We start from the raw sequence: 57,671 nt of genomic DNA, 5'->3' as shown, positions 1-57,671 counted from the left end.
GCAAAAGAACCCTTAAGATCACTATCTGTAACTCCTAAGAAACTTTTCTTTGATGTAACATTTGAAGATACTTTGGTCATTAAGTCCGTAATATTTTTTAGCCCCGGTATTTTGGCCATAACATTGGCTTTACCAAAAATAGCAAGTCTGTTTACGCCTCCTTTTGAGTTAAAAGCCATTTCAAATCCGGCTTCACCATCACAAATAGTCTCTGAACCTACATGAAAATAAATTAAGGCTTTAATCCCAAGACTTATTTTTTCATCTGGTGTATAACTTAGTCCTGATGGAGAAAAGTCGCCAATAGCTACATCGGAATTTCGGTGCATTTTATAATAAGCCCCTCCGCCAAAACCATTGATCATAAATGGTGCAGGAGTTGGCTGCCATTTTACTGCGGCATCAAAATACCAATATCTAAAAGTAGTTCGTCCAAAAATAGCCTTTGCTTTTACGTTCACTATTTTTGCTACATCAACCTCTAAATCAGCATTGAATCCATCTCCATATACGGGATCTTTTTCCATCAGAATAAGACCTCCTTTAATGGTCAATCCGCTAAATTCACACTCAATATTAATGGCAGATAAATCCAAACCATCATATCGGCTTCTCTGTCTGTATCCGTCATCGTACATTTTACCTTTTATACCAATTCTGGCTGTGGCACCGGCTCCAATACTTTCCATTAGATTAATTCCTAAATCAAAATCGATTCGGGAATTATCTCCATTGATAGCAACATTTATATTACCAATTGAAACAGGGAAATTACCAAAAGCAACGGTACCTTTATACCCCATATTTCGAACTGAAATGATTGGTGAAACGGTTTGTAGCTGTAAATTCTCAAAAGAAATTCCTTTAAAATCAACTGTTTTTTTTCCTTCTACATCTTTTTCATCAGATGCTCCTTTATTGGTTCCAAAAGAAACTGTTCCGTTTAAATTGGCTTTTGGCAAAAATTTTCCGTTAACCAATTTTAATTCAACAGAACTATTGGGCAATAAGAGGGCTTTTGCTTTCCAGATATCAAAAGCTATGGAATCTTTTGTAACAACAATTAATTGCTGTTCTTCCATGGAAATAAAACCATTATAAGCCAAACCTGCTCTATTTGTTTGGGCTGGTTTTACCGGAGTTGTTGCTGTATTTGCTGCTCCGGTAGCTGGTGTTGTTGTAGTTGGTGCTGTTGCAGCGACTGTAGTTTCTTTCTTTTCCGGCGTTGCTTTACTTATTGGCAAAAGAATCTGACCGCTCAAATTTGCTTTTACAAAGGTATTGGCAGCAATTGTTACATCAATATGATCCAGAGAGTAAGCCCAGGATTTTTCCTGACTTGTAATACCTCTGTCGAGTGGAAAAACATTATCTGCATAAAAAGTTCCCGAAACTCCATATTTATCTATAATAAGATTTTGTGCTCCTACATGAAGCCTTTCTTTACTTGATGCAGTATCGGTGGTTTGAAATTCTTTCGGCAAACCAACATCAAAAGTCTGAATGAACACACCTTTCCAGGCTTCCTGACTTGGCACTAAAAGTGCATTTTTTGTATAATATTCAGGAAATACAACTGCCGGATCGTTTTTTAAATCACTTAAATCTAAAACTGCATTACTGACTAAAAACTGAAAATTACCTTCAAAATCTTTTCCATTTCGTTTGTCTTTGAGTGTAAAAGGCTGCAAGCTTACATTAAGCAAAATATCGTTCCAACTGCTTGCCATAAAGCTAAACTCCCCTCTAACTCTATTTGGTATTTGAACAGTTTTTCCGTTATAATAGGTTTTTGGAACTGTAGTTTTTGCTTCATCTACAGTTTTAGTTATGGGATCAATTGGTAATATAAGATTTCTTGAAAACTCTACTGCTCCGGAAATTTTCATTTCTTTAAAACCGTCGCAATCAATCGTGACATACGTTAAATCCTTAACATCTCCGGTTGCCATATCAAAACCGCCATAAAGAGATACCTGCCATTTGTTATCGCTAAACGGAATATCTACATTGCCTAACAATACCAATTTAGCTTCACCCATAATCCCTCCCTGATGTGATAATTTTACATTATCGGCACCAAAAAACAATTGCATGGGTTGCCCATTTTTGTCTTTTTGTGGAATATCAACTCGACAAAAAACAGTCAAAGTAGTATATTCTGGCGAAAAAACAGCTTTGGTAATTCCGATGGAATACTGAACATTGTTTACAGTATTTCGAATTCCGATTGGCAATTCTACCAAATCCTGATTCGAAAATTTATCTACCCAGCGATCAGAAGCTTCTATTTTTTCAATAGCGCTTGAAGCTGCACCGGCTTCCTTTGGAGCTGCAAGATCCTGCCCGTAAGAAAAGACAACTGAAAGTAAAATAAATAATACCGATAGATGTGTTTTGTAAAATTTTTTCATAAGCAAATAATGATGTTTTTTTGTAAATGAAGTTTAATAACTCCTCTATATTTTAGCCTAACTTTTATTGAAACAATTCTTAAACTCTTCTTATAAAGAAGAGCAATATCCTTTTAATTAATCTTTAAATATTTAAATTCAACCTCATCATCTTTGACATTTTTAATGGCTAAATCATGATAAAACGGAATCAATTTTATTTTTAATTCTTCAATTACTTCTGTATCTGTTTTTTTCTCTTTCATCATTTTAAAGAATTGATTAAGTTCTTGTTTATTAAAATTTGAAAGATTTTCATTTTGGTGAATTTCAGCCGCTGGTGTATTTGCTAATATTGAAATTTCATTAATCATCCATCTATGAACTAATAAAGGCTGTAATTTTTTATTTTTTCGCTCAACTAATTTTAAATACGATTTATAACTTGTTTTATTTGTTATATCTTCTTCATTTACGCCGTGTAGTTTATGTTTGTTGACTCTTCCGAGCGCCATAACATAATCATTTTCAAAACCTTCATCTTTTCGCATCATTTCTTCTCTTAAACTTTTTACTGTTTCAAGAATATAATTATTGTATTTGTCTAAGATATCATTATTTAAATCATAAGCTTTTAAATAAGTCAACGCTTTTTCTTTAAAGCTTTCATCATCAGGAGTCAAAGTTGTAAGGGTCAGCAAATGCTGCAATTCATCTGAATCTTCCTTTGGAATTGGTCGTAAAGCAAGTTGGAGATCCTGTAATTGCTTTATGATTTCATCTCTGGTTCCCTGATATGTCTTTTCCTTATAATTTATCTTTAAAACAGGATTTAAAACAATTTCCTTTTCTTTTTTAGATTCTTTTTTCGCTGGTAATTTTATTTTATCAATTGAGTATGCGTAATTGAATGTAGCGGTTAAATCATTAAATTTCTGAGTATTTGTACTGCTTCTAAACATCGAAATAATATTCAAACTAAAATTATGTTGTTCGAGCAACGTATAACTATTGTTGAACTTAATTCCAAAAACAGAACTCGAATTCATATCTCCCTGAGAGTTATTATACAGAAATCCCAAATTAGTATTTAGCTTGTCTTTAAATAACTTCTTAGAAGCTCCAACTGAAGCTCCGGTTGAGGAACTATTGTTTATACCCACTTGGTTATTAGTGTAATTAAGTGAGCTGTTTAAGCCTACTTTCATCTCAATAAAACTTATCGAATGTGCTAAATTGTAATTTTGAACGGTACTTGCCTGACCTCTGCGTATTACTCCGCCCTGCTCATTTGCCTGACCAGCAATACTATAATTGAAATTTAAATTTTGATTTCTTTTGCTCCCAAAAGCATACGACATATTTACATTTGCATTTTGCGACAATTGTCTATAATCTAAAGTATCGGATACTACTACATTTGGATTGTTTATGAGCTCAAACTGATCCAGCTTTTTATTTGTATACGTTGAAAAATTAGAATAACTACCCGTAATATTAATTTGATCTGTTACCCTATAATTCATGTTGATCGAACCAACAACACGCTTGGTATCTTGCTTTTTTTCCTTCGCCAAATCGTCTCTTTGAAATCCTAAACTGGTCGATACCGTAATTTTATCCTGATAAAATGGGCGTGAAAAACGCAACGCAATATTTTCTAAATCATTATTAAAATACAATGCTCCTAATGTATTGTAATTAGGATCTATACGCTCATAAGTTAATCCTACAATACTTTTTTGAATATTATAATCAAAATTTACATTTAATGCATTCATAAAACTTGTACTTTCTTTGCTGGAAAATAACTTGTCTCTAAAATTTCCACCCGAAAGGGTATTACTTCTGGTATCATCGGTTAAAACAGACAAGGCATATTCTACATTTAAATTTAAATTTTTGATTACAGATGTACTAAAAATCAAACTGTTTACAAAATTTTCTTTCGGTGTTACTCCTTTGTCAGTAACCATTGTTAGTGAATTAAGATCATCTTTGGCGTAAAAACCAATCCAGCCCAATTTATATCTTTCTTTTTCAAAACCTATTTTTGCTCCATAACCAAAACGTTGGTATACCGGAATTCCGCCTAAAGCTTCGTCTTCTGAAACTGCTTTTAATAGTTGTCCCCCCATTAAACTTATTTTAAAAGGGCTTTGCGGAGTAAGTTCTAAACCAACTCCTTTAAACGGAAAACCACTTAACGTATAAGGCGAAAAGGTCATACTTACATTGCCTATATAAGCCTTTACCCACTTATATTTTGGCATAATACTTAATCGGTTAAAATCAAATGGGGCTGTATAACCTAAGTTATTTCCCTGATTCGTTATGCTATAAGATAACGGAACGCTAAAATTAAAAGCACTAATATTTAAATTTCCTGAAAGCAAATAGGTAAAAGGCTCACGTGAATTTTGCGTATCAGCATTAGATGTATAATACATCATATTTGCATTTACATTACCTGTAACTTTAAAATTTGGCTTGTAAAAATTCTCTAAGTCTACATCCTGAGCATATCCCTTCCTGCAAAAAAAACAGGCAAAAACGATACATAACCAAAACAAGATCTTCTTATTCTCTCTCTTCATTTATTGGTTATTGTTTTTGTACTTTGATGTCACATAAAATATAAGAACTTGTTCCGTTCTTAACCATATCTTTAATTTTTATGGCTCCTTTTCTTCCGTCTTGTGTTTTAAATAAAATGATTCTTGGGTAGACCAAACCAAATTGCTGTTCTCCCGCAGCACTGTAACTTATGTTTAAAGATTTTATCGGACTGTCATTTACCATAGCATCAAACTGCGATTCTGTGAAGGTTAAGCCACAGTTACACAAGTTTTGAGAATTGATAAAAATGGTGCTTTGTGCATTTTGTAATGACAAAAACCCATAATTATTTGCCTGATCCGGCGATATAAACCTATTGTAAGTAAAATTGCTGTTTAATCCCTGAAAAACGATATCTATAAGACCGCTATTTTGGTCGTTTATTTCATTTGCCTTATAAACCTGTCTTGTTACTGTCGAGAACATAGCACCAATATTATTGTTGTTATGTGCCGAATTTATTCCTAATTTAATATTAGTTAATGTGCGTAAATTAGTATCTGGCAAAACCGTAATAGTCGATTTAAAAATTTGGCTTGTTTTGTCATTAAAAGCTTCTAAAGTAACTTCATGACTGCCTGCACTTGTAAAAATAACTTTAGGATTCTCTTCTGTTGACGCAGATGGATTTCCGCCTTCAAAACTCCATTTATAACTAGTTGCACTAATCGATTTATTAGTAAAATTAATTGTTACGGGAGCCTCATTATCATCGTCTTCAAAATTTGGTTCATATGAAAACAGACTCACTAAATAAGGAGCAACATTTATGGTTTGAGTTTGTTTTTCTGATTCAAAACCATTTGAAACTGTTAGCGTTATAAGATGATCCCCAGGAGTTGTAAACACCACATTCGGTGGCGTTTTACCTGTAAAAGTTGCTGGAACTCCCTCCTGAAAATCCCATTTAAAAGTTAATCCTTCTCCAATAGTAGCATTCTTTAAAACGACCTCAACCGGAGAGTAATTGCTTTTTACAATTTCATGTGTAAACTCAATATTAATTCCCTCTTTTATTACTACACTTTTACTAAATTCTTTACGTTCTCCGTCTACATTTGTAGCTATTAATTTAATGGTATAAGTTCCTTGCTTTTTATATAATACTTCACCCGGATTTTTTGCAGACGAAATAGCAGGCTCACCACCTTCAAATGTCCATTCGTAAGTATCTGCTCCGGTAATTTTATTATCAATTTTAATAATGACAGGTATTGATTCATCTTCATTGGCATACGAAGTCGTAAAATCACCCTCTATGACTATAGCGGTTTCCTGATAACAAGAAGTAATAACAATAAATAAGAGTAAGAGTAAAGTTTTTTTCATTCAATTTATTTTAAAACATTACAGCTTTTTTAAGGCTGTAATGTTTTTTAATTTTTTATTTTTCTGCGGCTGTAAATTTTGCTTGAAAATCAGAGATTTTAATCATATCTGAATTTGTCACCAAATACAAATCGTTGTTTTTAATCTTAAAACTTTTAAGGTAAGTAAAATCAACTGCTTGACGGTGGGTGGCGTTTTTACCAAATGCTACAATTTTTAATTCTCCCTCTTTAAAAAGTGAGAAAGTATTATCACTAAGGTTTAATTTATAAATTCCTTTTCCTTTTAACACTAAAAAATCATTTTTTGAATCAAAAACAATATCTCTAAAATACTCACTACTGATTGTTGTTGAAAGTAGAGTTGTAATTTTCCATTGATTATTTACATATTCTAATTTTCGAATATTAGAACTAACAAAAGTATTGTCAATATCTAAATTGTCTATGAAATATAAAATGTTATTATGAGAAATTATTTTTGATACGCTTCCTAAACCAGCATCTAAACCTGTTCCATCTACAATAGCATTTTTACCCGAACCTGCAACAAAAACATCGGTATTTAATTCCGGAACAAATCGTTTCATCTGTTTATTGCCCTGATCAAATACAAAATAAGTGTTATCGTTATTTCCGGTAATGGCCGTAATATTGAACTTATTAGCAAGAGGAGAGCTAATTGGCTGCATTGTATAAAATAAATTTAGTTCTGTGTAATTATTCTGGAAACGAAATATTTTATTACCATCACTGTGATTATTATATGCTGTTAACAAAAAATCTCCTGTAGGACTTACTGCTAATCTACTTTGTAAAAGGCTAACATCCGTTATCCCTTTGAGCAATGTTGAATTCCCATTTTTATCAATCTGTTGAAATTTAATAAGATAGTCTTTATCATTTGGTGTTTGACCTACAATAAAGGCACCTCCGTCATTATCTATAACAAAATCGTCAACAGAATATCCCGAAATAAAATCTGCTTTAATCTCCCCTTCTCTTAACTCTTCTGTTATAGGGGAGTTGTTATCACCAGAATCGGAACTACAACTACTCAAAACCATAAAAATTTGCAACCCTACTACTAATAAAATTCTCTTCTTCATTATTTTTTATATTTCTATTACTTAATTATTTTTTACTTCCTAAAGTATAACCGTTACCTACTAATACCCTTGCAATATTCATAGCCGTAATATCTTTACTCATTTTATATCCTATCGGATTACCTCTATTATCAAAAGTTGCTTTTAGAACTTTCTTATCGAATGTAATCAACTCCTGATTTAAAAATTTATCATAACCTGAAACCATTCCGGCTTTTGCAAACCATGTCGCTATCAGATAACCATCTAAGTCAGTAACTTCGTATTTTAACTCTCCGTTTGTAGAAGGTGAAGTCATTTTAATATACCCGATTTTTTTATCGTTTGGATCCTGATTTTGTGCTTTTATACTATAAATAACACCTGTATCATCAATTGCTAATTGATAGGTATCTGCCAGGCTGTTTGCCTTATCAATATCACCCTGAATTCCCAATTTTTTTGAGGCTATACCTGCTGATGGTCCATTAATAAAACTTTCGATTGCTTCTTTAACTAAACCTTCTGCAGTAATATAATTTCTGTCAAACAATTCATAAATAATACTTCTGTCATAATTAAAGGCACTGAATTTTCTGCTCTTATTCTTAAATTCTAATTCGTTTGACTTTCCTGTAGCTTCATCTTTAAGTTCAATCCACGGAAGATCCATCGAAGTAGCATTATGAACATTTTTTAATTCTGCAGTTATATAATAGATTTTATCTAAATTATAGATTTTAAAAATTGGCTTCTTGCCTTCTATGTAACCAATTGTTTTTTCATCGAGTTTTATTTCTCCTTTATCAATTTTTATTTTTTGTGCAAAACTGCAAGTGCTTATTAGCACAATTAGTAGGGTAAAAATGTTTTTTTTCATAGTGTTTATTCTTGTATTTATCTTTTGTTTTTGAAAGTTCTATTTACTTTCGATATTGATAATTTTTAATTATCAATTAATTTTTTTTCCTTTTATTACTTTTATTTCATATCTTAAATAGCTAATATTAAGTGCGCTAAGTCAATAATTTTTGTAAGGTAAATGCTACTTTATTTGATTGTTGTTTTGATTATAAAATTTATATTTTTCTATTCTTTCTAATTTTATAGGAATTTATCTCTTGCTATAGAACATTAATATAAATACATTCTCCTTCTGTGATGTTTTATTAATTAATGAATTTCATAATTCCTTTAATGTGATTTTGTTCTTTAAAATTATTCAGGAAACGGGTAATCAGTTAATGGTAACCAACTCTCACCAATATTTGATAAATACTCTTGAATTCCTCCCAATTTATAAGCAAATTCAAATATTAAACTAGATTTAGTATCCTTAAAATCAATTATACTAAATGAAGAACCATCTATGTACTCTGTTGCTACTTCCTCTATTTGAGTAGAATTCTCTCTATTAAACTTATATATCAATTGTCTTACTGCTGCCGGAGCGTATAAATTTTGTCTAACTATCATCACTCTAATATTAAATTATCAATTAAAATTATACTATTCTCTTAGTATTTTTTCCAATCTTTCTAAATCATACAAATCAGTTTGATCTATCAATAGATAATTATCAGGACGAATTTTTAAATACTCTCTTGCAAATTCAAATACAATATTTTCAAATCTCACTTTATCTGCTGAAAATAAAGAGATTAATCTTTTATTTTCAACAATATCCAAAACGACACATGGATTTTCTACATCAGGATATTTTAGATATTCTTTATATGTATCTAGATCATACTCTAAAAAATATATACTTTCTTCTGTTTTTTCATTATTAGCTATATAACTTTTAGCTATATTAAAACTTTTACTATTTCTACAAAAAATAGAATCTATATTTTCTAAATTATATGCACTTAACATAATATCTAGATAAACTTGTTCTTTTGTATTTAGCTTTTCTGATAAAAATTGTATATACGCCATTATTTTAATAGTTTTTGAAGTTCTTCTAACGAATTTGCGAAATATATTTCATGCTCTTTTAACTTAGCCATATATTCTATATCTGATGAAAATAATTCTCCATTAATATCACGAGGTAATGGTTTATCTACATAAATAATTTTTCCCCTGCTGGTGTGAGCATCTTGCTCGTGCAAAAGATCTAAATCACTTATATTTATCTTTAAACAGCCTGATCATTGTCTACTTACCTTCTAATTTACCGGATTGGTAACAAACTTTTAAAAGACTAAATTTCAATGAACGTATATTATTTTTTTCATTTAGCATTTGCGAACTTTCTTTGCGATCACGAGCAAGATGCTCGCGCCAGCAGGAGTCTACATTCTCAAACATTAACTATTTTCTCCTTTTATATATTTTCGATAATATTTCAAACTATATAGCGGAAAAAAAGCTACAAAAATTGGAAGATAAATAAAACTGAATGCTTCTTTCATCTTAAAATAAAATAACTCTATAATAATAATAGCACAATAAACAAATATTGGTATAAAAAAATGATATTCTTTAGAGTTTGTTTCGTCAAAATAAATAGATAAAGAAGAAACGAATAGAACCGTATATGATGGTACAATATATACAAGCATTACGATTTCAAACATTAATGACCTAGACTCTCCACGGAAATTTAAATCTACAAAATACAAAAGCAAGATTAAGCCTATGAAATAATTAAACAACAGGTAAGATTTGCTTCTATATGAAATGTAGACAATAGAAAGTAAAAAAAATATTTGTAAAATGTAACTTAACATAATTTATTAATTTATTGTTATAACAAATGCTTCAATAGTTGTTGAAGAACCCGCAAGGATACAGCTCCTGCTAAGCAAGCGTCTCGCTCGTGTCCAAAATCTACATCAATTAATATCTATTTCTAAAACTGGACGGTCATTGCTTCAATAGTTTTTTTACTTAACTATATTTCCAATTTTTCGTATTAGCCAAAGCCTTTTTTTAATGTGATAATTATAAATGAGTTAAACTTTGTAAAACTTTTAAAACACAAATTTCAATGAACGTATTTTATTTTGCATGAATTAAATCTTTTTTGTGTTCACGAGCGGGACGCTCGTGACAGCAAAGGCAAAATTCCAACGTTTGCTAGCTATTGATTTGAATATATATTTATTAACAAAGTCATAAAAATCTCGATCATATCTTTAAAATATTCTTTTAAATCCTCTAATGAGTTCAGTCCAAAATTGCGATTAATTAGGTTTTGATCATATTCTAAAAAATTAAGTATGTATGAAAAATTACAAACTCCCCCATTTTCTATTAGTTTATTGTCTTATAAACATAATACATCTGTGGCGAATTCTTTATCATTGCAAAACTTAATTCAAAATTATAATTTTCAAATTCCTTATTTATCACATATGCTACACCCAAACATATTTACATGGTCTCTCCAATTCTTTAAACAATTGCACTATTTCATTTTTCTTAAACAATGGTGTTTCTTGCCCATCATTGATAAATTTATTTTTTTTACTTAAAAATTTATTTTAATTAAAATGTTTTTTTTCGAATTCTTGTACCATACATTTTCAATTAATTCATTTGCTTATTAATAATTTATTTTTGTAAACCTATTTTTCTTTAATTAATGTTTAAACCAACCTGCATCTTTTAAGTACCTAATTTTATATAGATTGGATGAAGAATACAAAATATAGAATACTATTATGTTCAGAATTATTAATAGAGAGACTATTATAGAATGATATAGAAAATATTTAAAAAATAATTTCCTGAAAATGATCCCATATAAAAATAAAATAGATAAAGAAATAGATAAAAAATGTTTTTTTCTATTAAAAACAAAAAAGCAGTTTATAAAAAAATAAAGAATTAGTAAAAATATACAAGATACATATGCAAGCACATCTTGAAATACATATGAAAAAATATCTTTAATATAAGTATCAATATACTCAACAATTATTTTTTGGATGTATATATTTGCAAATAAAATAGTAAACGATTCAATAATAATAATAATCACTCTTAGTATAGCTTTCATTGGAATGTAATTTTGTAAAAGTTGTCAGTTTTTTCTATAAGTTTAACTTCTTTCTTATAATAAGTTTTTGCATAAAGTATAGCCATGTCTTTTGCTGTTTTTGCTTCTTCCAATAAATCCTCTTCGTCAAACAATACATAAGCAGCCCCATGTTTTATTGAAGTCTTATATATAGGAATTTTAACATAATTTTTATCGTAATATCGGGCTATTTCAAAATCAATCACCCCTTTCATACTTTTTTTATTTTTAACTACAAAATCAGTCATTTGATTAAATATTTTAAAATTTACATTATATGGTAATCCAAATTTTAATTTAATCAAAATTGTTAAATTCTTTACATAAGATAAATACCATTCAGGCCTTACAAAAATTTTATCGGGCCACAGGCCATCAGTAGAGCCATGTTCAGTTGTCATAAATAATATATTTCGATCTCCATACATTTTAAATTTTCCTTCTGGAGTAATATTTTTTTCATATAAATACTTTAATAATTGCGGATATGATATGGGATTATTCTTTTCGTTAGCAATCAATCTTTTTTGCAAAGCTGAATTATAAAAAAAACTGTTACCATAAACTTTGACACATTTATTTATGTAGCGCACCCAAGGCTCTATTTTATCAACTATTGGTTTTCCTGATATATTTTTCCATTCACTTATAACTTTACTTACTTCCTTACTATTTGGATCTGATATATCTCCCAATTCTATATCATCTAATTCAGACGGATTTACTGATGAAAGTTTAGTATGGGCATAAGTATCGCCAAATCGATGCAATTTCTCTCCTAAATCTTTTATTTTTTTCACATCTGTAGTCATAAAATCTACGGCTGTAAGCATTTCCTCAATACTATGAAAACCTCCTGTCAAAGAGTGTATATTTACTTGGTCGGATGGGTTTTTCCAAGTGTCATCAACAATAAACTGATATGTGCTATTATTAATATCCGTATCAGGATCTTCTGAAGCTTCAGCTAATTTTATCGCTACTTTTGGATCCATCCCTAACAAAAGAGAAACTAAATAAACTGTGGAATAATGACCATCGGTTTCATATTCTCCCTCATTGTCCCCTTGAAAAGCATACAATTTAAATTTAGGATCATTAATTTGTTTCCAGTCATTATGCCAAAGTTTCGAGCCATTATCATAATCCATTAAAAAATCAGTTTTTCTTTCGTCGCTTTTATTTGAAAATGGATGTTCTAAACCGAAAGCACCATGCCCTAATTCATGTGCTGCTATTGCTGTCCCATCATTATCAAAAACATAACCAAACTGTCCTTTAAGTGCCATAAATCCTTGTATCGTACTTTTGGTTGCGGGCAAATCAGAGTAAATTAAGTAATAAGTATTAGTGTTGTAATTATCCTGCTTTTTTATGACGTTGTTAATTGTTAATTGTTCATTTGTATAAGTTTCAAGAAAATCACTATCACCGATTTCTATCTTACTATCAGCATCACTGTAATCAATTTTTGAAGATCTAGAAATATTCAGTTTTACACCAATTTTGTTATAAATAGTGCTCAGCTCATTTTCTGCTGTAGCTGGAATTTGAGAGTTATCATTTAGTGGCACCAATACTAAATTCACCTCTTTCGGAGAGATATGCACCAACATAAAAGCCCCAATCACTTTCCACTTATCTCCTTGTTTTATTGTTGCTAATATTTGCTCTTCGGCATAACTAAAGCTTCCTTTTACAGTTAGTTCAAAAACTTTATCATTTCTTTTAAAGTCTATTTTAGCACCATTTTGATTTTTAAAAACAATACTGTCTAGTTTTATATTAGCATCTGTAACAGTTACTGTAGCCATCATTATATCAGTATCCCCATTTAAAACTGCTTTGTAAGGTAATACTATGTCGCCTACTTTTTTATATAAGTTTTGTACAGCGAGAGGTGCTTTCTCCGGCATTACATCAAAAGCATATTTACTATCATTGCCAGAAAACACAATCGAAATTCCTTTGGCAGTAAATGCTGTAGCCTGACCGCTTTTATCTACTCCATCCGTATTTTCAGGAGTTGGCTTTCCTCCTTGAGCAAATTCAGTACCTTGATTGCTACCGTTTCCACTACTATCTACGTTATAAACTTTAGGCAGAATGTCATTTCCTTCAGCATCTTTTCCTCCGCTGTCTGTAATAACTGTGTCTTTTCCTCCCGGAATCGTTACTTGTTGTCCATCTATACCATTTACAAGAATATCACCATTGGCATTAATAACAATATCTTTTATTATAAACGGAACTGTTTCTTCAATCTGACCGCCCTGACCTTCGCCTGTAAAATCTTCTACATCAGTAATATTTTTCCAATCCGGATTATAGCTTGTCTGCACAACGCCACTAATCAATTGATAATCTGTATTGACTACAATATTGTCAAATTCAACGGCAATTTTAGTATCAGCCAAATAAGGCACAATAATATATCCTTTACCAGAATATGGACTGTTTTCTCCTTGAAGTTCTAAAATCGTGACCGGAAAATCTCCAGCTTTAAATGTTTCACTCTGAATTAAATTCGTAAGCGGTTTTTGATTCTGAATATTAATTTGAGGAACAATACCACAATTATATGCCGGAACTCCACTAGTTTCAGTAGGTGTTGTAAAAGTGTTTATTCCTGAATACGTAAATGACTGAACGCCTTCGCTTACAGGATCGCAACTTGAGCCTACTCTAAATTGATACGTAACTCCTGGTTCTAAATTGGTGATTAATGTTTGTTTATTTAAACTGTATGTCGAAAACCATTGCGCGTTGCGTACATCTTGTTTTTTGTATTGTACCTGATAACGGGTATGCTCCGGTATTCCTTCCCAAGTGATTTTTACACTTTTTGAACTCTGAGATTCGCTTAACAAAAAGGTTGGAGCTGCACAGGAAGCGGTATATTTAAAGGAATATATCTCGCTATAGCCATCATTTTTAAATACCGCATTCTCCGAAAGTCCGGTAGTCGATATAGCTCTCACTCGCCATGCGTATCGCAGGCCTGGAGTAAGAATTGGCATGCTTAAATTATACAGCAAAGCGGTCCCAAAAAGTGTTTCCTCATATAAAATGGGAGACATTTGAAACCCAATTTGAGGGTCTAACGATGGATCTATAAGCTGCTTTAATTCGAATTTATACGATATATTAGTCGCATTGATCTGACGCGGTGTCCAGGTAAATAAAATATTCGGAAATTCTGTCGACGCAATTTGCTCGTTTTTTTGTGGCGTATTTAATAATGGCGGATCATTTAAGATCAGGTATAAACTGGCACAACTTTTCTGTGAGATCTTTTGGTTGGTTACAAAATCGTACATCTCAAAACAAAAATTGTACATTCCTTCCGGCAACGGATTAGCATATTGGGCCGGAGAAATTCCCTGTAGATTTTCTAACCTAAAAAGGGCGGAAATATCGGTATTGGTCAGCGTTTGTAATTCGCCTCCATTTATAAAAATTGGTCGCTGTCCCTGTATAAAATCACTACTTTGTATATTTAGTCCATTGCCCTGTATGTATAGCTTTAAACGTACCTGCCTTTGAGATATAGAGATATCGGTAGGATTAATCATCAGCTGCATTTTAGTATCCATACTAGTCGCATAATCTGATATTTTGACGCTGTACGGACTATTAAAAACAGGCGTTAACTGCACGGGATATAACTGCGCATATCCGGTTACACTAACAAACAGAAAGAGAACAAATAAATATATGTTATTGAAAAGGTTTTTCATTTTTTTAATAGATGATAATTTTTTTAACCAATGTTTGTTGTCCTGTTTCTAATACTAAAATATACATTCCGGATTCTAATGACGTCTCAAAATCTATTTCATATTTTTTCTTCCCTGAATCATTTTTCTGAATCATCGTATTTTGTCCCGTTGTAGCGAATAACCTTAAATTTACAGCACTAATGTTTTCTAAAGTTACAAGTGCTTTAAAATTACCATTACTTGGATTTGGAGTTACAATAAAATCTACAATAAATTGCGATGTAATACCTGTATTTGGTAAACCACTTCGTTTTTCAACAGTAATATTTTTACTGAATGTTGCGTAACATTCCCCTTGCGTTTGCTCTAAACCAATGGCATAAACGCCTGTTGCATCAAACTTAAGGGTTATGTATTTTTCCTTTTGTTCTACAACTTTCACTCCGTCAGGAATTACCCATTTGGTACTTTCTCCAAAAGGATTACTGGTATTCACTAAAATTACTTCTTCATCTAAATAGGCTTGTGAACTCAATAAAAATTCTGAACTAATAATTGCCTGACTTGTTTTTATTACAATTTCATCTTCGCTAATGCAACCTAGTCCTGAGGTCACTTTTACCTGATAAGTTCCGGCTTTTGATACATTTATTTTAGCTTCATTTGATCTGAATCCGTTTGTAGATGTCCAGCTGTATTGTGCATTTTCATCGGCAATTGTAGCGTCTAAATCCAGAGTTTGTTCACTACATAATGTTCTGTCGGGGCCAATATTAACAATAACTGCTTCGGGATCTTTTAAAACAAATCTCTTTTTGTACACACAACAATCCGGACAGGTGATCGTTACTTCATAATTTCCTGCTTTTAGATTATTTAAATCTTTAGTAGTAGCTCCAGTGTTCCATAAATAGCTGTATGGTAAGTTTCCTCCTTTAACATTTAGTTCTATTGAACCATCATTACCTTTGGAACAAACTGGGTTTATAATACTTTCTGTAGTTAATATTCCATTTGGATCACCTACAAAAATACTTCCCTGAACGACACATCCTTTTGCATCTGTTACTATTACAAAGTAATTATTTGTTGTAATGTTTTCTATTTTAGGTGTTGTCTCACCATTTGTCCACTCGTAAGTATATGGCGGAATTCCTCCCGTAACATGCGCTTCTGCCCAACCGTCATCTCCTGTTGTACAGCCAACATCGAACTTGGTGAAGGATAATTGTAATTTTGAAGGCTCCGGCATATTTTGTGTAGCATCTTTTTCTTCAACCAAAATATTATTGATATAAGTTCCTAATTTTATTCCGTTAGCATCTTCAATATTCAGGGCGTAATTACCGTCTGATAAATTTTCTGCAGTTTCATCGTGATCGTTCCAGATAATCCAGGAATTACCTTTTTGTTTTTTCCACGTATAAAAATAAGGCAATCCATTGTTTTTAGTAGCCTCTAACTGAATTCCACCCTTAACATGAGCAATCAGGATACCATCTTGCGATTCATCTCTTTGATTGTCTTGTGGATTTGCATCTGTTTCATTTCCAAATTCATTACCTACATTACAGGAAATAGTACGAAGTACCTCAAAAGTTACTTCAAGCGGATCCGGATCATCCAAAGTTGTAATAGAATTGGCAACTGTACAGCTTGTTCTATTTTTAGCTGCATCGTAATTTGCATCACGAACTGTTAAACTATATACTTCTTCGCCAACTCCATTTAAAGAGATGGTGTATATATCATTATTAAAGTTGGTAGTTGTTGTAGTTTGTATTATTCCTTTACTGTTTTTCCATTCAAACCAATAAGTATTGTCTGAAAAAATGGTTCCACCGGTAACTTCTACAACAATTTTCCCATTGGTTGCCTTATAAAAACTCGGGTTCAGAACTTCTTTATATTTTATAGAAATTGGTGTCTTTGGCTCTATAATTGTAACCTCCGCTTGTGTAGCACATCCTCTAAAATCTGTAACAGAAACCAAATATTTACCCGCTTTTAAAATCGTATTTTCATCAATTTTTACCTCATTCGACCATACATAGTTGTACGGAGGTGTACCTCCCGCTGCACTTGCTGTAGCCCAACCGTCATTTCCCCCATTACAAAAAACATCGCCATGAGTAATGGTTACAGATAATTTTGAAGGTTCTTCCATTAATTGCGTAACATCTATTTCCTGTGTTAATACATTATTAACATAAGTTCCCAGCATAATACCATTTCTGTCTTTTACATTTAAGGCATAATTTCCATGAGAAAGATTCGAAGCTGTTTCACTTGTAATATTAGGCAAATCCTTCCACGAACCATTTTCCTCCTGTTTTTTCCAATAAAAATAATAAGGTAATCCATTATTTTTATCTAGTGCAAGTGGAGTTCCCCCTGTTACATGCGCCTTCAAAATTCCATCCTGCGATTCATCGCGTTGACCGTCTTGTGGTGTTGTATCTTTATCGCTTCCAAATTCATTACTTGTATTACACGAAATAGTTCGGACTATTTCGAATACAACTTTTAAAGGGTCAGGTTCATTTAAGGTTACTTTTGACTCTAACACAGAACAATTAACAATTTGACTAGTAGCTTCGTTATAATTTTTATCTTTAATTGTCAAAAAATAATCATCAGCCGGAACTCCATTTAGTGTAATGGTGTAAACTCCATTTTCTATTATGGCAGTTGTAGCTTGTATTATTCCTTTACTATTTTTCCATTCATAATTATATGATTTATCATCGTACGGTGTTCCACCGGTTACTTTCGCTACGATTCTTCCATTTGTAGCTCCTGAAAAAGTAGGTGTAAAAATCTCTGCATAATTAATTTTAACTTCTTCTGCCGGTTCACCAATTGTGATGCTGTCTTTTATAAAACAGCCATTTGCAGCTGTAACTTCTACAAAATACTCTCCTTTTGTTAAGTTGGAAATTTTGTTTCCCTCAATAGTTCCCGTCCCTACATTAAACCATTTATACTTATACGGAGCTTCTCCTTTGGTTACGGTTGCTATAACCCACCCATTCTTGCCTCCATGACAGGAAACATTTAGCGAATCAAATACTAATTCCAGTTTCTTAGGTTCTAAAATTTCTTGTGTTGTGGGAATTGCTGTTATTAAATCTGTAGTATTATAAGTTCCCTTTACAATTCCATTAGCATCTTCAACATTTAGCGAATAGATTCCTTCTGAAAGGCTAGTGGCTGTATCGGTTTTGTAATCTTCTAATTTGTCCCACTTACTTGTTTCTGTATTATATTTTGACCAATTAAATTTATAAGGCAAACCGTTATTTTCTGTTCCGGTAAACTTAATACCACCTTTTACTGTTGCTTTTAAAATTGCATCTGAAACGACAGCTTCATCTCCGGTTGGATCTAAATTTGCTGTATTACAAGAAATTCCCTGAATAATTTCTAATGCTATTTCAATGGGCTCAGGATCATCTAAAACAGTTACTAAATCAGTTACTGTTAATGGATCTAAAGTACAGTTTCTGGCATCTGTAATATATAATGTATAAGTATCAGCAGGTACATTATTTAGTGTAATTGCAAAAATATCATTTAAAAAAACAGCTGATGATTTACTCGCAGCGATAGTTTCATTTTTACTGTTTTTCCAAATATAGGAATATGAATTTCCACTAATTGGAGTACCTCCTGTAATTGAAGCAATAATTTTACCATTTTCTGCCTTGTTAAAAGTTGGATTTGCTGAAGTAATTTTCACTAATTGAAGTACACTTGCGGGCTGACCAATATCTTCTGATAATTCTTTATCATTATCGTCTGCTTTTTTTGCTATACAGCCAACAATATCATCTGAATTTCTTAATTTTCGTACTTTTATATAACATAGTCCCAGAGGAAGCCCGCTTATAGTAGTTTTATCACCATTTAAAAAATTCTTCCAGCTTGATCCTCTATCTGTTGAATATTGATAAATACCATTTTCAATACCTCCTGTAGCCAAAATATCAATTTCGCCATCTCCTCCTCCAAAACAATTAATATCTCTTTTCTCGACAACCGAAAAATCAACAGGGGTTGGTGAATCTATATTAAAAATATAAGGATTACTCTCAGTATGTGGAGATCCGGTACTTGATCCGTTTATAAATCCTGTAAATGCGATTCCGTATTGTCCCTTCGAAAAATCACATGGAAATTTGTAACTATTGTTTCCATCAAGAGAAATTAGATCTTGTGGCCCTCGTGATGAACATACAACTGACATCCATTTTCCCTCTTTTTCGTCAAATTGTCTAATACTAAAGGTCAATTTTTCTCCATTAAATAATGGTCTGTTGAATTTTAAAATCAGCTTACCATCTTTGCTATCAAAGCAACTCGTTTTTTCTTCTGTCTTTGAGACTATTTCCGGTGCAGATTGTCTAACTATATAAGTAACAGGTTCAGAGAAAACATTACATGCCTTTTGTCTAAAATAGATTTCTTTTCCATGATTCTCTCCAGCATTTATTCCTAAAATTTCTTTAGCACTAGCACTAAAACTTGATTGCCCGGCAAATTTCGGCATATCAACCCAACCACGAGGGTCTTGTAAATTAAGTGAGTATTGCCAATTATACTCTGACGGAAAAAAACCTGTATTCGATGCTATCGTGATTTGTTTGTCTGTAGGTAATTCATTGTTTGCCCCAGGATTAGCAATTACAAGGACTGGGCGAATTTTCACATTAAAAGAGGAGCTTCCTATTCCATCTCCATCATCCACCACATTTTTAAATTGCTTAAATTCAAAAGTGTAATCTAAGCAATGAAATTTATCGGTAGTAGTAATCCTTCCGCTATTATTAGGCCTGTTTCCTCTGCAAGATTGTCTATCATACCTGGAAGCAGAAAAAAACATTGATACCGGAGTTTTATCTGCTTTAAATGTAGTTTTTACATTAGTGTATGTATCAGTAACTCTGTTATCACTGTAAGTGATATTTAAAGGGTTGTAGTTATCCCCTGGAGTCTTAAATTCGAGAGTCACAAATGCTACACCACAATTGTGATGTTCATCTCCATAAGCCCAACCATTAAAAACAACTTCGTATGAACCTAATACGGGAGAGGTAGCCTGAGCAAACCCAAATCCTGAAACCAATAAAATGATCAATAAGTAAAATTTCTTCATAGGCTTAATATATAACTGTTATAGCTTCTGCCTTTGCAGGGCTATCGCTTTCCAGATTAGGAATCAAATGATATTCGTATTCCTGATTAATTTTTAAATTTTCATCTTCTAAAGTAAAAACATTTGCGTTTAATTCCTTCCATAAAGTTGGCGGAGTTCCTTTTACATTTTTGTAAATACTTAATCCCAAGACTTTGCCTTTATTTTTTGCATAATCCCAGCTTAATATTATTTTTTTATTTTCTCTATCTGGTAATCCCTGCAAAAATGTAATTATCTTAATAGGAGTAAAATTTAATACGTTTACAGTTATTACAGAATGATCTAATGACGACCAAAGATTACTTTTATCTTTTGCCAGAATAGCGTATTGGTATGTTTTTCTATTTTCTACCCTGTCATCTGTAAATTCCTGGATGGTATCATTTATCTGTTTAATCTCCAGCCATTTTTCCTGTCCTTTCTCTCTCCTTCTAAGGCTATAACCTACTACATCTTCACTATAACTTCGTATCCATTTTAAATGTACTTTGCCATCTTTATTATCATAATCTTTAAAAATCGGAGCCGCTGGCGGAATTTTATCGGGTTTATCCAATACCAAAACATCAGATGGATCTGAAATATTAAATCGCATGTCTTCGGCAGCAATTCTGTAATATACCTTGCTGTTAGTCATTTTAAGACTCACGCTATCTTTGTAATCATTACCCACGTACGATTTGTGATAAATATCTACAAATTCTTCATCGGGATTATTGGCTTTTAAAATTCGATAACCTCGTAAATCTTTTTCCAGATTGGCTTTCCATTTCAGTCGCACCACTCCAAGGCTATCTATTGCACCTTCTAATCCTATTGGTTTTGCAGGCGGTATAGAATCTACGGGCTGAACTAACATACTTTGAGAGGTCAAACGCTGGTTGTTTTTACCAACAACAGAAATGGTAAAATAATTGGACGGATATAAATTTTCCTTAAAATTGAGTTTTCTCTCCGAAGGAGGAATCATTTTAGAAACTACTTTATATGGACCTTTGTCATTATTGGCTAAATTGATTTCATAACCCTGAATAAAACCTTCTGAATCTTTTGGATAATCCCATTCTAAATTAACCTCATTTGAGTTAACAATATTATAATCTACAAGTCTTGCCGGAGTAACTATAGCTGCAACTCCTTTTGCAGAAATAGGTTTTGTCAATTCTCCTTTTTCTCCAAATGAAGTTATACCATATAATCTATATTGATAGACTTTATCGTTTACACTAAGCGTATCGATATAATACATCGATTTTGAAGGATGCTCCTCTTTATCGTTCAGGTTTACTAAAGGCGTAGTAGCGATGGGACTAAAATTGACTCCGTCTGAAGATTTCTCCACCATAAAAGAAGTGTAAATTCTTTTAAAAGTTTCATAATCCCATGATAGCATTACTTTTTTATCATCAGGAATTGCAATAAAATCAGTGGGAGCAGGTAAAGCGGTATAATCTTTCAGACCTATCATATAAGATGATTCCTTTACTTTTGGACTTTCAAAAACACTTACCTGATAAGCATAAACTTCATTTTTCTTTACATTGGTGTCTACAAGTCCCCAACCTGCCTTTAATGCACCTTCAAAGCTCATATCGGCTGCATACAATGCAAAAGTATATCGCTGATCCAGTTCATCGGCCATATTTACTATTTTGGACAAATCTCCTTCTTTAGCTGCGGTTACTTCAAAACTTTCACCATAAATAGACTGAGCAATAATCGCTATATTATTATCTTTCTGCACCAAATCAAGCCAGGAATCCAAAGGCTCAGGTACTAATGGTCTTGGAGTAAGCAGTATTTTTTCGGGTTTTGGTAAAACCACACCATCTCTTAATATTGTTGTTCTTGTTATTATAAATCCTTTTTTATTTGCTTTTTGCCATTCGCTTGGAGAGTTTATTGCCCAACGAATCAATATTTTATCTTTTTGAGCTCGGGCATTGACCATTACAGTAGCATTTTTGGTCTGTGAGTATGATAATGAAACGAATAAAATGAATAAAAAAAGAAGCTTACTTTTTGACATTAATGTGTAATTATTTCCATGTTAAAAAATGCAAAAATAATGTTTTATATTAACTAGCAAACAGATGTTTACGAAATAAAAACAATAAATTAGGGTAAATAAACATTAACTTAAATATTTGATAGTAATACCAAGAAAATACCTATATTTTTTAATGATTATTAAAAAATTCATTACAATTAGCTAATGCGTGTAATGATGAATTCATATAAAAAAGACTGCCCAGAAAAGTGAACAGTCTTTTTTGTTTTATCAATTCCTAAGCCTAAGCCATAAATAAAGCGTATTTATTATAGTTATATAAAACCTTATCATATGGAACTAAAAGTGGCGCAATTTTTTCTGAAGAAGCATTGAATGTTATTCCATTATGCTTTCTGAATAAATAGATTTCTTTTAAACAATTGGATAAACTTTGGTGAATTGATGTTGTAAAAGTTGGCAATTGTTTATCGCCTACCAACAAATCAATTTGGTAATTTGAACTACTTTTAGAAAGATTGTTTCCAATGATTCTTAGCGTAAATGTGGTCGATTTTCCGTGTTGTTCACCTTGATACTGTATTACCATAATTTTAGTATTTAGAGTTTTATAGTTAGTCTTTTCTTCACTTCAGATCATATTTAATATTAAAGTTATGAAAAAAAGCAAGTTGTTTCACAAACTGATTCTTAAATATGAATTTACGGCAAAGTTACTATAAATTCTATTTCAAGATTTTTTTATTTAAGACTTAATAATAATTTAATTCCAAATACTTGCGATTACCTTGCACTCGATATTTAAAGCAAATAAAGGTGTTTATCTTTTATTATGCAATGCAACATTTTGTAGCATCTGATTTTTTACACTTGCTAAAAGATTGATTTTTTTCTGCAATTAATTGTTGTCGTTGCAATACATTCCTCAGGTATCTCCTTATTTATGGCGCTAAAGATTTTACAAATTCAGCTGCAGATAAAAGGGAATGTCCGTAATTCGGAAAATTAGTTTCCACAGTAGCTTTTATTTCTTCCTGATTAAAAGCACCAATTCCGTCCTTAATCAAGGTAACATGATAACCTAATTCAACACCGTATCTTGCAGTAGAATCAACACAGGTATTAGCTCTCATTCCAGCAATTATAATATGATCGATACCATGCATTTTTAAAAGAAAATCCAAATCAGTATTAGCAAAACCACTCGCTGTCCAATGATTTTGAGCTATTAAATCTCCATCTTGCGGCAAAAGTTCCGGATGAAATTCTGCACCCCAGCTCCCCTTTTCAAAAAGCGTCAAATTCTTACTGCCATTATGTGATGGCGAAAGAAATTTCCAATTTAAATAATCCCCTTTTTGAGTGTGCCTATGTGGTGCATAAACAATTTGAATTTTATGTTTCCTTGCTGCAGTTAAAACATTCTTCATATTCTCAATAACATTTCCTTTCTCAACAGTTTCTTTTACAAAAGGCCAAAGTTTTCCGTTTTCAGAAAGGAAATCATTAAAAGGATCGATTAATATCAATGCGGTTCTTTTATTTTGATAAACACTCATAATTTTAAATTTAGAAATTAAAAATTATTTAGTTTCAAAACCCGAACCAAATCATAACTAACTAAATTTCAACACTCTAAAACAAATAATATTATTTAAATATCACTATTACTCTGATTATCATTGAAATATCAAAAAATAGGACAAAAAAAAAACCGTAACGAGAGTTACGGTTTTCAACAATTAACTAAATATATTTAATCAACTTGTTAACGAGAGTAAAATTCATTCATAAGCACGATTAATTTTGGGTAACAATTGTAGTTTCTTTTTCAGTATTAATTTCTAGTAAAACAGTATTTCCGTTTTCGTCAAACATAGTCATATTTAAAACATCTAATACGGCTAAATTTTTAGAGACAGTTCCTTTAAATTTATTATAAGACAAATTCAATTCAGTTAAATTATGTAATTTTTCAAGTCCACCCTGAATTTCACCTTCCAAAGTATTATCAAATAAACTTAAATTTTGCAAAGCATGAAAATTTATAATTTCAGGATTTAAAACTCCTGTCAGTTTATTATGATTCAAAAGTAACACTTTTAATGTAGAAATCTTATATAATGAAGCAGGTAAATTGCCTTGAATTTCATTATTAAACAAAGCAAGAATTTCTAGTTGTGCTAACTGCCCGATTTCCAGCGGTAATTCTCCTGATATTTTATTTTTAAAAAGTTCTAAATCTTTAAGTTTTTTTAATTCGCAAATAGATTTCGGTAAAAATCCAGTTAATTTATTATCAGAAATATTCAAAACTTCAAGTTCCTTCAGGTTTACTAGTGCATTTGATAATGTCCCTTTAAGATTATTTTGATGCAAATCTATGCGTTTTAAAAATACCAGATTAAAAAATTCAGAAGGCAGTTCTCCCTCCAAATTATTATCCGATAAATTCAGTGCGATTACTTTTCCGTTTTCAACCTGAACACCATACCAATTTGATACAGAAGTAGATAAATCCCATTTTATTTTCCAATGCGCACCATTTGTAGCATTATAAAATTTAATTAAGGCATTTTTCTCTTTTTCTGAAACAGTATCTGCATAAATATTCAATGAAAATATAAAAGCTAGAAAAATTGGTGCTAAGCTTTTCATAACAAAATTTGGGGTTTGTTTTTGCGTATAAAATTATACTTTTTGCAGATATAAAATATATCGTGTCGATAAACTGTTAATAAGTAAATATTTAATCGTATTTTTACTACTTATTTAAATATTCAAAATAAATTAATTTTTTGATTAAATTTGACCAACTAATTATAAAAACCTCATATTATGGAAATTAACTTTATCGCCTTATTATTAGCTGCAATTGTAACCCTTGTAGTTGGTTTTATCTGGTACAATCCAAAAGTTTTTGGAACGATCTGGATGAAAGAAAATAATTTAACACAAGAAGAACTTCGAACAGGAAATATGCTCAAGATCTTTGGGTTAACTTATGTTTTTTCTGTAATGATTACTATGACACTTATGTCATTAACGATTCATCAATCCGGAGCTGTCGGAATGGTGGGAGGACCGCCAATGATAGCCAGCGCAAAACCTTCTTTTCAAGCTTTTATGGCCGATTACGGAATGGCTTATCGCACTTTTAAACACGGAGCCCTTCATGGGTTTATTTCAGGTCTGTTTTTTGCTTTCCCTGTGATTGGTATCAACGGATTATTTGAAAGAAAATCATGGAAATACATTTTCATTCATGCTGGATATTGGCTTGTAACTCTGACTTTAATGGGCGGTATTATTTGTGCATTCGCCTAAAAACATAAAAATCAAAACCCGTTTAAGATAAATCTTAAATGGGTTTCTCTTAATAATAACTTAAACAAGTTCTGTTATTATAAATATTATCTAATTTTGAAGAAATTAGCCAACACTCTTGAATACAACTTATTCTTTTCAAATATACAAAAGCGTGTCATTACTACCTTTAGAATGGAATTCGCTTGCCACTAAAAACATTTTTTTAACTCGGGAATACCTCGAAGTCCTCGAAAAATCTTCTCCGGTAAATATGATTTGTCATTTTATCGGAATTTTTAAAAGTGAAAAATTAGTTGGAATCGCTTTAACGCAATTTTTATTTACAGAAAAACTCGAATCTTTTGGCGAGCGCGATCAATGCTTAAAAACGTCTGTACGCAATTTTGCCTTTAAAAAATTTGCATCCCATGTTTTATTTATTGGCAATAATATGCTGACAGGCCAAAATGCATTTTCATTTGTTGAAAATGTGAATCAGGCCAAAATTATTAAAACACTGCATAAAGCCATTAATGAACTTAAAAAAGAACTTAAATCCATTGGTAAAAAAGTTCATATTACCAGCATAAAAGATTTTACCGAAATTGAAATTGAACCCTTAAAAGCTGAATTTAAAAATAATTTTACGTTTTCGACCCAGCCTAATATGATTTTTGAAATCAATAAAAACTGGAAAACAGAACAAGATTATATTGATGCCTTATCTAAAAAATACCGCGATCAATACAAACGTGCCAGAAAAAAAATGGACGGAGTCGAGAAAAGAAAAATGCTTTTGGCAGATATTATCGAACATGAAAATGTGATTTATGATCTTTATTCCCATGTTGCCAAAAATGCGCCATTCAATACTTTCTTTCTGGCTAAAAATCATTTCAGCACATTTAAAGAAATTATGAAAGAGGACTTTCTTTTTTATGGTTATTTTTTAGATGGAAAACTAATCGGTTTTAATACTTTAATCAAAAACGGAAAAGTAATGGATACTTACTTTCTGGGTTATGATGAAAGCATTCAGCGGGAGAGAATGTTATATCTCAATATGCTTTACGACATGATTGCTTATTCTATTAATCAAGGTTTTACCGAAATAGTTTTTGCACGAACAGCCCTTGAAATAAAAAGTTCTGTTGGTGCAAAACCATTAAAAATGTACGGTTTACTTACACATACTAATGCGTTAATTAACAAAAACATTGGTAAATTATTCGATTATTTAGAACCAAAAACAGATTGGAAAGAGCGAAATCCCTATAAAGAAATTAGTTAAGGAACAGCAATTTTCATTTGTTTGTGCAAAATATGGATTTCTAAATCAGTTTGGGCTCCGCAATATTCCCCGTCAATTTGAAAATTAACCGGATAATCTGTTTTTATCGTCGCCTTATCTGTCGAAATAATAACCACATCATCCGAGTCCAAAGGCATATTTCCGGTAATAATTTTTCCGAGCAATAATACATCCAGGCTTTTTAAAATCACCAATTCAAACTTTCCATCGTTCATAGATCCGTTAGGATTAATGGTAACGCCAGTTCCGTATTTTTGAGAATTTGCTATTACAATTATCCTCGCCAAATGTTCGACCGTTTTTTTATTTGCCGTAATTGTTGCTACAAAAGGAGCGGCAGATTCAACCAAAGTGGTGTAGGCTTGCAGTGCATAACCCCAAATTCCGCGTAGATTACTTTGCTCATAATTCTTAACCAAATCAGCATTAATACCAATATCGCTTAAATGGATGCTTTTTTTTCCGTTGATACAAATCATATCCATTTCGATATAATGATGCAAAAAAGCAATTTTCAGGTTTTCTTCCAGAGTTGTTGGCAAATTTAAATCAACAGACAAGCCATTTGCGGAGCCTGCAGGCAAAATTCCTATTACAACATCGTGTTCTTCTACAGCTTCGGCAACCATTTTTATAGTTCCGTCTCCACCGGCAACAATAATTCGTTCCGGCTTATATTGATCATAAAGCGATTGTATTTTTCTTACATCACTTTTGCCTGTAGTTTCATATACTTCAAGATCAAAATGATTTGTGGTTGCAAACTCCGCTACAGCCTCTACTAAATCTGTTTTATCCAGATCTCCAGAAATTGGGTTCACAACAAAAATGATATTCTTTTTCAAAATTTTATTTTTTAAACCGATTAAAATAATTAATTTACAGTCTACATAAAAATACACAATTAATGAAACCAATCCTACAATTATATCGCGGTTATGCTAATGAACAAGAATTAATTGTAATGGGACACGTTTTTAAAAGAACTTATGAGTATGATTTTCAGAAAAAAAACCTGAGAAATGCCAAATCAATAATTAATCAGTTCAGAATAAAAACGATTAAAAATCATGATGTTTATCTGAAATTTGGCAATCAGGAAATACATTCAAAAACATTAGACGATGGTTATTTTAAATTTTGCATTCCGATAGAAAAAGAATTTGATTTTGGATGGATGGAATATGAAGTACTTATAAAGTATAAAGCAGAAATTATAGCCGCAAAAGGAAGTTTTATTCGGCCTCACGTTGGAAACTTAGGAATTATATCTGATATTGATGACACTTTTTTAATTTCACACACAAAAAATATATTCAAAAAAATATATATTCTTTTGTTTAAAAATGTAAACGACAGAAAAGTATTTAAAGATGTTGTTCCTCATTATCAAGCTTTAAGCTCAGCCGGAAGAAATAATAAAGACGAGCAAAATGCCTTTTTTTATATTTCGAGCAGTGAATGGAATTTGTATCAATTTATTACACGATTCACAAAAATACATCAATTACCAAGAGCTGTTATTTTATTGAAAGATATTAAACGTGGCATTACTGATTTTTTTATGAGCGGAAGAGGAAATCATGATCATAAATTTGATAAAATAAAGCATGTTTTAGAGTTTTACCCCAATCTAAAATATGTTTTACTAGGAGACGATTCGCAACATGATCCCGTTTTATATGAGCGTATCTGCAAAATATTTCCGGTAACAGTAAAAGCAGTTTATATTAGACAAACCGGCAAACGTAAAAAAGAAGCCACGAAGGCTATTTTGAAAAATTTAGAGAATCTGGAAGTTTCAGTTTGCTATTTTAAAGACAGCAGTCAGGCGATTATGCATTCGAAATCTATTGGGATTATTAAATAAACGCATTTTTTGTTTTTGCGAGGAACGAAGCAATCTCACTACTAAGAGTTTACAGCAAGTGAGATTGCTTCGTTCCTCGCAAAGACTTAACTTGTCGCAATGTCCTATAATAGCCCAGATTGAAGTGGAAAGCCCGGAGCAAAAAAAATTGCATTTCTTGTTGAAAAAAAGCGACTGAAAGAAGCTCTTTTTGCAACATTAGAAATGCATTTTTTTTGTGAGGACTTGTAACGGAAAGCTGGATTAGCTCCCGAAAATTATCCTAGCCATTAAAATTATCAATCTCTTCCTGAACCACTTCCCAGTCTAAAAGTAATTGATCAAGGTCTTTTTTCTTTTTGTTGTATGCTGTAAAAAAGGAAGCGTCTTCGATATGTTTGTCGTAATTAGAAGCCAGCAATTTATCGTCGTGTTGAATATCTTTTTCTAATTGTTTGATTTGACTTTCTACCTTACTTAATTTGTTTTGAAGTGCTTTTCCTTTTTTCTGATCTTCGTACGAAGCTTTATTGGTTTCTTTAGGAGCTGCGGCTTTTTCAACATCTTTTTTCTCCACTTCGCGCATATTTTCAAGATTGCGCTGTTCTAAGAAATAATTGATGTCACCCAAATATTCTTTTATTTTCTGATCTTTAAATTCGTATACAATATTCGACATACCCTGAAGAAAATCTCTATCGTGGGAAACCAATAATAAAGTTCCTCCAAATTTTTGCAAGGCCGCTTTTAAAACGTTTTTAGATTTGATGTCTAAGTGGTTCGTAGGCTCATCCATTAACAAAACGTTGATTGGCTGTAATAGCAACTTACAAAGAGCCAAACGATTACGCTCCCCTCCTGAAAGTACTTTTACTTTTTTCTCAACATCGTCTCCGCGAAATAAAAACGAACCTAACATATCACGAACTTTAGAACGGTTTGTGTCCATTGCTGCGTCTTCCATTGTTTGTAACAATGTGATCTCGCCATCAAGATATTCTGCTTGATTTTGAGCAAAATAACCTAATTGAACATTGTGTCCTAATTTGATATTTCCCTGATATTCAAACTCGTTTACAATTGCTTTAATAAAGGTTGATTTTCCCTGGCCATTTTGACCGACAAAAGCAATTTTACTTCCGCGTTCTACCAATAAATCGATATCTTTTAAAATAACCTTATCGCCGTAAGCTTTCGTTACATGTTCAGCTTCAACAACCACTCTTCCAGGTTCTTTTGAAACCGGAAAAGATATATTCATTACAGAATTGTCGTCTTCGTCAACTTCAATTCTTTCTACTTTATCTAATTTTTTAATCAAGGATTGCGCCATTGAAGCTTTTGAAGCTTTTGCACGGAATTTTTCGATTAATTTTTCTGTTTCTTCAATTTTCTTAGCCTGATTCTTTTGAGTCGCTAATTGTTTCTCACGAATTTCATGACGTAATTCTAAATATTGAGAATAAGGCTTATTAAAATCATATGCTTTTCCCAAAGAGATTTCGATGGTACGATTCGTAACATTATCCAAAAACATTTTATCGTGCGATACAATCACCACAACGCCAGGATAATTACGAAGAAAACCTTCTAACCAAATGATACTTTCGATATCCAGGTGATTTGTTGGCTCATCCAGAAGTAAAACATCGTTTGATTGCAATAATAATTTGGCTAGTTCGATACGCATTCTCCAACCTCCTGAAAATGTTTCTGTTTGGTTGTTAAAAACTTCTCTTTTGAAACCTAAACCTAAAAGAATTTTTTCTGTATCTCCTACATAATTATAACCTCCTAAAAGTTCAAAACGGTGTGTGTAGTCTGATAAATCTTCGATGATCTGGCTGTATTCTTCACTTTCATAATCGGTTCTGGTAACCAATTGGTGATTAATTTGTTCCAGTTTCTTTTCAACAATTTTTATCTCTGTAAAAGCTTCGTAAGCTTCTTCAAGAACGGTTCTTCCTTGTTCAAAATCGATATCCTGACGTAAAAAACCCATTCTGATATCTTTCTCCTGAGAAATAACTCCAGAGTCGGGAGCAAAATCTCCTGCTAACATTTTAAGCATAGTAGATTTTCCTGCACCATTTTTTCCAACAAGTCCTACCCGATCACCGGCGCCCAACCGAAAGGTTACTTCTTCAAACAAATAAGTACCTCCAAAAGAAACCGATAAATTATGTATATTAAGCATGTATTGTTATTTTATAACTAATTGATTTTGTAAATTTACATTCCCAAATCAATGGGAATATTAATTTTTTTGCAAATGTTAAAAAAAGGATCCAAACTAAATAGTATTTTAACAGGAAGTTGTCCAAAATGCCAAAAAGAAAGCATGTATTCAGACAAAAATCCGCTTCATTTGACTAAAGTTCTAAAAATGAACGATCATTGTAGTCATTGTGGATTAAAATATCAAATTGAACCCTCGTTTTTTTACGGTGCAATGTATGTAAGCTACGGATTGAATGTTGCTGTGGGAATTGCAGCTTTTATTGTTTCATTTGTCTTTTTTGGAGTTACTATAGAACAATCATTTTTGGCTATAGTCATCTCATTAATTGTGTTATTCCCTTTTGTTTTAAGGCTTTCCAGAAACTTATATATTAATATGTTTGTTTCGTACGATCCTAAGGCCGGTCAGAAATAAAAGATTTCAGGTATTTTTTATGAAATCTTTTAATATCAATTTCAGGACTTAAAGCAACATTATTTTCTATATTATCAAATAAAGCTTTTGCCATCGCTGGTCCAAGCATTACACCGCGCGTTCCTAATCCGTTAAGAATATGCAGTGATTTACGTTCATGATGAGTCCCAATCAAAGGCCTTCTGTCTTTAACAGTCGGTCGCACTCCCCCAAAATGCTGTATGATTTCAAAATCACACATCAAAATTTCTCGAATACGATCAATAAGCTCCTGTTTTCCTTCTTCAGTTGGCAAATCGGTTTTGTCCTGCCAATTATAAGTTGCTCCTACTTTAAACAAATCATTACCCATTGGCAGTATAAATACACTTGTATTTACAATAACATCCAGGTCCAAATCGGGTGCTTTTATAATAAGAAGCTCACCTTTGGTTCCATCCAAAGGCAAGTAATTGAAAAATGCATTTTTATGTAATCCAAAGCCTTCTGCAAAAATAATATTACGAGCCTTTATATTTTTGTATTGAATTCCGTAATCAAAAAATTCAACGTAGAGAGAATCAAAAGATTCCTCAACTAATAAATCATTTTCTTGTAAGTATTTCTTGTAACTATCTAATAACAAAGCTGTGTTTACATATCCTGTATGCAAAACTTCGCCATAATCGTATGGAGAATCAATACCACTATATTTTTTAGAAATTATTTTCGTCGATAAAAAAGGTGCCAGATTTTTTCTATCGGAGGCAGCAAACCAGTTATTTTGTTCTTCAATCGAAAAAAACTTCCTTAAAATAGGAAGTCTGAAATTAAATTTCGTTTTTAGCTTTCCTTCAATATCATTGTAAAATTCATCCATCAAATTTAATTGTTCTTCCGCATTCCAAACTTCACTGAAACGCTTTAAAATAACCGGATTATATAAACCGCCAGCAACTCTTGAAGAAACCTGCGATTTATTATCCATTACTAAAATAGATTTATTGTTTTTAAGGGCTATTTCAGCAAATGAAATTCCGGCTAAGCCAGATCCGACAATTAAATAATCAAGCATAATTTATGGGTAAAAAAAAGAAAAAACTCTTACTACTACAAAGGTAACAAGAGTTTTCGTTATAATGTAATTTAGAACTTAGTAGTTCCACATATTTTCTTCAAAATTGCGAATCTTCTCTTTTATTCTTTCAGATTCAAACAACTGATCTTGTGCGTTATTTTTAATGTATTCTTTAATCTCCCGATCTCCGTACATATTTTCTTCTTTATAAATTACGGCGTTAAAATGTCTTGAATTTAAAATCTGATCAAATGAGATTGGACGGGCAGAGTTACTATCATTAAATGCTTTTCCTTCGTGCAAAACTTCACGCGCATTTGGGAAAAAAACCCAAAATAACTCGATATAATCTTTTTCGTCACTATTCATTGTATAAACATCAGGAGTTACGGGGCAAATACCCAATAGACGATATCTCAAATCACTTTCACGTTTGTCAAAATACCAGTATCCTTTAATTTTATACTGAGTTACATCGGCTGCAGTTAAATCCTGCTTCAGAATATATTCCGCCGGGACTGTTCTTGTTGGTCCAATAGTTTGATCAACATAAGAAACAACTTTCTTTTTTCCTGTTCCTGTAACTACTTTTTTCTTGATTACACGCGTTTTAAAATCATCAGGATATTGGTTAATCAATTCTCTACCAGCATCTGTTGTATCAACACGAGAAAGTGACCCCTGAATGTCTTTAAGTGTTTTCTTAGTGTTGAAATAACTATCAGAGTAGACCTCAGTTATTCTTCCTTCTCTCATGGCTTTAGTTAAAACATCATAAAGAGAACGTCTGTCAGTGCCAATATTAGCGGTATCAACTGGAAAATATAAAGGAAAATTAATTTTTTCATTTAAGTCAATAATCTCCCAAACTGTTTTTCCCATTAAAACATCCCTGTCATCAACATACCCATAAGCCAGTGGCTTATCGTTATCAGAAATAAGCTGAGCAGGACTTTTCATCCCAATTTGATCAGCCGATTTTGCATTCAATAAATTAGATTGTGCACTAGAAGCAAAACTTCCTAAGACACAAACAATAGCGATTAAAATTCTTTTTACTTTCATCATCATATCATTAAAACATATTAAACGTAAAATTATATATTTTATTGCTATTTTTCTTACATTAAATAAGAAAATTAAAAACGATTATAAAAACCCAAAAAAAAACTTTACAACTTTATTCAAATTTGAGTTTAAAAAATAATTCTAATAAGATGGGGGCAAAAAAAAAACTCTTACTACAAATATAGTAAGAGTTTTTTATAAAATTTTTATTTAGAACTTAGTAGTTCCACATATCTTGCTCGAAGTTACGGATTTTCTCTTTCACTCTCTCAGATTCTAATAACTGATTTTGTGCGTTATCTTTCATGTATTCTTTGATCTCACGATCTCCGTACAAGTTTTCTTCTTTGTAGACAACAGCATTAAAACGTCTTGAATTTAAAATTTGATCGAAAGAAATTGGTAATGCTGAATTACTATCATTAAAAGCTTTTGCTTCATGCAAAGCTTCTCTTGAATTAGGATAGAAAATCCAGAATAATTCAATATAATCCTTTTCGTCACTGTTCATTGTATAAACGTCCGGAGTTACAGGGCAAATACCCAATAAACGATACTTCAATTCACTCTGACGTTTGTCAAAATACCAGTACCCTTTAATTTTGTATTGTGTAACATCTGCAGAAGTAAGATCCTGTCTTAGGACATACTCAGCAGGAACCGTTCTTGTTGGCCCAACTGTTTCGTCAACATAAGTAACCACTTTCTTTTTACCAGTACCAGTAACTACTTTTTTCTTCACAACACGTGTTTTGTAGTCATCAGGATATTGATTGATTAACTCTCTACCAGCATCTGTTGTATCAATACGAGATAATGAACCCTCAATATCTTTCAAAGATTTTTTAGTATTGAAATAACTATCAGAGTACACTTCAGTTATCTTGCCATTTTTCATAGCTTTAGTCAAAACGTCATATAATGAACGTCTGTCAGCACCAATGTTAGCAGTATCTACCGGAAAGTATAATGGAAAATTAATTTTCTCATTCAAATCGATGATTTCCCAAGTAGTTTTTCCCATCAATACATCTCTATCATCTACATAACCGTAAGCTAACGGTTTGTCATTATCTGAGATAAGCTGTGCAGGAGTCTTAAGTCCTATTTGTGCAGGTGTTTTTGCATTAAGCAAATTAGATTGCGCGTTAGCTGCAAATCCTCCTGCAATAGAAACAATAGCTATTAAAAAATTTCTTACTTTCATCGTGGTATCATTATAAGATATTGAACGTAGTTTTACCTACTTTATTATTGTATTTCGTAAATTACCGGAGCAGTTCTTGGTAATAAATAACTACCAGCTCCAACAAGTTTAGTTTTAATTTCAGAAATAGTAACCTGATCACCTTTCCCAGCTCTTGAAAGAATTTGTTTGCATTGCGCATTTAATCTGTTACCAGAAACAACAACTGTAGGTTGTCCAGTAACTTTTAAGTTAAATCCAACAACATCTAAACCAACTTCGAAATCAAAATCAAGTAATTTAGCACCAATTGTAGCAATTTCTAAGTTAGATTTAGGTCCTTTAACAACACCCATTTCACCTCTAATTGTACCTGTTGGTCCAGGAATACCTTTAATTCTAAATGTTTTCTTATCTGTAACTTTATCTCCGTTTGGTAATGTTCCGGTAACAGAAATTGTAGTCTCTGTTCCCTGACCCGGGCTCATGTTATATTTACCTGGTTTACCAGCAGAAGCTAATCCCGGAGCACTTGCAACAATTTTGTTAGCATCAACACCAGCAAAAGATACAGAGATTGGGTTAACTACACCTCTATAAACAACATTCATTTTATCAGCAGAAATAGTAGCAGAGTTTGGTTTAGGTACTACAACATATTTTCCAGCAAATTTAAGCGGAATGTTTTTACCATCCTCTAAGAATGTAAACTGTCCGTTAATATCTTGCTCTCCAACACCACCTGCAGTTAATGAAATAACAGCTTGTCCGTTAACAATTTGTCCAGGACCTTGGAATGAAGTTGGTTTTGTATTTTCGTCATAACGACCTAAAACTACTTTACCAGTTACTTTTTCTCCTTGGAAATAAGCATTTTTATCTAAAACAACGATAGCTTGATAATTACTGTAAGAAGCAGCAGCAACTGCAGCTTTTCCTAAAGCACTGTTGTAAACATCAGTTTCAGCTTTTTTAACATCATTTTGCCAAGTTGAAAGTTTTGCAGCCGAAGCAATTGCAGGGAAACCTTTAAAGTGGTAGTCTAAGTATTTTTGTTTTACACCTTCTTTATTTTTTACATCCGAAACATCAAATTTCTTTTCAATTTCTGCGATAATTGGAGCATATTTTTTATCTGTTCCTAAAGCAGCTTTCATGTCTGCTTTGTATTTTTGAATTGCAGCAATAATATCGTTACCTTTTTTAGTGTAACCGTCTCCTGTAAACCAGTCGTCGATATTATCTCCTCTATCCATTGCCTCGTAAGGTAATTTTCCAGTTTCTTTTTCTACTTCAAAACCTTTGATAGATTGAGCTTTTAAAGTTGCAATATAATCATAAAATCCTTTTGAGATAGCTTCTACTTTGTGAGCAGTTACTGCAGCAATAGCGAATTCTCCTTTTGCTTCAGCAGCTTTTTGATCTAAAGATGTCAATAATGAAGTGTTTGTTGCAACTGAAGAAGTGTTTGCATCTTCAAATTTTTCATTCATCAAACCAAAAGCAGAAATTACTTCTTTCGATACGTTCATTGCCAACATTGCGATGAAAACCAGATACATCAGGTTAATCATCTTCTGTCTAGGGGTTAATTTTCCTCCTGCCATTTTTTTCTAATTAGTTCTTATTAATAATTTTAATATAATAGTCAAAAACTAATTATCCTTTGTTACTCATTGCAGAAAGCATACCACCATAAACACTGTTTAAAGAAGCAATGTTTGCAGTCATAGATTGCATTTGTTCTTTTAATTTAGATGCATTGTCAGCAATTTCCTTATTAGCTTCAGCATTTCTTGAAGCACTTTCTAATTGAACTTTGTATAAGCTGTTTAATGATTCCATTTGAGCAGCAGCCATAGATAATTCTTCGCTATATTTTTTAGTAGAAGCGATTGAATCTACAGTAGGAGCAATTCCTTTAGCAGCTGATTCGAAATTTTTGATGCTGTTTCCTAAACTTGACATTAACTCACCGTCAATTTTAGCTTCTTTTAACATTACGTCTAATTTTTGAGACAATAATCCCTGAGCATCAGAAGGAGTTTCTGCTTTGTCAGCTTTTTGTCTAGCTTGTCCATTAGCTAATTCCGGGTAAACAAGTGTCCAGTCTAATTCATCTTCAACTGGTTCGAAAGCAGAAAGGGCAAAAATTAACGCTTCAGTTAACAATCCCACAGAAAGCATTACAGTACCTGTTAATGGTCCAATTTCAAAGTGAGTAATTTTGAATAATGCTCCAACGATTACTACTGCCGCTCCCATACCATAAGCGAAATTCATTGCTTTTTTACTTAATAATGCCATAATGATAATTTTTTTTAGGTTTTAAATTTAAAATAGATTTGATTTGGTTATTGATTTAATTATAATTTACTTTTTCTTTTTTCCGCCCGTTACTTGAGTTCCCATGTAATCTTGTACAGTTCTGAAACCAATATAACTTCTGGCAGAATCTGCGTATTCGTGATCACGAGTACTTACTTGTAGGAAGTAAGCAACGTCTTTCCAAGATCCTCCACGAACCACTTTTCTTTGGTTGTTTCCATCAATTACGTTAGGGTTCATTGTCGAAACATATTCGTAAGCATTTGGATTATAAGCTGAATCCGTCCATTCTGAAACGTTTCCTGCCATGTTGTATAATCCGTAACCGTTTACTTCATATGATTTAGCCTCAACTGTATATAAAGCTTCATCAGCAGCATAATCTCCTCTGCTTGGTTTAAAGTTTGCTAAGAAACAACCTCTGTCACTTTTAGTATAAGGACCACCCCAAGGGTAAGTAGCAGATTCCAGACCTCCTCTTGCAGCATACTCCCATTCTGCCTCAGTTGGCAATCTGAAAGAGTTTACTAAATCACGTCCTTTTTTCTTAGATTTAATGTAGCTGTTTTTATTCAAAGTTCTCCACGCACAAAATGCTTTTGCTTGTTTCCATGTAACTCCAACAACAGGATAATCTCCGTAAGCTTTGTGCCAGAAATAATCATTATGCATTGGCTCATTATATGAGTAAGCAAAATCCTTAATCCACACTGTAGTATCAGGGTAAATTCTCACTTGCTCTGTTTTCACAAAGTCTTTTCTTTTTCCAACTTTAGCTTTTGCTGCAGCCTGGATATCCATCCACGAATAACGGAATTTCAATTTATTTACATCAACTGTTCTTAAACCATTATATGATTCTTCAATTGGCAAATACATAGAGTCCATTACCTCAGTATAATACTCATCCGGATAACCTTTTGTATCTTTAATTAACTTAACTTTTTTGTTTAATTTTCTACCAGCATAAGGATCATCTTTTGTTCCAACGCTATAGTAGTTATCATACATATACTTATCATAAGCCGTCATTTTATCTGGCTCAGAATCGTTAAATGCATAATCAGCAATACTTCCAGCTTTTTTACCTTTACCATCTGATGATGCTTTTTGACCAGTTTCATCAGCTAAAATAGCCAAACGTACTCTCATTGTAGAATCTTTAACCCATTCTACAAATTGACGATACTCACTGTTTGTAATCTCAGTCTCATCCATATAAAACGAACGAACTGTTACTGTTTTAGTTGGAGCGTCTTCTACATTAGCTAAATCAGCATCTGATTTACCCATGATAAAAGAACCACCTGGAACTAAAGTCATTCCATATGGCTTTTCGGGATGCCATTTCCCTCCTGTAACACCAACTAACTCACCTTTGTCACCTGACTTACCACAGCCGATTACTAGTGTTAACATTGCTGCAAATGCAATAAACTTCTTCATATAAATTTGGGATTATCTATTCATTATTATAAGTCCGTAAACGTATTTATTATTTATTAAAAAAACAACACTACTCACGAAATTTATTTCACCGTTCAAAAATAATGTTAAATAAAATAAAAAAAAAATATTTTGTCGATAAACTAGCGCAAAAAATCGACGTAAAACGTTAAATTTTATATTTTATATATATTATCTTACTAAATTATTTTAACATTTTTTTATAAAAAATCTGTTTTCTTTATTTTAGTTAAAATTTTGCTCTACAAAGCGTTTTTTCTCTGCGCTTTCCACCATCTTTCCGGCAATTCCTGGTTGCAAGCGCACAAATATTCGTCGTAAGAACAGGGTAATAACGTATTTCTTTTTAATTTATTGTGTCCATTTGATTCAAATGGAATTTCGATCCACCACCGATCTGTTTTGTCACTTTTATAAAAAATTAATTCTTCATCTTCCATTGGAACTATATATTTCAAATAGTTCGTTCTGCTTCCAAAAGGATACTCTTTAGAACGATAATGATACCCTTCTATAAAATACCAAATGATTTGTGCAATCATTGCAGACTCATATACGGTATTATTGTGATTAAAGATTCCAAATGACGAAACTTTATCGCTAATTCCCGCGTATCTTGCTAAAGCACAGATCTCTTTACCATTAAATCCATTAGGTTCAAAATTAATATTGTTACCCGAAGCAGATGATTTTACTGAATTTAAATCTATACTAACCAAATCAGCATCTCTAAAAACAGGTTCTGCCAGAGCTATATTATTCGAAATTTCACCTAATCGGTATGCATCAAAGAACAATTTTTCTATCAAATCAATTTCTTCCTGAGAATTGTAATACGTTTGATACCCGATATTACAATAATTAAAAAGATTATTTGGCTCATCAATTATGATTTTTGTGAGATATGAATTGGCCGAAACCGTCTCATTTTCCTTGCCAAAATCAAATCTGTTATCTACAGCAACCATATTAACCATTTGCTCTAAATCATCATAGGCACGATACAAAGCATAGGTTAAATCCTGTGAACCTCCCAGGACTATAGGAATCACTTTATTTTTGATTAATGCCGAAGTTACCTTCTTAAGTGCAAAATAAGTATCTTCAACTGAATCGCCAGCCAGAATATCTCCGAGGTCAGCAATAGAAGCATCCCAATTACCGGGAAACATGCCATATAGCTTTTTACGAACTGCTGTAAGGTTTACCTCATTTACAATATCAATATTTCTACGATCTTCTAAAACTCCAACAATAGCAATATTAATTTTGCTAATATCCGGAAATTGATCCTGAGTATGCAAAACAATTTTGCTACCCAATTCTTGAGAAGACAACGAACTAATGAATTTTAAAACTCCTTCATTAACTGGTTCTAGAAAATCAAATTCCATTTTTTATTTCTTTTTTGCAGCTGCTTTTTTAGCCGGTGCTTTTTTTGCGGTTGTTGCTTTTTTTGCTGGTGTTTTCTTTGCAGGTGTTTTGGCTGCAATCATTTCCTGAACCTGAGGTAAAGTTAATTTTGTCGCATCAACATCTTTGCTTAATTCAATTTTGATTTTACCTTTTGTAATCACCGAGCGGCCCCAACGTGCTTTTTCAACCAAAATTCCTTCTTCTTCCCAATTGTGAAGAACTTTATCTATATTTTTCTGTAATTTGTCCTCAATTAGCTCTTCAACATCTTGTTGAGATAAATTATCAAAATTGTATTTCTTGCTTACGTTTACAAAAAGACCATTCCATTTAATAAAAGGACCAAAACGCCCAACTCCTTTTTGAACAGCTTCTCCTTTATACACAGCAATTGGCGCATCAGCAAGAGCTTTTTCGTCAATTAATTCCTGAGCTCTTTCTTTAGAAACCCCAAGTGGATCTTCTCCTCTTGGCAGGGAGATAAAAACACTTCCGTGACGTACATAAGGCCCATAACGACCATTACTTACCTCTACTTCTTCTCCTTTATATTCACCTAAACTTTTAGGAAGCAAAAATAAATTTAAAGCTTCTTCAAGTGTAATGTTTCCAATATTCTGATCAGACATTAAGCTTGCAAACTTCTTATCTTCATCATCTGCTTCTCCAATTTGAGCCATCGGACCGAATTTTCCTAAACGAACAGATACTTGTCTTCCATCTGCATCTTTACCCAAAATTCTTTCTCCACTTTCACGTTCTGCGTTAGCTTCAACTTCTTTTACATTTGGGTGAAATTTATTGTAGAATTCCTGCATCATGGTCGCCCAATCAATATTTCCTTCAGCAATTTCGTCAAAATCCTGTTCTACTTTTGCCGTGAAATTATAGTCAAGAATGTTTCCGAAATTCTTAACTAAGAAATCTGTAACAATAGTTCCGATGTCTGTTGGAACTAATTTCCCTTTATCAGAACCTGTATTTTCTTTCAACAGTTTCTCTCCTACTTTACCTGTTTGCAAAGTAAGCTGTGTATAATTACGTTCCTGACCTTCAAGAGTTCCTTTTTCAACATAATTTCTGTTGATGATAGTCGAAATAGTTGGTGCATACGTAGACGGACGTCCAATTCCTAATTCTTCTAATTTTTTCACCAACGAAGCTTCTGTATAACGAGCCGGTGGTCTTGAATATCTTTCTGTAGCTGTAATATAGTTATTCGCTAACTTTTCGTTTACTTTTAAAGCTGGCAACATTCCTTCTTGTTCTTCTTCATCATCATCATGTCCTTCAAGATAAACTTTAAGGAAACCTTCAAAAAGTAAAACTTCTCCCGATGCAGTAAAAAGTTCATCGTGATTATTCGCTTCAATTTTTACGTTTGTTCTTTCTAATTGTGCATCACTCATTTGAGACGCCAATGTTCTTTTCCAGATCAAATCATACAAACGAGCCTGATCACGGTCAATATTTACCGTGTGACGCGACATATCAGTCGGACGAATTGCTTCGTGCGCTTCTTGTGCTCCTTTGCTTTTGTTTGCGAAAGTTCTCGGTTTCGAAAACTCTTTTCCGTATGATTTTATGATTTCAGCTTCGGCAGCATCCATTGCATCTTTAGAAAGATTCACACTATCGGTTCTCATATACGTAATAAGTCCCGCTTCGTATAAACGCTGTGCAAGCTGCATGGTGATTCCTACCGGCAAATACAATTTTCTGGCAGCTTCCTGTTGAAGTGTAGAAGTTGTAAATGGTGCTGTTGGAGATTTTTTGGTAGGTTTAGTTTCTAAATCGGCTACCTTATATTGTGATCCGATGTTTTGTTTTAAAAAATCTTCGGCTTCTTTTTTTGTATTGAAATTTTTTGGCAATTTGGCTTTGAAAGCTTTTCCGGCTTCATTTACAAATTCTGCCACTACAGAATAACTTGCAACTGCATTGAAATTCTGAATTTCGCGTTCTCTTTCTACAATTAAACGAACAGAAACTGATTGTACACGTCCGGCAGAAAGTCCACCTTTAATTTTTCTCCATAAAACCGGAGATAATTCATAACCTACTAAACGATCTAAAACACGACGTGCCTGTTGTGCATTTACTAAGTTATAATCAATTTCTCTTGGATTGTCGATTGCTTTAAGAATCGCAGTTTTGGTAATCTCATGAAAAACAATTCGCTTGGTTTTTTTGATATCAAGTTTTAATTCTTCCGCCAGGTGCCATGAAATAGCCTCCCCCTCGCGGTCCTCATCGCTTGCTAACCAAACCATTTCGGCATTTTTAGATAGTGTCTTTAATTTACTTACTAAGGCTTTTTTATCCGGAGAAACTTCATATTTAGGTTTAAATCCATTTTCAACATCTACTCCTATTTCCTTAGATGGTAAGTCTGCTATGTGCCCATAACTAGACTCGACCTGAAAATCACTTCCTAGAAATTTCTCTATCGTTTTCGCCTTTGCAGGTGATTCCACTATTACTAAATTCTTTGCCATTGATCTATTTTTCTGCAACAAAAGTAGAAGTTTTTTTTAAATATCAACCTTGATAATGCATTTTTGAGGTATTTTGATATTATGTTTCCAAAAATTGCAGATTTATCTGTAAACTAATCTATAATATATATAGGTATAACTTTTAAAGAAAGTAAGGTTCAGATATGCGCTTTTTTTAACAGTAAACTTCTTAGAAGGAATTTTAGATTGTAGATTTTAGAGGTTAGATTATAGATTAAGTTTCATTTATGACTTTGCAGTTGTTAAAATTTAACCGCAGAGTTCGCAAAGTTTTTTCGCAAAGTTCGCTAAGTTTGAATCTGAGCTGAAAAATTTGAGGGGAAGTTCACAAAGCTTTGAGAATCTTTTTAATCTTCAATCTGTGGCTAAACTTATTTAGAGTTGCTGCTAGATTTGACCACAGAGTTCGTATAGGTTTTTACAAAGTACAATAAGTTTTATTTGAGCTGAAAAATTTCAAAGGAAGTTCACAAAGCTTTGAAGCCATAAAAAAGCTTCTGTAGACTCCACAAACCAATCTAAAATCTTAACTCTAAAATCTAAAATTTCTTTTCTGCCATCTTGTCATAATCATACCTTTTGCGTTATCTTTGCACTTTGAATTTATACAATGGAAAAGATTATTGAAGAAAGCAAACAAGGCGAAAGTCTTGTTTTGGAGAATAAACCTGAGAATACAAAAAAACTTTTTATAGAAAGTTACGGTTGTGCGATGAATTTTTCGGACAGTGAAATCGTAGCTTCCATTTTATCCGGAAATGGATACAATACAACACAAACGCTTGAAGATGCTGATTTGGTTTTAGTAAATACTTGTTCAATTCGGGACAAGGCTGAACAAACTATTCGCAAACGTCTGGAAAAATATAATGCGGTAAAACGTATTAACCCAAAAATGAAAGTGGGCGTTTTGGGCTGTATGGCCGAGCGTTTGAAAAGTCAGTTTCTGGAAGAAGAAAAAATAGTCGATCTTGTTGTTGGGCCTGATGCTTACAAAGATCTTCCTAATTTATTGGCAGAAGTTGAAGAAGGCCGCGACGCCATCAATGTAATTTTATCAAAAGAAGAAACATACGGAGATATTTCGCCGGTTCGTTTAATGAGCAACGGAATTACAGCTTTGGTTTCAATAACTCGTGGTTGCGATAATATGTGTACGTTTTGCGTTGTACCTTTTACACGCGGACGTGAGCGCAGTCGTGAGCCGCAGAGTATTATGGGAGAAATTCAGGATTTGTGGAACAAAGGTTTTAAAGAAATAACGCTTTTAGGACAAAACGTTGACAGTTACCTTTGGTACGGCGGTGGTTTGAAAAAAGATTTCGAAAATGCCTCTGAAATGCAAAAAGCGACAGCTGTTGATTTTGATCAATTGCTTGAAATGGTTGCGGTTGGTTTTCCAAAAATGAGAATCAGATTTTCGACTTCTAATCCGCAGGATATGCACGAAAGCGTTTTGCATGTAATCGCCAAATATCCAAATATTTGTAAACACATTCACTTGCCAGTTCAATCCGGAAGTAATAGAATTTTAAAAGAAATGAATCGTTTGCACACTCGTGAAGAATACATGACTTTGATTGATAAAATCAGAGCCATTATTCCAAATGCTTCGATTTCGCAAGATATGATTGCCGGTTTTCCAACTGAAACTGAGCAAGATCATCAAGACACAATGAGTTTGATGGAATATGTGAAATATAATTTCGGTTATATGTATTCGTATTCTGAGCGCCCCGGAACTTTGGCCGGAAGAAAAATGGAAGATGATGTTCCGGAAGAAACAAAAGCCAGAAGATTACAGGAAATTGTTGATCTTCAGCAAAAACACGCCTGGTTCCGTAGCGAAGAATTCGTTGGACAAATTGTTGAAGTTCTTGTAGAAAAAGTGTCTAAAAAATCAACTGAAGAATTCTCAGGAAGAAACTCGCAAAGTATTACGGTTGTTTTCCCAAAAGAGAATTATAAAATAGGAGATTTTGTAAACGTAAAAATTACAAGCTGTACTAGCGGAACTCTAAAAGGTGAAGCGGTTGGATATTCTGAAATGAATTAAAAAAAGTTCGCCACGAATTTCACTAATTTACACTAATTTTCTTACTTTATTTTTTAATTCTATAAGTTTGCGAAAAAACTCAATATGGAATTATATAGAAAAGAGGAGTATTATAAAATAGTTGGAATTTGTATGGAAGTTCACCGAATTCTTGGCGGAGGACTTCTTGAAGTTGTTTACAAGGATGCTTTAGAATATGAATTTAGAAAACATAATATTCCTTTTCAGCGTGAAAAAGAATATAATATCAAATATAAAGACATTGTTTTAGCACATAAATTCTATGCTGATTTTATAGTTTATGAAGAAATCATTTTAGAAATAAAGGCGTCAAAAGATATAATTGATGAGCATATTGCTCAAACAATAAATTATTTAAAACTTGCAGATAGTGATTTAGGAATTATTATTAACTTTAGTAAGAAGTCATTAGAGCATAAAAGAGTTATACATTAACCCGATTTTAAAAATTTGTGAAAATTAGTGAAATTCGTGGCAAAAGAAACAAAATTTTACATGGAAACAGTTCAAGCAATAAAACAACGATTTGAGATTATTGGAAATGATCCGAAATTAAATCGTGCCATTGAAAAAGCCATTCAGGTTGCGCCTACTGATATTTCGGTAATGGTAACTGGGGAAAGTGGTGTTGGTAAAGAGAATATTCCGAGAATAATTCATTCACTTTCACACAGAAAGCATGGAAAATATATTGCTGTAAACTGTGGTGCAATTCCGGAAGGAACAATTGACAGTGAGCTTTTTGGACACGAAAAAGGCGCTTTTACCGGAGCTACAAGCACACGTGAAGGTTATTTTGAAGTGGCTGATGGCGGAACCATTTTCCTGGATGAAGTTGGTGAATTGCCGTTAACCACTCAGGTTCGTTTGCTTCGTGTACTTGAAAATGGAGAATTTATAAAAGTAGGTTCGTCTCAGGTTCAAAAAACGAACGTGAGAATTGTTGCTGCAACCAATGTCAATTTATTTAATGCGATCGAAAAAGGAAAATTTCGTGAGGATTTATATTATCGTTTAACTACCGTAGAAATCACTTTACCGCCTTTGCGTGAAAGAAACGAGGATATTCATTTATTGTTTAGAAAATTTGTTGCCGATTTTGCACATAAATATAAAATGCCTCCGTTAAAGCTAGATGATGATGCAGTTCAGCTTTTGCAAAAATTCAGATGGAACGGAAACATTCGTCAGCTGCGAAATGTAGCGGAACAGATTTCTGTTTTAGAAACCAATCGCGATATTACATTGGCGACTTTACAATCGTATTTGCCAACTGAAGGAAGTAATTTGCCATCGGTAATTAATGATAAAAAGAAAGAAAGCGATTTTAGTACCGAAAGAGATATTTTGTACAAAGTGCTTTTTGACATGAAAAGTGATTTGAACGATTTGAAAAAACTCACTTTAGAATTGATGAAAAATGGATCTTCGAAAGTGCAGGACATTAATCCAAATTTGATTCAGAAAATATACGGTTCGCAGGAAAATGACAGTGAAATAGATTTTGAAGAAGAACCGAGAACTGCTGTTATGACGCCTGCAACACGCGAAGACAATTATCAGATTCAAGACGATAATTATTTGTTTGCCGAAACGATAGAGGAAGAAGAAATTTTACGTTTAGAACAAAAAGAAATCGAAATGATCAAAAAATCATTAGAAAAAAACAAAGGAAAACGTAAAGCCGCCGCAGATGAATTAGGTATTTCTGAAAGAACTTTATATAGAAAGATTAAACAATTTGATTTATAGTTTTGCTACAAAGACGCTAAGACGCAAAATGTTTTAAACGAAAATTATATCTTTGACCTAGCGTGAGCGAACTCGCAAATGAATTCTTAAAATAAAAAATGAAAAACTTAAAATATCTTTTAATTCTGTTAGTTGCTACGACTTTTAGCGGCTGTGGAGTTTATAATTTTACCGGAACAGGAAAAATTGATGCCGAAACTTTTCAGGTGAATTTCTTTCAGAATAATGCTGATTTGATAGAACCTGGAATCGACAGAGATTTCACATTGGCATTACAAGACTTAATTCAGAATCAAACTAACTTAAACCTGGTAAGCAGCGGTGGTGATTTAACTTATGAAGGAGAAATTGTAGATTACAGAACAACACCAATGACTGCAACTGCAGATCAGCAAGCGGCACAAAACCGTTTGACAATTCGTATAAATGTTCGATTTACAAACAAAAAGAAAGAAACAGATGATTTTGAAAAAACATTTGAGTTCTACAAAGATTATCCAGGAACAACGCAACTTGTTGGTTCTTCTTTAAATGCTGCCATCAAAGAAATTTATGACCGTATTACTCAGGATATTTTCAATGAGTCATTAGCAAAATGGTAGTTTTTCTGGTTTAATCGGTAAATCATTTATTCGTTAAATCGATTAAAGCGGTTAAACAAATAAACGATTAAACAAATAAGCAAAGTCAACGATTAAACAAAAAAAAAACAATGAATGTAACTGATTATACATACCTAATAAACAAACCCGATGCCATTACAGAAAAGCAAACGGAGGCATTAGGCAATGTTTTGATTGAATTTCCGTATTTTCAAAGTGCGAGAGCGCTACGATTAAAAGGACTCTTTAACCAAAATAGTTTTAAGTATAATTATGCATTAAAAGTTACTGCAGCACATACTGCGGATCGCTCTGTTTTATTTGATTTCATTACTTCAGAAACTTTTACTTCTATTCAAAATGATTTTTATGATAAAAAACTTCGCGATCTTTTAAATATTAATGTTCTTGATAGCGAAGTGGTTTCGCCTGATGAAATTAAAAAAAGTATCGAAGTTAGAATTGATCCTATTGAACAGTCTATATTAACATCTATAAAACAAGCTACTTCGAATGTTTTTGAAGAATCAATAAAGGCAGAAGAAAAAACTGTTGAACCTATTATTGAAGAAACTAAAGCTGTAGCTTTTGAGGAAATAATAAAAGCGGAAGACAAATCAGAAGATAATATTATTGAAGAATCAGTTGACTCTCCAGTTGAAGAAACCAAAGCAGTTGTTTTTGAAGAAGTAATAAAAACGGAAGATATTTCTACAGAAGAAACTCCGGAAACTTTAGTTGAAGAAACAGAACCTGCCGTTTTTGAAGAAGCAAAAACTCATGACGAATCAATTGATATTCTTAAGGAAGAAACTATCGTGATTCCAGTTAAAGAAACCAAACACACTTTTTTTGAAGAAGTAGTAGATGATGAAGAAGTAGAAGAAATTGAAAAAACCTTTGATTCTCATCCCGTTATTGAGAAACCGGTTTCTACTATTGAAGAAATCGCACCTGTTGTTTTTGAAGAACCGAAAAAACACACCGAAATAAGAATTGATCCTATAGAAGAATCAATTTATAACTCAATCAAAGAAGCTACAACAGTTGTATTTGAAGAGTCAAAACCTGCAGAAAAAGAAGCTGCAGAAATTGTTGAACCAAAAATTACAGAACAGTATAAGGAAATTGCCAGTGTTGTTTTTGAAGAGGTAAAAATTACAGAAGAAAAACCAAACGAAGTTAATCCGACTATCGTGGATGAACCAACGACTGTTGAAGAAAGTCCTAAAGAAGTAATTAATTTTATTCTTGAAGAACCTATATTTATAGAAGAATCTAAGGACGTTATAACAGATAGCATCGACGAATCAGTAATTGAAGAAAATACCCCAAAGACACAATTTGAAGAAACTGTAAAAATTGCCGAGGAAAATCTAGAAATAGGAAAGCCTTTAGATTTTTCGGTAAAAGAGAAACATTCTTTTCAGGAATGGCTGCAATTAGCAAGACCCGAACCTATTGACAGAACAAATGAAATTGTTCAGGAAGATGTAAAAGCAGTTGAGAAAAGCACACAAAAAGTAGAGAGAAATCCTGAACCAATTCAAGAAACAATTCCGGAAACAGAAATAATTGAAGACGAAAAAAAGAAAAAAGCAGAGCTGATTGATAAATTTATTGAAACAAACCCAAAAATTTCGCCAATCAAATCAGATCCGATAACGCTGCCCCCAATTCAATTTAACATTAATCAGGAGGACAATACGTATTTGATGACCGAGACTTTAGCCCGTGTTTATTTGGAACAAAAAAAATATACAAAGGCAATACAAGCATATGAAATATTAATTTTGAAATATCCAGAAAAAATTAGTTTCTTTGCAGACCGTATTTCGGATATTAAGATTTTACAACAAAATAACAATAATAATTAAGCAATGAGCACATTTTCAATTTTTTTAGTTTTAATCACAATAGTTTGTTTTCTATTGATCGTAGTAATTATGGTTCAAAACCCTAAAGGAGGCGGATTGTCGTCTACAATTAGTGGAACTCAAATGTTAGGTGGAGTGCAAAAAACAACAGACTTTTTAGATAAAAGTACCTGGACATTGGCTACAATTTTGATTGCTCTAATCTTGCTTTCAAGTTTAAGCTTTACAGGATCTTTAAGCGATACAGATTCTAAACTTATTGAAAAAACAGAAGCTCCTGCAACAAATACACCAGCAGCTCCGGTACAGCAAACACCTGCTCCGGCAGCACCTGCAGCAAAATAATCATTTTGAAATAATATAAAATGCCAGCCTGTCAAAGCTGGCATTTTTTTTAGGAAATAATGTCAGTTTTTAGAGCATGGCATAATTTCTGAAAGTTTATTGAACATTAAAAAACGTATAACTTATAATAATATAAAATCATGGCCTTAAACATTAAACCGCTTTCAGATCGCGTACTTATCGAGCCTGTTGCAGCTGAAACTAAAACTGCCTCAGGGATTTTTATTCCGGACACTGCCAAAGAAAAACCACAAAAAGGAACTGTAGTTGCTGTAGGAAATGGATCTAAAGATCACACTATGACCGTAAAAGTTGGCGATACTGTTCTTTATGGTAAATATGCAGGAACAGAATTAAAACTTGAAGGAACTGATTATTTGATTATGCGTGAGGATGATATCTTAGCAATAATCTAAAAAACAAAAAGGATCAAGTTCTGTATATTAAGATTAAGACTATAATAACTTGAAACAAATCAAACTTTAAACAAAAATTAAAAAAAATGGCAAAAGATATAAAATTTGATATTGAAGCACGTGACGGATTAAAACGTGGTGTTGATGCATTAGCAAATGCTGTAAAAGTAACACTTGGACCAAAAGGTCGTAACGTAATCATCGGAAAATCATTTGGTGGACCAACTGTTACTAAAGATGGTGTTTCGGTTGCAAAAGAAATCGAATTAAAAGACCCATTAGAAAACATGGGCGCTCAAATGGTTAAAGAAGTAGCTTCTAAAACTAATGATTTGGCAGGTGACGGAACTACAACTGCTACAGTTTTAGCTCAGGCTATTGTAAAAGAAGGTCTTAAAAACGTTGCTGCAGGTGCAAATCCAATGGATTTGAAACGTGGTATCGATAAAGCTGTTGAAGCTATCGTTGCTGACCTTGCAAAACAAGCTAAAGTGGTTGGAAGCGATTCTGATAAAATCAAACAAATTGCTTCTATCTCTGCAAACAATGACGAAGTGATTGGTGAATTAATCGCTACTGCTTTCGCTAAAGTAGGAAAAGAAGGTGTAATTACTGTTGAAGAAGCTAAAGGAACAGACACTTTCGTGGATGTTGTTGAAGGTATGCAATTCGACAGAGGATATCTTTCTCCTTACTTCGTAACAAATCCAGAGAAAATGGAAGTTGAATTAGACTCTCCATACATCTTATTATACGACAAAAAAGTTTCTTCTTTAAAAGAATTACTTCCGGTATTAGAGCCAGTTGCTCAATCAGGAAAACCGTTATTAATTATTGCTGAAGATGTTGATGGAGAAGCTCTTTCTACATTAGTAGTAAACAAATTAAGAGGTGCTTTGAAAATTGCTGCTGTAAAAGCTCCTGGTTTTGGAGACAGAAGAAAAGCAATGTTAGAAGATATCGCTATCTTAACTGGTGGAACTGTAATTTCTGAAGAAAGAGGTTATACACTTGAAAATACAACTATCGAAATGTTAGGAACTGCAAAAAGAGTTTCTATCGATAAAGACAACACTACAATTGTAAGTGGTGCCGGTGAAGCTGATATCATCAAAAACAGAGTGAACCAAATTAAAGGTCAGATGGAAACTACAACATCTGATTATGATAAAGAAAAATTGCAAGAGCGTTTGGCTAAATTAGCTGGTGGTGTTGCTGTTCTTTACGTTGGTGCAGCTTCTGAAGTTGAAATGAAAGAGAAAAAAGACAGAGTTGATGATGCTTTACATGCAACTCGTGCTGCTGTTGAAGAAGGAATTGTTGCTGGTGGTGGTGTTGCTTTATTAAGAGCTAAAGCTGCTTTAGCCGACCTTAAAGCTGACAACGCTGACGAGGCTACAGGAATTCAGATTGTATCTCGCGCTGTTGAATCTCCATTAAGAACTATTGTTGAAAATGCAGGTCTTGAAGGTTCTGTAGTGGTAGCAAAAGTTGCTGAAGGTTCAGGTGATTTTGGATACAATGCTAAAACTGACGAATACGTAGACATGCTTAAAGCTGGAATTATCGATCCTAAAAAAGTAACTCGTGTAGCATTAGAAAATGCTGCTTCTGTTGCCGGAATGATCCTTACTACAGAATGTGCATTAATCGATATTAAAGAAGAAAACGGAGGCGGTATGCCAATGGGTGGCGGTATGCCAGGAATGATGTAATCGTTCTAACTTCTTAAAACTTAAAACGCCAGACATAAATCTGGCGTTTTTTTTGCCACAGATTTAAAAAATTAAAAAGATTTTTTTACCACAAATTTCACAAATTAGCACAAATTATATTTTATAATTGAGGTGAAAATTTGCGAAAATTTGTGCAATTTGTGGTAAACCTTTTTAAGTCAAATATTATATTTTTTCGAGATTGAAATATTCTCACAGATCAATCTTTTTAATCCCGCAATCTGTGGCAAAATTTTTTCGCAGAGTATTCGTGGAAATTAGTGTAATTCGCGGCAAACTTAACATTCTCTTTTTCTTTAAAAAATCGGTTATCGGTATCTTTGCAGTCTATTAAAATTGCAAAATGAGAAAATTTATCACTCACCTATTATCTTCTACATTCTTACTTCTTTCCACTTTTTCGTATTCACAATCTTCCAAAGATACTTATGTCGTTTTGGTTTCTATGGATGGATTTCGTTGGGATTATGCGAAACATTTTCATCTTCAAAACATGAATAAAATAGCAAAAGAAGGCGTTCATGCAAAATCTATGAAACCTTCTTATCCAAGTAAAACTTTTCCCAACCATTATTCGATCGTGACGGGACTTTATCCGGATCATCACGGTATTATTAATAATGTTTTTTATGATAAGACATTAAACGAATCTTTTGCTTTGTCTACAAATGCTAAAAATGATTCTCGTTTTTATGGCGGAAACCCTATTTGGAATGTTGCTGAACAACAAGGGGTAAAAACGGCTTCTTTTTTCTGGCCAGGATCTGATACAGATAAAAAAAGACCTGGCATTTACAAAACTTATGACAACAAAATTCCGTATGGAAACAGAATCGATACTGTTATAAAATGGTTAGAACTTCCTGAAAAACAACGACCTCATCTTATAACTTTATACTTTGATGAACCCGATCATACGGGACATAATTTTGGTCCGCTTTCTCCTGAAAACGAAAAAATGGTTCATAAAATGGATTCTGTTATGGGGCAGCTATCTTCCAGACTCGATCAATTATCCATCGGAAAACAAATCAATTTAATCATTGTTTCAGATCACGGAATGACGGACATCAGCAATGATAAAAAAGTTGCTATTTTGGATTATTTAAAACCGGAATGCCTGGGTTACAAAGATGTAATTAATCCTATTATGAGTTTGGAATCAAAACCCGGATTTCAGGATTCTATTGCCAAAGCTTTAAAAAAAGTACCCAATATTAAATTCTGGAAATCAGGCGAAGTTCCAAAAAGACTGCATTACGGGACGAATCCTCGTGTGCATGACTTTGTTATCGAAGCGAAAAAAGGATATAGCTTAGTGAGTAAAGAAAGTACTCACATAAAAGGCGGAACACACGGTTATGACAATAACGAAAAAGATATGCATGCTATTTTTTATGCAAAAGGTCCGGCTTTTAAAGTAAATAAAGAAATCAAAACCTTTCAAAATGTTTCTGTTTATCCTTTAATTGCCCATATTTTAGGTTTGAAGATTGAAGATGTTGATGGGAAGTTTAGCGAAGTTAAAAATATGCTTACTAAGTAAAATTAGATAATGTGTCAATTAGATAATTAGATAATGCTATTCACAATCTATAGAATTACCTAATTATCTAATTGGCACATTGACCACATTAATTAAAGCTAGTCGAAACAGAAACGGCTTTCCATTGCTCTAATTCTTTTTGAACCTCAGCAATTTTTACATTTGCCATATTATAGGAATCTTCTCCAACAAATAAGTGCAACGCAGGATTTTTTTCTTCGCTCATTTTAATTAAAGCGGTTGCAAATTTTTCAGGATCTCCCGGCTGATTTTCGTTGATACTATCTTTGTGAGCGATTTCAGATTCTCTAACTGCTTTATAGTCTGCAATTGGACTTTGTGGCAATAATAAAGAACTGTCTTTTAAGAAATCAGTTCTAAAATAACCCGGATAAACCAACGTTACATTCACTCCAAATTCTTTTACCTCTGCCGCCAAAGATTCAGTTAAACCGGCAACTGCAAATTTTGTAGAGCAGTAAATTCCCCAACCCGGAAAACCTCCGTTATATCCACCAATCGAAGCGATATTAAAAATATGTCCCGATTTATTGGTGCGCATGTAAGGCATTGTATTTCTGATTACATTTAATAAACCAAAAACATTTACTTCGTAGTTTTTTCTGGATTCTGCATCGGTTAATTCCTCTAATGATCCTAACAAACCGTAACCTGCATTGTTTACCAAAACATCAATTGTTTTAAAATGCCTTACGGCTACTTCAATCGCATTTTTAACGCTTTGTTCGTTAACCAAATCCATTTCAAGAGGAAGAAAATTTTCAGATGGATTTCCTAATTCTTTAATTAAGGCACTTTCACTTCTTGAAGTTGCAGCTACTTTATACCCTTTTGACAATAATTTTTTTGCTAATTCTAATCCAAGTCCTTTTGAAGCACCTGTGATAAACCAAACTTTGTTATTTTCCATGATTTTAATTTTTACATTTAATTATGGAACAAAGGTATTAGCGAAGTAGTCGTAAAAACTTAAAGCAATCAAATGAGAAGTTACGAAAATCAAACAATTTCTGTTATTCGGTAGTTTTTAGGCGAAACATGAACATTTTTCTTGAAAAAATTGATAAAATGAGACAATTCTTCGAAGCCTAAACACCATGCGATTTCATTAATATTCCAATTAGTTTGTTTCAATAAAATCATCGCTTCCTGAACAATTCTTTCAGAAATAATCTGAGAGGTCGTTTTGCCAGTAGTTTCTTTCAATGCTTTATTCAAATGATTAACATGCACATTTAACTGGCTGGCAAACTCTGAAGGAGAACGGAAATTGATTTGCTGTGATATAGATTCTATTGGGAATTGTCTTTCTAATAATTCTAAAAACAAAGACGAAACGCGAATCGTTGCATTCGATTTACTGTATAATGAAGTAGTTACAGTTTGAGTTTTTAAAGCCTGATGAATAATTTCGAAAACAAGATTACGCAGAACATCATATTTAAAAGTATAATCAGAATTGATTTCGTCAAACATTTTTAGATAAACCGTTTTCAAAGATTCTGCCAATTCCATCGAAATAGGAACAATAGGATTTCCGCCGGGTTGAAATAAAGGATATTCTTTTAAATTCCCAAACTGATTAAAAAAAGCTTCTGTAAAAATGCAGAAAAAACCGGTTTGATTTTCATCAACCTGTTCCCAATTATACGGAATTTGTGGGTTTGCAAAAAACAAGGCCTGATCTTCTATTACAGAAATCTTATCGGCATAATGCACTTTGTTTTTTCCAATAATCAAACTTATTTTATAAAAGTCTTTTCGGGTGTAAGGAAATGGTTTACAAGTGTTACCAACAAAATCATCCAACTTAAAAACATTAAAATGCCCGATCTCTTTTCTAAGATTCTCGGGCATTCCATTTACTTTGATCGTGTAAAAATCTTCTAAGGTTTCTGTTAGCTTCATTTTACAAAGTTACGAAAATCAAATTATTAATTAGATAATGTGGCAATTTGATAATTAGATAATTTAAGAATTGGATAATTATCGAATATCTGCCTGAACGGAGTCGAAGGTCGCTCCAATTGGAATGCGGGCTTCGACTCCGCTCAGCCTGACAAACTAAATACATTGAAATTATATTCAAGTATACCTGTAGAGACGCACAGCAGTGCGTCTTATGCGCAACGATCTATAAGCAATAAACCCGACAGGTTCTAAAAACCTGTCGGTTTAGCGAAAGTAAATTTGAAAATTAAATAATTTTATAGATCACACATATCATTATCTCATTATCAAATTGGCACATTATCTAATTGACACATTGCCACATTATCTCGAAACCACTTTATATTTAGGATCTTCAATAACATTTACATTAATAACGGCGTCGGCATTTTTAAGTAGTATTCTGCAGTCTTCGCTTAAATGTTTCAGTTCGATCACTTTGTTTAATTGACTGTACTTTTTGGTCAGATTATTTACTGCTTCAATTGCCGACATATCAGCAATTCGGCTTTCCTTAAAATCTATAATAACGTGTGAAGGATCATTTTGTATATCAAACTTTTCCATAAAAGCGGTTATGGATCCAAAAAATAATGGTCCGTAAATTTCATAATGCTTCACTCCTTCTTCATCAATATAGTTTTTTGTACTAATTCTTTTGGCACTTTCCCAGGCAAAAACCAAAGCCGAAATAATAACGCCAATTAAAACTGCCAAAGCTAAATTATGCAATACTATGGTGATTACAGCAACCAGAATTCCAACAAAAATATCGTGTTTAGGCATTTTATTAATCACCTTAAAACTCGCCCATTCAAATGTCGTAATCGCGACCATCATCATCACGCCAACTAAAGCTGCCATTGGCAATTTTCCAATTACTGGCGCGCCAAAAAGTATGATTATTAAAATAGTCAAAGCCGCAATAATTCCTGAAAGTCGGGCTCTTGAACCAGCGCCAAGATTCACCAAAGTTTGTGCAATCATCGGACATCCTCCCATTCCAAAAAAGAAACCGTTCAAAATATTTGATCCGCCCTGAGCGATACATTCTCTGTTGCTGTTTCCACGCGTTCCGGTGATTTCATCAACCAGATTCAGCGTAAGCAAGCCTTCGGTTAAACCAACAGCAGCAACAATTATGGAATAGGGAAATATCACTTTTAAAGTTTCAAAAGAAATTGGAATATTCGGAATATGAAATGGAGGAAAACCGCCCTGAACAGAAGCGATATCTTCTACCGTTTTGGTTTCGATATTAAAAATCAATACAATGGCAAAAACCACCATAATAGCGACTAAAGAAGCCGGAACTGCTTTTGTAATTTTAGGGAAAAGCAGCACAATACCAATTGTCAGGGTAACCAAGCCGAGCATAATATAAAGCGGCGTGCCTTGTAACCATGAAACTTGTCCGTTTATAATAGTTTTAAACTGTTCTAACTGCGACATGAAAATGACAACTGCGAGTCCGTTTACGAAACCAAACATTACAGGCTGGGGAACCAATCTAATAAATTTTCCGAGTTTAAAAAGTCCGATACAAATTTGCACCACGCCACCAAGGGCGACGGCTGCAAAAACATATTCTATGCCGTGTGATTTCATTAAAGCAATCAAAACAATCACGGTTGCTCCTGCTCCGCCAGAAATCATTCCGGGTCTTCCTCCAAAAATTGCTGTGACCAAACCTGCAATAAAAGCAGCGTACAAACCAACCAAAGGAGGAAATCCAGCCAAAATTGCAAACGATAATGATTCGGGAATCATGGTCATGGCAACAGTTAAACCGGCTAAAATTTCGTTTTTGTAATTGACTTTTTGCGAAAAGTCGAAGAGAGAGAAGGCTTTTTTCATAGATCGCAAAATTAAAAAAATAATGCGCATAAAGTAAAGAAACCTTTGTAATGAAAAACATTAAAATTTTATACTCCCTAATTATTTTTTAACGCAGAGAGCACAAAGGTTTTCGCAGAGTTCACCAAGATTTAAGTTGTGTTTACACAATACAACGCAAAGCTTTGTGTCCCGAGGCTTCTGGATGTGTTTTAACTAAACTAAGCAAATTAAAAAAACTTTGCGCTCTCTGTGGTATTTTTTTTCTCCACAGGTTTCCGCATTGTATTCAATGTGTTAAGATAGCTTTTAATAAAGCTGATTCAGTAAAAATACCAAAAGCGAAAGAATGAAACTTATCATGATGGATGAGTATAAAAAGTTTTATGAAGAAATTATTTCGCCAAAATTATTGATAATTCTATAGAAAAAAACGGGTGTTTTTACCCTTTTTTCTAATCAAATTTATTTTTTTTATTCTAAAGCTACACAAACATATCCCAGACAATTTACGTAGTCTATGATGTTTTTAGGTTCAAGTTCAACACCTTCAACCCTTAATATCTTATCGCAGTCTTCTAAATCAAAATTGATTTTATAATTTGGAAACTGACTTTGTATGACGGCAATAACATAATTTTTATCTGCCTCTTTCTGAACATTTGTTTTAAAAACCTCAACTGTCATAATTATTTATTTAAATTATAATAAATCATGAATTTCGATTAAAAAGGATTGTATGATATTCCGAATCTAAAATATCCCTGCGTGTCTTCGCTGTGGTCATAAACGTATTTGTTTGTGCGTTCTCCTTTTTCGGTAATACGCGTACTTAATACATTATTGACTCCGGCTTTTACAAAAGTGATTACCTTTGGTGTAATACAATATTCGTATGTAATACCGGATTTTAGCTCCAACTGATTCAACTCATAAATCCCCTTCAAATTTG

The 57,671-nt window shown here is 32.8% G+C and carries 41 protein-coding genes (2 of these 41 running past the window's edge); 13 read left to right on the top strand and 28 right to left on the bottom strand.

Going from position 1 to position 57,671, the window contains the following annotated elements:
• From SD960_RS08005 to SD960_RS07945, 13 genes are all read right to left on the bottom strand, one after another.
• Positions 1-2,414 carry the 5' portion of a hypothetical protein gene (locus SD960_RS08005; RefSeq protein ID WP_318802126.1) on the bottom strand. Its footprint begins 2,284 nt before the window's first position, so only the first 2,414 of its 4,698 coding nucleotides appear in the window; its start codon is at positions 2,412-2,414; the stop codon falls past the left edge of the window.
• A 113-nt stretch (positions 2,415-2,527) separates the two neighbouring features.
• On the bottom strand, positions 2,528-4,990 hold the full coding sequence (locus SD960_RS08000; protein ID WP_318802125.1) for a hypothetical protein: 2,463 nt from the start codon (positions 4,988-4,990) through the stop codon (positions 2,528-2,530).
• Positions 4,991-4,997: 7 nt separating this feature from the next.
• Entirely contained in the window at positions 4,998-6,341 is a 1,344-nt protein-coding gene (locus SD960_RS07995) for a PKD domain-containing protein (protein WP_318802124.1), read from the bottom strand.
• Between the two features lie 55 nt (positions 6,342-6,396).
• On the bottom strand, positions 6,397-7,449 hold the full coding sequence (locus SD960_RS07990; protein ID WP_318802123.1) for a hypothetical protein: 1,053 nt from the start codon (positions 7,447-7,449) through the stop codon (positions 6,397-6,399).
• Between the two features lie 25 nt (positions 7,450-7,474).
• A complete protein-coding gene (locus tag SD960_RS07985; RefSeq protein WP_318802122.1) occupies positions 7,475-8,308 on the bottom strand; it encodes a hypothetical protein in 834 nt (277 codons plus the stop codon).
• A 338-nt stretch (positions 8,309-8,646) separates the two neighbouring features.
• Entirely contained in the window at positions 8,647-8,904 is a 258-nt protein-coding gene (locus tag SD960_RS07980) for a hypothetical protein (protein WP_318802121.1), read from the bottom strand.
• 33 nt (positions 8,905-8,937) lie between these two features.
• Positions 8,938-9,369, bottom strand: coding sequence for a hypothetical protein (locus tag SD960_RS07975; protein ID WP_318802120.1), 432 nt, complete (start codon positions 9,367-9,369; stop codon positions 8,938-8,940).
• Positions 9,370-11,436: 2,067 nt separating this feature from the next.
• Entirely contained in the window at positions 11,437-15,201 is a 3,765-nt protein-coding gene (locus SD960_RS07970; protein ID WP_318802119.1) for a fibronectin type III domain-containing protein, read from the bottom strand.
• Positions 15,202-15,205: 4 nt separating this feature from the next.
• Positions 15,206-20,341 (bottom strand): T9SS type A sorting domain-containing protein, encoded by a 5,136-nt coding sequence (locus SD960_RS07965; RefSeq protein WP_318802117.1) that lies wholly within the window; start codon positions 20,339-20,341, stop codon positions 15,206-15,208.
• Between the two features lie 4 nt (positions 20,342-20,345).
• The gene (locus SD960_RS07960; protein ID WP_318802116.1) at positions 20,346-22,412 is read right to left on the bottom strand and encodes a fibronectin type III; all 2,067 of its coding nucleotides are present in this window, start codon (positions 22,410-22,412) and stop codon (positions 20,346-20,348) included.
• Positions 22,413-22,677: 265 nt separating this feature from the next.
• The gene (locus tag SD960_RS07955) at positions 22,678-22,983 is read right to left on the bottom strand and encodes a hypothetical protein (RefSeq protein WP_318802115.1); all 306 of its coding nucleotides are present in this window, start codon (positions 22,981-22,983) and stop codon (positions 22,678-22,680) included.
• Positions 22,984-23,335: 352 nt separating this feature from the next.
• The gene (locus SD960_RS07950; protein WP_318802114.1) at positions 23,336-23,953 is read right to left on the bottom strand and encodes an isochorismatase family cysteine hydrolase; all 618 of its coding nucleotides are present in this window, start codon (positions 23,951-23,953) and stop codon (positions 23,336-23,338) included.
• A gap of 241 nt (positions 23,954-24,194) precedes the next feature.
• The gene (locus SD960_RS07945; protein WP_318802113.1) at positions 24,195-25,052 is read right to left on the bottom strand and encodes a Two component regulator three Y domain protein; all 858 of its coding nucleotides are present in this window, start codon (positions 25,050-25,052) and stop codon (positions 24,195-24,197) included.
• Positions 25,053-25,232: 180 nt separating this feature from the next.
• On the opposite strand from SD960_RS07945, the gene SD960_RS07940 reads away from it, so the two are divergent.
• Both SD960_RS07940 and SD960_RS07935 read left to right on the top strand, forming a co-directional pair.
• Entirely contained in the window at positions 25,233-25,721 is a 489-nt protein-coding gene (locus SD960_RS07940) for a DUF1761 domain-containing protein (protein WP_318802112.1), read from the top strand.
• Positions 25,722-25,839: 118 nt separating this feature from the next.
• Entirely contained in the window at positions 25,840-26,994 is a 1,155-nt protein-coding gene (locus SD960_RS07935) for a GNAT family N-acetyltransferase (RefSeq protein WP_318802111.1), read from the top strand.
• Here SD960_RS07935 and SD960_RS07930 read toward each other — a convergent pair.
• Entirely contained in the window at positions 26,991-27,860 is an 870-nt protein-coding gene (locus SD960_RS07930; protein WP_318802109.1) for a diacylglycerol/lipid kinase family protein, read from the bottom strand. The genes SD960_RS07935 and SD960_RS07930 overlap by 4 nt on opposite strands.
• Positions 27,861-27,922: 62 nt before the next feature.
• On the opposite strand from SD960_RS07930, the gene SD960_RS07925 reads away from it, so the two are divergent.
• Positions 27,923-28,885 (top strand): App1 family protein, encoded by a 963-nt coding sequence (locus SD960_RS07925; protein ID WP_318802107.1) that lies wholly within the window; start codon positions 27,923-27,925, stop codon positions 28,883-28,885.
• Between the two features lie 262 nt (positions 28,886-29,147).
• Here SD960_RS07925 and SD960_RS07920 read toward each other — a convergent pair whose 3' ends face one another.
• Complete coding sequence (locus tag SD960_RS07920) at positions 29,148-31,061, bottom strand: ATP-binding cassette domain-containing protein (protein WP_318802106.1); 1,914 nt, start codon at positions 31,059-31,061, stop codon at positions 29,148-29,150.
• Positions 31,062-31,136: 75 nt separating this feature from the next.
• On the opposite strand from SD960_RS07920, the gene SD960_RS07915 reads away from it, so the two are divergent.
• The gene (locus tag SD960_RS07915; protein WP_115843208.1) at positions 31,137-31,520 is read left to right on the top strand and encodes a DUF983 domain-containing protein; all 384 of its coding nucleotides are present in this window, start codon (positions 31,137-31,139) and stop codon (positions 31,518-31,520) included.
• Here SD960_RS07915 and SD960_RS07910 read toward each other — a convergent pair.
• From SD960_RS07910 to topA, 8 genes are all read right to left on the bottom strand, one after another.
• Positions 31,501-32,574, bottom strand: a complete 1,074-nt coding sequence (locus SD960_RS07910; RefSeq protein ID WP_318802104.1) for an FAD-binding oxidoreductase — start codon at positions 32,572-32,574, stop codon at positions 31,501-31,503. The two genes, SD960_RS07915 and SD960_RS07910, sit on opposite strands and share 20 nt — an antisense overlap.
• Positions 32,575-32,652: 78 nt before the next feature.
• Positions 32,653-33,642: a gliding motility protein GldN gene (gene gldN, locus SD960_RS07905; protein ID WP_318802253.1), complete on the bottom strand. Its 990-nt coding sequence runs from the start codon at positions 33,640-33,642 to the stop codon at positions 32,653-32,655.
• 220 nt (positions 33,643-33,862) lie between these two features.
• The gene (gldN, locus tag SD960_RS07900) at positions 33,863-34,852 is read right to left on the bottom strand and encodes a gliding motility protein GldN (protein ID WP_042563878.1); all 990 of its coding nucleotides are present in this window, start codon (positions 34,850-34,852) and stop codon (positions 33,863-33,865) included.
• A gap of 44 nt (positions 34,853-34,896) precedes the next feature.
• Positions 34,897-36,438 (bottom strand): gliding motility protein GldM, encoded by a 1,542-nt coding sequence (gldM, locus tag SD960_RS07895; protein WP_318802102.1) that lies wholly within the window; start codon positions 36,436-36,438, stop codon positions 34,897-34,899.
• Positions 36,439-36,490: 52 nt separating this feature from the next.
• Positions 36,491-37,138 carry a gliding motility protein GldL gene (gene gldL / locus SD960_RS07890; protein ID WP_115843218.1) on the bottom strand — a complete coding sequence of 216 codons (648 nt, stop codon included), beginning with the start codon at positions 37,136-37,138 and terminating at the stop codon, positions 36,491-36,493.
• A gap of 66 nt (positions 37,139-37,204) precedes the next feature.
• A complete protein-coding gene (gene gldK, locus SD960_RS07885) occupies positions 37,205-38,605 on the bottom strand; it encodes a gliding motility lipoprotein GldK (RefSeq protein WP_318802099.1) in 1,401 nt (466 codons plus the stop codon).
• 263 nt (positions 38,606-38,868) lie between these two features.
• The gene (locus tag SD960_RS07880; protein WP_318802097.1) at positions 38,869-40,020 is read right to left on the bottom strand and encodes a formimidoylglutamase; all 1,152 of its coding nucleotides are present in this window, start codon (positions 40,018-40,020) and stop codon (positions 38,869-38,871) included.
• A gap of 3 nt (positions 40,021-40,023) precedes the next feature.
• Positions 40,024-42,540 (bottom strand): type I DNA topoisomerase, encoded by a 2,517-nt coding sequence (gene topA, locus SD960_RS07875; protein WP_318802095.1) that lies wholly within the window; start codon positions 42,538-42,540, stop codon positions 40,024-40,026.
• 631 nt (positions 42,541-43,171) lie between these two features.
• Here topA and miaB point away from each other — a divergent pair.
• The 9 genes from miaB (at position 43,172) to SD960_RS07830 (ending at position 52,912) form a co-directional block, all read left to right on the top strand.
• Complete coding sequence (gene miaB, locus SD960_RS07870; RefSeq protein ID WP_318802093.1) at positions 43,172-44,617, top strand: tRNA (N6-isopentenyl adenosine(37)-C2)-methylthiotransferase MiaB; 1,446 nt, start codon at positions 43,172-43,174, stop codon at positions 44,615-44,617.
• A gap of 84 nt (positions 44,618-44,701) precedes the next feature.
• Positions 44,702-45,073 (top strand): GxxExxY protein, encoded by a 372-nt coding sequence (locus SD960_RS07865; protein WP_318802091.1) that lies wholly within the window; start codon positions 44,702-44,704, stop codon positions 45,071-45,073.
• 60 nt (positions 45,074-45,133) lie between these two features.
• Positions 45,134-46,390, top strand: a complete 1,257-nt coding sequence (locus SD960_RS07860) for a sigma-54 interaction domain-containing protein (RefSeq protein ID WP_073397354.1) — start codon at positions 45,134-45,136, stop codon at positions 46,388-46,390.
• A gap of 98 nt (positions 46,391-46,488) precedes the next feature.
• Positions 46,489-46,992: an LptE family protein gene (locus SD960_RS07855; protein ID WP_042563869.1), complete on the top strand. Its 504-nt coding sequence runs from the start codon at positions 46,489-46,491 to the stop codon at positions 46,990-46,992.
• A 917-nt stretch (positions 46,993-47,909) separates the two neighbouring features.
• Positions 47,910-48,869, top strand: a complete 960-nt coding sequence (locus SD960_RS23700; RefSeq protein ID WP_413230377.1) for a hypothetical protein — start codon at positions 47,910-47,912, stop codon at positions 48,867-48,869.
• Between the two features lie 3 nt (positions 48,870-48,872).
• Positions 48,873-49,214 (top strand): preprotein translocase subunit SecG, encoded by a 342-nt coding sequence (gene secG / locus SD960_RS07845; protein ID WP_042563867.1) that lies wholly within the window; start codon positions 48,873-48,875, stop codon positions 49,212-49,214.
• Positions 49,215-49,354: 140 nt separating this feature from the next.
• Complete coding sequence (groES, locus tag SD960_RS07840; protein WP_012023920.1) at positions 49,355-49,630, top strand: co-chaperone GroES; 276 nt, start codon at positions 49,355-49,357, stop codon at positions 49,628-49,630.
• A gap of 86 nt (positions 49,631-49,716) precedes the next feature.
• Positions 49,717-51,345, top strand: a complete 1,629-nt coding sequence (gene groL / locus SD960_RS07835; protein ID WP_073397125.1) for a chaperonin GroEL — start codon at positions 49,717-49,719, stop codon at positions 51,343-51,345.
• 364 nt (positions 51,346-51,709) lie between these two features.
• Positions 51,710-52,912 carry an ectonucleotide pyrophosphatase/phosphodiesterase gene (locus SD960_RS07830; RefSeq protein WP_318802073.1) on the top strand — a complete coding sequence of 401 codons (1,203 nt, stop codon included), beginning with the start codon at positions 51,710-51,712 and terminating at the stop codon, positions 52,910-52,912.
• 88 nt (positions 52,913-53,000) lie between these two features.
• Here the strand turns inward: SD960_RS07830 and SD960_RS07825 are convergent, their stop codons facing one another.
• The 5 genes from SD960_RS07825 to SD960_RS07805 form a co-directional block, all read right to left on the bottom strand.
• Entirely contained in the window at positions 53,001-53,843 is an 843-nt protein-coding gene (locus SD960_RS07825) for an SDR family NAD(P)-dependent oxidoreductase (protein WP_318802072.1), read from the bottom strand.
• An 89-nt stretch (positions 53,844-53,932) separates the two neighbouring features.
• Positions 53,933-54,841 carry a helix-turn-helix domain-containing protein gene (locus SD960_RS07820; protein WP_115843242.1) on the bottom strand — a complete coding sequence of 303 codons (909 nt, stop codon included), beginning with the start codon at positions 54,839-54,841 and terminating at the stop codon, positions 53,933-53,935.
• A gap of 366 nt (positions 54,842-55,207) precedes the next feature.
• Positions 55,208-56,740: a SulP family inorganic anion transporter gene (locus SD960_RS07815; protein ID WP_318802070.1), complete on the bottom strand. Its 1,533-nt coding sequence runs from the start codon at positions 56,738-56,740 to the stop codon at positions 55,208-55,210.
• Between the two features lie 453 nt (positions 56,741-57,193).
• Entirely contained in the window at positions 57,194-57,406 is a 213-nt protein-coding gene (locus tag SD960_RS07810; RefSeq protein WP_042563861.1) for a hypothetical protein, read from the bottom strand.
• Between the two features lie 38 nt (positions 57,407-57,444).
• On the bottom strand, positions 57,445-57,671 hold the 3' portion of the coding sequence (locus SD960_RS07805) for a DUF6268 family outer membrane beta-barrel protein (protein WP_318802067.1). It continues 754 nt past the right edge of the window; only the last 227 of its 981 coding nucleotides appear in the window; the start codon falls outside the window, past its right edge; the stop codon is at positions 57,445-57,447.

This window comes from Flavobacterium sp. MMLR14_040 (genome assembly GCF_033657265.1).
Lineage (GTDB): Bacteria > Bacteroidota > Bacteroidia > Flavobacteriales > Flavobacteriaceae > Flavobacterium.
This window is presented reverse-complemented; position numbering and strand designations above follow the sequence as displayed.

Coding starts and splice junctions, on each gene's coding strand:
- SD960_RS08000 (WP_318802125.1), bottom strand. CDS start 4,990: ATGAAGAGAGAGAATAAGAAGATCTTGTTTTGGTTATGTATCGTTTTT.
- gldK (WP_318802099.1), bottom strand. CDS start 38,605: ATGAAGAAGTTTATTGCATTTGCAGCAATGTTAACACTAGTAATCGGC.
- SD960_RS07915 (WP_115843208.1), top strand. CDS start 31,137: ATGTTAAAAAAAGGATCCAAACTAAATAGTATTTTAACAGGAAGTTGT.
- SD960_RS07855 (WP_042563869.1), top strand. CDS start 46,489: ATGAAAAACTTAAAATATCTTTTAATTCTGTTAGTTGCTACGACTTTT.
- SD960_RS07880 (WP_318802097.1), bottom strand. CDS start 40,020: ATGGAATTTGATTTTCTAGAACCAGTTAATGAAGGAGTTTTAAAATTC.
- SD960_RS07995 (WP_318802124.1), bottom strand. CDS start 6,341: ATGAAAAAAACTTTACTCTTACTCTTATTTATTGTTATTACTTCTTGT.
- SD960_RS07815 (WP_318802070.1), bottom strand. CDS start 56,740: ATGAAAAAAGCCTTCTCTCTCTTCGACTTTTCGCAAAAAGTCAATTAC.
- SD960_RS07950 (WP_318802114.1), bottom strand. CDS start 23,953: ATGAGTGTTTATCAAAATAAAAGAACCGCATTGATATTAATCGATCCT.
- SD960_RS07940 (WP_318802112.1), top strand. CDS start 25,233: ATGGAAATTAACTTTATCGCCTTATTATTAGCTGCAATTGTAACCCTT.
- topA (WP_318802095.1), bottom strand. CDS start 42,540: ATGGCAAAGAATTTAGTAATAGTGGAATCACCTGCAAAGGCGAAAACG.
- gldN (WP_042563878.1), bottom strand. CDS start 34,852: ATGAAAGTAAGAAATTTTTTAATAGCTATTGTTTCTATTGCAGGAGGA.
- SD960_RS07830 (WP_318802073.1), top strand. CDS start 51,710: ATGAGAAAATTTATCACTCACCTATTATCTTCTACATTCTTACTTCTT.
- SD960_RS07925 (WP_318802107.1), top strand. CDS start 27,923: ATGAAACCAATCCTACAATTATATCGCGGTTATGCTAATGAACAAGAA.
- SD960_RS07945 (WP_318802113.1), bottom strand. CDS start 25,052: ATGAAAAGCTTAGCACCAATTTTTCTAGCTTTTATATTTTCATTGAAT.
- SD960_RS07910 (WP_318802104.1), bottom strand. CDS start 32,574: ATGCTTGATTATTTAATTGTCGGATCTGGCTTAGCCGGAATTTCATTT.
- SD960_RS07970 (WP_318802119.1), bottom strand. CDS start 15,201: ATGAAAAACCTTTTCAATAACATATATTTATTTGTTCTCTTTCTGTTT.
- SD960_RS07860 (WP_073397354.1), top strand. CDS start 45,134: ATGGAAACAGTTCAAGCAATAAAACAACGATTTGAGATTATTGGAAAT.
- SD960_RS07865 (WP_318802091.1), top strand. CDS start 44,702: ATGGAATTATATAGAAAAGAGGAGTATTATAAAATAGTTGGAATTTGT.
- gldM (WP_318802102.1), bottom strand. CDS start 36,438: ATGGCAGGAGGAAAATTAACCCCTAGACAGAAGATGATTAACCTGATG.
- SD960_RS07920 (WP_318802106.1), bottom strand. CDS start 31,061: ATGCTTAATATACATAATTTATCGGTTTCTTTTGGAGGTACTTATTTG.
- SD960_RS07955 (WP_318802115.1), bottom strand. CDS start 22,983: ATGGTAATACAGTATCAAGGTGAACAACACGGAAAATCGACCACATTT.
- SD960_RS07960 (WP_318802116.1), bottom strand. CDS start 22,412: ATGTCAAAAAGTAAGCTTCTTTTTTTATTCATTTTATTCGTTTCATTA.
- secG (WP_042563867.1), top strand. CDS start 48,873: ATGAGCACATTTTCAATTTTTTTAGTTTTAATCACAATAGTTTGTTTT.
- groL (WP_073397125.1), top strand. CDS start 49,717: ATGGCAAAAGATATAAAATTTGATATTGAAGCACGTGACGGATTAAAA.
- groES (WP_012023920.1), top strand. CDS start 49,355: ATGGCCTTAAACATTAAACCGCTTTCAGATCGCGTACTTATCGAGCCT.
- SD960_RS07825 (WP_318802072.1), bottom strand. CDS start 53,843: ATGGAAAATAACAAAGTTTGGTTTATCACAGGTGCTTCAAAAGGACTT.
- SD960_RS07975 (WP_318802120.1), bottom strand. CDS start 9,369: ATGGCGTATATACAATTTTTATCAGAAAAGCTAAATACAAAAGAACAA.
- SD960_RS07820 (WP_115843242.1), bottom strand. CDS start 54,841: ATGAAGCTAACAGAAACCTTAGAAGATTTTTACACGATCAAAGTAAAT.
- SD960_RS07990 (WP_318802123.1), bottom strand. CDS start 7,449: ATGAAGAAGAGAATTTTATTAGTAGTAGGGTTGCAAATTTTTATGGTT.
- gldN (WP_318802253.1), bottom strand. CDS start 33,642: ATGAAAGTAAAAAGAATTTTAATCGCTATTGTTTGTGTCTTAGGAAGT.
- SD960_RS07810 (WP_042563861.1), bottom strand. CDS start 57,406: ATGACAGTTGAGGTTTTTAAAACAAATGTTCAGAAAGAGGCAGATAAA.
- miaB (WP_318802093.1), top strand. CDS start 43,172: ATGGAAAAGATTATTGAAGAAAGCAAACAAGGCGAAAGTCTTGTTTTG.
- SD960_RS07985 (WP_318802122.1), bottom strand. CDS start 8,308: ATGAAAAAAAACATTTTTACCCTACTAATTGTGCTAATAAGCACTTGC.
- SD960_RS07980 (WP_318802121.1), bottom strand. CDS start 8,904: ATGATAGTTAGACAAAATTTATACGCTCCGGCAGCAGTAAGACAATTG.
- SD960_RS07965 (WP_318802117.1), bottom strand. CDS start 20,341: ATGAAGAAATTTTACTTATTGATCATTTTATTGGTTTCAGGATTTGGG.
- gldL (WP_115843218.1), bottom strand. CDS start 37,138: ATGGCATTATTAAGTAAAAAAGCAATGAATTTCGCTTATGGTATGGGA.